Genomic DNA, 57,671 nt, shown 5'->3' on the forward strand with positions numbered 1-57,671 from the left:
CTAACATTCTATGGTCAAACAGCCTAATGGCCTAGTGGCCTATCAGCCTATCGGCCTTTATTGTCAGCCCCGGAGGGGCGGCAGAATGGTAGACCGGAAGGCCAGATTAAGAAATATGTTGAAATAAATGGAAATAAAGTAGATATTAATAGATATAGGTAGATTTAACCTTTAATCAAATTGCATTAACAGTAAATCCAATTCTTCAATTTTTGCAAATTCTTTGTCGAACGTAAACAAAGGGATATTGTAGACTATCGATGTCGCTGCAATAATGGCATCAGGAAGTTTTAATGAATATGTTCGTCTAATCAATATTGCCTTCTCTTTAATTTTTTCACTTAAATCAATAATATGAATATCATTGAACAATTCTTTTAAAATGCAGATTTCATATTCACTTATTTTAGGCCATGAAAGTAGTTCCATTTCCGATATAACGGAAATATAAATTACTCTGTCATTAAGAATAGGGATAACATCTTTATTACCATTTGTAAGGGCTATAATTACATTAGAGTCCACCAGTATGCTATTCCCATTCATCCCTCATCTTTTTTTGGATTTCTGTTGGTTTCTCCTTCCAATTGATAGTATTAAAATATTTTTTCGGATCGAATGTTTTCTGATTAGACCTTCGGGATGATAATTTACGCCCTATTTCTCTAACTTTTGAAGCACTTATTGGTTTTTTAATCTCTATAATCATAAGACACACACATTTAGTTTCCTCAAAGTTACGAAATTTTCCATAATGACTCTTTTACTATTTAACAAACAGACCCCGGATGACAGAGGATAGAAATCAGAGGCCGGAAGCCAATTAGGCCATTGGGTCATTAGGCCATTAGGCCATTAGGCTGATAGGCCATTAGGCTGATAGGCGATTAGGCCGTTAGGAAGTTGTGTGCGATGGAGGTTCCACCTTTAGGGGGTTAGGGGGTGAGCGAAGAATAGGCTGTCAGCCATAATAATAGAAACCGGTAATTACCCTACCCCATCTGCAAAGATACAGAGAAAAAACAATTGGGACTTTCGATGCGATACGGAGTCCTTCGGACTCCCATGTTTATAGCTTATATGCAACAAACCGGAAGCCGGAAACCAGAAGCCAGATGCCAGAAAAAAAGATATATGTGGATATAAATAGATATAGGTAGATAAAAGATAGATATAAATTGTATGCTGCAAAATCAGCCTAATTGCCTAATGGCCTAATAGCCTAATGACCTATCAGCCTATTGACCTAATAGCCTAATGGCCTGCTAATATTCATCAAAAGTATACCACTTTTCATGAATATTCCCGGCATTCTTCTTCCTTATTTTAACACTATTCGACTTGTGACTCCAATTCTATGGCTAATCAATTAGGAAAGAGTTAAGGCATGCTTCGATGCGACCCAATCGCATGCTTCGATGTGACGCAATCGCATGCCTCGATGCGACGCAATCGCATGCTTCGATGCGACTCAATCGCATGCCTCGATGCGACTCAATCGCATGCCTCGATGCGACGCAATCGCATGCTTCGATGCGACTCAATCGCATGCCCCGATGTGACGCAATCGCATGCCTCGATGCGACGCAATCGCATGCTTCGATGCGACTCAATCGCATGCTTCGATGCGACGCAATCGCATGTATAAAGTAAATACAGAGGTATCACAGCATCTGCGGGAATAAGAATTATCAATGCTTGTTGATTAGGGGGAAGAAAATTTTTCCCTTTATGAATTAAGGGATGAGCGTAGACCTTTAGGTTTTAAACCAACTACTTTGGTAAAAATTAAAAAGCAGCCAAAAAAGCATGTCTTTTAGCTTTACTGATTGACTAAAAACAATCACTGCTTTCCCGGCTGCTATCTTTCACCAAATTATGAGGATACCCTTAATTTTCCGCTCTGTGAGCATTCAGCAAATAAATAAGGATAAGAATCCTTCATTCAACCACTACCGGAAGTGGCAAAATACTGGTACGGGGTGTCTTTCTTAAATTACGGCCATATCCGTACTGAGTAGTGATAGAAACTTCATATTCACCGGGCTCCAGAGTATCAGGAACCAGTATAATAACTCTGGAGGGTTCATTTACAACAATAAACTCTTCCGGAATTTTTACGGCCTCTTTCGTATCTGTTTTTGTAAAAAAGAGACCAACGCTTTCATCCTCGCCATCAATCTTTATTGCATTACCCTTTATTTCAGCATTACGGCCTCCGGTTAAATATCCATCTGTATTGCCATTAACCAAATTGGTAATGGTAAATAACTGCATGGCTTCTCCTTTCTCTCCTAAAATTCGAACCTCTACATCAGCCAATGCTTCACGAATGTCGGCACCCTGAGTGGCAACAACATATACGCTATGCTTGGCAGGATCCCATACAGTATCATAAAATCTTCCCTTTATCATGGGTTGCAAATAAACCAACCCCGTATTAACATTGTGACCCGAAACCGCTAACTGGGCAGCCTTACGGTTAACACGCGTTACAGAAGCCTTAATCGTAGCTTCTGAGGTCTCTACACCTTCTTCTTTAACCATTCGGATGACATCGTCTAAATTGTAACTACCATTGGTTACTACATACCCCCGATAATCATCCGGATCCTCAGTCATGAAATTAGGACCTAATTGTACATTTAATACATATTTCATAACCTGGGACTTTTGGTTAATGGGCTCTTCAACCTCCGACACCACTCGTGACGGTACAGCTGAAGTTTACCCGGTATTATCTTCTGTTTCGGTTTTCTGATGAAACTCAAATGACGCCTTCTTTATAATTGTTTTAGTTTGCTTAGTAGTAACTAACTTAAGTCGATCATCCTCGCTTCATTCTTTTATATGGTTGGTTTACTTCTTACTGTTACCGACACCCTTATTTATATTAAAGAACGTTTTGTAATGGCTATTTCTTTGTTATTTATGCAACCCCTGACCCCTACAAATTATTTCGCGTAAGTACCTCTTATTTCTTAATTATTTATCATTTCTGATTTATCATTTATATTTTTGAGTCTATTAATGGATTACACTTTTTAATTTTCTTATGTTATTTAATCAACCATTATTACCATAAAAAACATCTAATCTAAATCCTTAAAACCTTTAGTTCAACACACTCCATCATCCCAAACAGCATTGTAAATTTATTTCATTTTTTTGTTTTTGTCAATAGTTTTTTATGATTTTTTTATGCTATTAAGGATAAGTATATGTTTTTTGAATTAGAAAGAGGTATGAATTAGTTTGAAAAATGGCAGTGTTTAATTTTTTTCTGTATAAAGATTTATCCCAAACTAGTTAATATGCTAAAGAAATTATTCTCTATTTCGGATTAATACTTTTTCTAATGAGGGTTGGAATTATTCCTGACAGATGGGAGTAACTTACATATCTCTAAAAGAGAGGTTTAGGCTAACCGTCTGTAAGGGGTACATTTATGTGAATGGCATCAGAAGTTATTTATTAGGTCGGAAATAAAAAAACGATTCCAAGATGCACGTAACACTAATACAGGACCATTTCCGTAACTTCTCTGCAAGAACCATTTCATTTTCCCCTAGTGAGGCATCCGGAAATTCTCGTAACTCAAAACCCATCACACGTTCCAATATAATGCCCTAAAAGTTATGCGACCCTTTTTTTTGGTTTAATTGTATTTTTATTAAATCTTTTGATTGTCCCTTAAAAAAAATCTATAAGGGCTTCTCTTTTTTAGTATACTTTTATTGTTTCCCTTTTGTAAAATTAACCAGAGTAGAACTTATTTCGTGACTGGAAAATATACTTTTTAAAACTATATTGAGAATTGAAATAACCTTTTGAATTTACCAGGGAATTCAATTGTTAAGAACAAGGTATTTTTAACTTACTCCTCTATAAAGAAAAAAATTGTTTATAATTGGGAACATACAAAAAAGCCTCGGTAATACCGAGGCTTCAACTATAAAAATTATTCTTTTTAATCTTCGTAAACAGGCAATTCTAATACGCTAGAAAGATCATAACCAGGAAATCCTAAAAATACTGGGTTCAATCCAAAACCTCCTAGACCATCAATATAGAAAGAAGGATAAAGTTCAAAATAAAGAATATTCTCATCATCGTCTTTAACAACAACACTTTGCTCATCTCCTTCTTTACCAATTGCAGAAGGCAAATATGCTTTAATGGATTGTCCTGAGACCCCTTGGTATAATAAATTTGTATACCAAAAACCCTCCCAAGTTACATTGTCGCCATCAACAGTAAATACAATTTTGTCTTGAGTTGGGCCTCCAATCCACCCCTCCCATTCGGCTTCCAATAGAATGCCTTCTGTATAAGGGGAATTAATTCTATAAACTTCAGGCATGTCATCACGCTGTTCCAAATCAACTTCAGCAATTGAGTAGAACGAGAACGAATCATAAAAATGAACAGTTCCTAATTGATTCCATTTAATAATAGCCACTTCACCTTCAAAAATAGAATAAGTCGTTTCTAAATAAGGATTAATAAATGACTCATCTATTTCAATTTGGAAGGGAAGTACCTCCCCTATTGGAGCCGAATCGGATATCCCAATTGTGATACTCGTAGTATCCTCACCATCTTCAAACACAATCGACTCTGGAAAAACAAAACTATTTTCAGTATTTTGAAGGACATATAATGGCACCTCCAGTTTCCCACTCTCATTATTTCGTATAACACTAAGGGAAAATTCTATATTACTAGCAGGATCAAATTCAAAAGTTGTAGGATTATCAAAATCAAATCTAACTTCGGGATTATCCTTAGAAACACTAGGACTTACCTCTTCTGTATCTTCATAATCACTACAAGCTCCAAAAGTAAAAGTTATAAGAGCTAAAAGTGTTATTAATATTTTATTTTTCTTCATAACCAAAAAAATAATAATTAGGTTAAAATAATTATTCTTCAACTGGCGTAGGTAATGGAGTAGCCGGGTTATTATCTCCATCCGTTAACCCTGGATTAGCCTGAATTTCAGCTTCTGGAATACGCCATAACAAAATAGGATCATCGGGAGCAATATTAAATACCATTGTGGCATTAGGATAACCTGCACCACGACGATCTACCCCTGTTTTTAAACGCATCACATCGAACCAGTTTAATCCTTCACCCCACAATTCAATTCTTCTATGCCTAAACACCTCTTTTTGAATTTCTTCAGGTGAGGATGCTTCACATACATAATCAGGATCACGATATTCTTTAATGAAGTTTTCAAGAGTTGTGGCTCCATCACCTCCACTCATTGCTTGAGCTTCAGCTAAAATGAGATACATCTCTTCAATTCTCATCAGTGGGATATCATTGGCATTGGTAGAAGTCGCCACTTCTTCTTTGTAGGGTGCGAATTTAACTTGCGTATAGGGAGCAAAGCTATATTTATCTATAACGGCTTGTGCTTCATCAGTCAAATTGGCAGAGGTACTATTCTCATCCAACCACCAACCTTTTCTTATATCACTGGAATTAATAGACTCATACAGAATTTTATTAATTTGTTTTCCTTTAGAATACCAGGCATATCCATAATTCAATGAGCCCATGTGAGAAATCCAGTTAACAATACCGGAGGTAACTACACGATCCGTTTCAGCAATAATAATACCCCACATCCAGTTAGATTCATCAGCCGACCAAAATGCCGGTTTGCTAACATCATCTATACTGGCCGGTGTAGCCTCTGAATGATCGATAGCACTCTGTGCGTCCTGAGCAGCTTCTGACCATTTTTGCATGGTTAAATTAACTCGTGCACGCAAACCATATGCTACAGCCAAACTAATATAGCGCTTATCAGCCCTTGTAACCCCTTCGCTTTCTGCATCTTCCAACAATCCAATAGCAGTATTCAAATCACTATTGATTAAATCATAAACCTCCTTTACGGTAGACCTTCTTACACCATCAATTGCTGCAATATCGATATTTTCAGGAGTAATAATTGGGACACAAGGCTCAGTTTCATTGCCCACATAGTTAAATTGATAAAGTTGTGCCAAAACCCAATAACTAAAAGCTCTGGTAGCTAAACCCTGGGCCAGGTAAAATTTGGAAGTAGCATCTTCAGTATCGGATGATATAGCACCTATAACGTTGTTAGTAGCCCTAATTATAGCATACATATCATTCCATACCATCTGACTTTCATACGAAGTATAAACACGATCAGAAAATTCAAGACTATTACCAGTCCAGTTATAACCATTGTCATCACTTATTACATCATAACCATTAGCGTCAGTAAAAAGCATAATGGAAGGATAACCAAAATCATTATGACGCTCAACATCCCCAAAAGCATCGTAATTAGGCATATACTGACTAAACTGTGCAAAAACGGCATTTACACTGGCTTCAGCTTTTTTAGGGTCATTAGCAACTACCTCTTCTTTTTGTTCCGAGGTAACAATGTCGCCATCCGGCTTGGTATCTAAATTATCCTCACATCCTATAAAACTCAAGAGAGCCGGAAAGAATAAAGCTATTATATATTTTCTATTCATAATTCTTCTTGATTAATAATTAAAACACCAGATTAATTCCTCCAGAAATGGTTCTTATAGGAGTATAACGGGCTGTTGTAGCAGATGTAAAGCTTTGACGAGGGTCTAACCCTTTTCTGCTACTCAACAAAGCAACATTATCAGCGCTAAAATAAATCCGAAGCTTTTCAATATTTAAACTTCTGATCAAATTTTCAGGAATGGTATAACCAACCGTAATATTATTAATACTCAAATAATCAGAACTAGTAATAAAACGAGTAGAAGTAGCATTGGCATATTTGTCATTTGCATTCAAACGAGGCACATCAGTATTGGGATTTTCCGGTGTCCAGGCTTTGTAGATATCTTTATGCCAATTATTACCTGCATAGCTAGACATGCCGCTATGCATTAACCGCCGATAACCGGAATCATAAATTTTACCACCCAACTGATAAGCACATTGAATAGACGCATCAATACCATATGCCTCAACAGAAGTTCCAAAACCTCCATAAACGGCGGGAAGCAAATCATCAGTCATAACTTTGTACTGTTCAGCTACAGAATAATCTGAGGTCTTGATAGGATTCCCTTCTTCATCTTCGGCCCAGTACAATGCCAAGCCTGTCTCCGGATCAACCCCTGCATAATCTACCATGTAAAAATGGTACATGGATTCCCCTTCCTTATAAATTCGGGTACCATCAATCAGCTCACCATTCAAATCTGGATGTAACTCATTAATTTTATTCTTAATGAAAGTGGCATTAGCATTAATGGACCAGGTCAAATCCCTAAGATTTAAAATATTATAACCAAGGTCAATTTCTAATCCGGAATTGGTCATTGAACCAATATTCATAGGAATAGAAGTATAGCCGTTACTACCTGCCACCGGTTTATAATAAAGCATATCCTTGGACTGACGTCCAAAATATTCAATATTTCCACTCATCCGGTTGCGAAACATACTAAAATCAAAACCAACGTTATACGAAGTAGATGTCTCCCAAGTTATATCAGGATTTCCTTTATAATCAAGCGTTCCATCTGAAAAAACACCATCGGCACCGGTCATTTTATATTGATCCAAATAGGCATAGTAATTACCGATATTATCGTTTCCTTGTTCTCCGTAAGATGCTTTCAATTTCAGCATATCGATCCAATCAACAGATGCCATAAAAGATTCTTTACTTATCATCCATGCGACACTGGCAGACCAGAAATCACCCCAACGATTGTCAGGACTAAATCTGGAAGAAGCGTCTCTACGATAAGCGATATTTCCAAAATATGTATCTCTATAGGAATAATTTACACGAGTAAAAATACCTTCAGTTGCATAGGTATCTTTTGTCCCTCCTCCTGATAAGTTATCAATAGCATTACTTATATAGTAACTTTCGGGATTATACAAATTTTGTCCCATTGCATACAAATCCTCTGTACTATACTGATAACCGTCATAACCAGCCGTAATGTCGAACTGATGCAAATCATTTACATTAAATTGATAAAAAGCGACATACTGTTGGTCGAAACCATAAACGCGAGTTTGCTCCTGATAGGCGGTACCTCCATAAGATGAACTTTGCCCCATATAAGCATTACCCAAATCACTGTATTTGGTATTATCAATGTGTATACCATATTTGGCCGTCAACTTCAGTCCCCGCATTGGCGAAACCTCAGCATACCAACTGCTATTGATAATATCCATCAAATAATCGGTTTTATTATAAGTCAAATCACCGGACGGATTGGCGATAGACATAAATGTCCTTGAAAAATTGGTGCTCACACCATCTCCATAGTCATAAACTTTACGTCCGTTATTATACATTATTGATTTAGATGCAGCATCACGTACGTACAGAGGGTAAATGGGCGCAATGTAGTTGGCAATAAAGAAAGCATTTCCACTAGAATTGGTTTCTGTTTGCTCATCAGGATAGTTGCTTTCAATATTATTGTAATTTACACTTGCTCCAACTTTAAGCCAATCATTTACTTGATGGTCGCCACTAAAACGTCCGGAGAAACGTTGAAATCCTGAACCTGAAACAACACCTTGGTCATCCAGAAAGCTAAAAGAAAGATAATAAGTTTGTTTATCCGACCCACCTGAAATAGAAAGATTATACTCTTGTCTGGGATTGTTTTGGAAAGTTTCATCAGCCCAATCGTCGGGAATATAGTAATATGTTCCATCACTATAACCTAACTTAGCATTTGGATTTAAAAATCCATTAGTTCCAATTAAATATTCACCATCAGGCACAGTATAAATCTGATAACCAATACCACCTTCTGCTTCGCCGGTAATTTTGTTATTGGCATAAATATGAGCATCAATAGGCGAATAGCCCAAATTATAGATACCGGCATTATATATTGCCTTATAAACTGTTTCCATATAATTCTTCGGGCTGGTCATAACTTCATAATTTTCAACAGCCCGCGAATTCACACCATATTTCGCATCGAAACTAATCCTCGGTTTACCAGAACCTTTTTTAGTAGTAATCATTATAATTCCATTGGCTCCACGAGCTCCATACAATGCGGTAGATGCGGCATCTTTCAATACAGTAATGGATTCAATATCGGCAGGATTTAAAGAAGATAAATCTCCATCAAAAGGAATTCCATCAACAACATATAATGGAGAGGTTCCTGCATTAATGGACCCAACACCTCTAATACGTACAGTGGCCTCAGTACCGGGTTGACCGTTATTACTTAAAACCTGTACCCCTGCAACAGTTCCTGAAAGAGCATTGGATACATTAGCAACCTGTCTTTTTTCAATAACTTCAGCATCAATTTCAGCCGCAGATCCGGTAAACGAACCTTTTGTTGAAGTACCATACGCTACCACAACAATTTCATCCACCAACTGGGCATCACTCTCCAGCTGAACGTCGATGGTAGATTGGCCGGTATAGGGTATTTCCTGAGTTTGCATACCGACGAAAGAGAAGACGATGGTTTGAGCGTCTTCAGGTACGCGTAAAGAGTAAGTACCATCCGGTTGGGTAACAGTACCTACAGTAGTTCCTTTAACGAAAACGGATACACCCGGGATGGGCATACCATCTTCACTTCCCGTAACAGTTCCCGTGACGGTTCGGCTTTGGACGAACAAATGACCCAACCCGATAACCGTAAGGAACGAAAGCGCTAAAAGTACTTTCTTCATAGATTAAAGGTTTAAAATTAAAAAATAGAACAACAATTATTAATAAAAATCAAAAACACATCCAAATTAATAAATATTTTGGATTATTCAATAATATTAACATCAATTTTCTACCACAAAAAATCCCGGCATCAGACAAATAATGACATTTATCATGGTGATTTCGATCTTTTCTTAAGAGAGGATGGGATTAAATCGAAATTCTGTTACAAAGATAGAACTTTTTGCTTTCAAAAAATAACCTAAGGTATTTTTTTTTGATTTTTATCAGCCTTTGCCCCTCTCACCTCTCCTATTGTCAATTGCAAAAGTAATATTTTTTCTTTTTATCCCCCAAAAAAGAGGGGGTCAATATTATTTTTTATCTTTTTTCAAAAAACAATCCCCACAATAAACCAACATTGAGTAACAGCAAAGTTCATTTTTAAATTATAACCCTCAAAAAGGAAATTAACTGGAAATATCCATGCTTTGAAAAAAATATGGTTATTAATGAATATTTAATAGGCAATAGTGAATAGTATTCAGTGTTTAGCGGAGAATCCTTGGTCATCAAAAAATAGTTTATGAGTCATTATTGAGGCAGAGAGAACTTTTGACATTTTTTAACAATAGAGATATTAGGCCAATAGGCGGTTAGGTCAATAGGCGGTTAGGTCAATAGGCTAATAGGCCAATGGGCCGTTAGGCCGTTAGGCTAATAGGCCATTAGGTCGTTAGGTCGTTAGGCTGTTAGGCTATTAGGCTATAGGTTGTTAGGCATTTTTTACATCATACAATTTATATCTATTATATTTCTATCTTATTTCTACTTATATCTTTTTATGTGGTTTCTGACCGTTAGCCTCTGGCATCTGGCCTCTGGCCTCTGGTTTCCGGCTTCTGGCTTCTGGCTTCTGGCTTCTGGCTTCTAGCTTCTGGCTTCTGGCCTCTGGCTTCTGACCTCTGGTTTGTTGCATCTAAGCTATAAACATGGGAGTCCTTCGGACTCCGTATCTAATAGCCTAATGGCCTATTGGCCCAATGGCCTAATTGGCTTCTGGCCTCTGGCTTCTGCGGGCCGGTTCTCCCGCTTCAGGGGATTGGGGGGTGAGCGGGGGGGGTTGCCTATGGTCTACCTTTCTGCCGCCTCTCCGGGGCTGACAATAAAGGCCGATAGGCTGATAGGTCAATGGGCCGTTAGGTTGTTAGGCCAATAGGCTATTAGGTTAATAGGCCATTGGGCCGATAGACAATAGAATGTTAGGCCATTTGCACCAAACAATTTATATCTATCATATTTCTACCTATATCTATTTATATCCACATATATCTTTTTTCTAGCTTCTGGTTTCTAGCTTCTAGCTTCTGGCTTCTGGTTTCTAGCTTCTAGCTTCTGGCTTCTGGTTTCTGGCATCTGCTTTGTTGCATCTAATCTATAAACATGGAAGTCCTTCGGACTCCGTATCTAATAACCTAATAGCCTATTGGCCCAATGGCCTAATTGGCTTCCGGCTTCCGGCCTCTGCGGCCGGTTCTCCCGCTTCAGGGGGTTGGGGGGTGAGCGGGGGTATTTGCCTCTGATCTATCTTTCTGCCGCCCCTCCGGGGCTGGCGCCACTAGGCCATTAGGCCAATAGGTTGTTAGGCAGATAGGCTATTTTTATCTATTTATATCAACATAAATTTAATATATATCTAACTTCTAATTTCTGGCTTCTGATCTCTATTTATATCATAAAACTCTCAGTTATTTCCACTGTGTTACACTGTGAAGTCCTCTGTGATACTCTGTGTAATTTATTATTTCACAGAGTCACACAGAGGTAACACAGTGTTTCACAGAGTGATATTAGGCCAATAGGCCGATAGGTCAATAGACCCTTAGATATTTATATCTACTATATTTCCATTTATATCAACTTATATCCTCTTGTTATTTCTGACTTCTGGCCTCTAGCTTCTGACCTCTGTCTTTTGGCTTCCGGCTTCTGAAATCATTTTGCCAAATTTATTTTTCAATCGTAAATTTGTCCGAAATCTTTTATAAGCGTAAAATAATTTGTAAAAATTCAATCGAACAGATAAGCGGAATTGCACCTGTCATAGAATAAGTGATTTTAATGGAATTAAATGTGAATTAGAAGACTAAAACCTTAAAAATGTATATACCAAGGACTATCGAAAAAAAAATCAAGGAACTGTCATTAAAGTATCCGGTGATCACCCTCACGGGACCGCGACAATCGGGGAAATCAACTTTATTACAAAAGAGTTTTCCTGATTATGCTTATGTATCACTTGAAGATCCGGATATTCGCCTTTTCGCAGAAGAAGATCCAAGAAGCTTTCTAGAAACGTATCCCGAAAAAACCATATTGGATGAAGTTCAACGAGTGCCGTCATTGTTTTCTTATCTCCAAACCCATGTTGACCGCCAAAACCGGGAAGGGTTATACCTACTGGCAGGTTCTCATAATTTTTTATTAATGCAAAAAATCAGTCAGTCGCTAGCCGGACGAACCGCTATCTTAAAGTTGCTTCCCTTTTCTCATGAAGAAATGCGTACCGTTTCTCTCGTCGACCCAAATACAGACATAGAAATCTTTAACGGTAGTTATCCACGTTTGTACGACAAAAAAATATTTCCTACCGACTTCTATCCCTATTATCTACAAACATATATAGAACGAGACGTTCAACAAATAAAGAATATAGGCAATTTGAACAAATTTGTGCGTTTTATAAAATTGTGTGCCGGCCGTATAGGTCAGCTTCTAAACCTCTCGTCATTAGCAAATGATTGTGATATAGCAGTATCCACCGCCCAGCAGTGGATATCGGTACTGGAAGCCAGTTATGTAATTTATCTTTTGCCGCCCAATCATAAAAATTATTCCAAAAGAGTAGTTAAAACTCCCAAACTATATTTTCATGATACAGGTCTGGCTTGTTCACTATTATCACTAACTTCGTCAGAACAACTCATTAACCATTACCATCGGGGTGCGCTGTTTGAAAACCTGGTAATAAATGAGTTTTTCAAATTCTTTACTCACCGGGGTATGGTCCCTCCCTTCTCGTTCTGGCGCGATAAAACCGGTAATGAAATAGATTTAATCATAGAATTCAACAACAGGTCAATAGCTATTGAAATCAAATCAGGAAAAACCCTAACACCACAGTATTTCAGTAACCTTAAAAAATGGAGTAAACTTTCAGAAACACCCATAAACGACCTTTTCGTGATTTACAACGGCAACCAAAATATTAAAACTGCAAATGGGAACTTGCTCGCATGGCAAAAGCTTAATATAAATACAATTGTAAAACAAGCAGAAGTGAACAGGCCATAATAGTTATGCCTGACAGGCCATTAGGCGGGTAGGCTATTGGGCCGATAGGCTAATAGGCCATTAGGCAATAGAATGTAAGACTAAATTTGCACCAAACAATTTATATCTATCATATTTCTACCTATATCTATTTATATCCACATATATCTTATTTTCTAGCTTCTGGTTTCTAGCTTCTAGCTTCTGGCTTCTGGTTTCTAGCTTCTGGTTTGTTGCATCTAAGCTATAAACATGGGAGTCCTTCGGACTCCGTATCTTATAGCCTAATAGCCTATTGGCCCAATGGCCTAATTGGCTTCCGGCTTCCGCGGGCCGGTTCTCCCCCTTCAGAGGGTTGGGGGGTGAACGAGGGTGATTGCCTCTGATCTATCTTTCTGCCGCCCCTCCGGGACTGGAATAGGCCGTTAGGCTGATAGGCCAATGGGCCGTTAGGTTGTTAGGCCAATAGGCTATTAGGTTAATAGGCCATTGGGCCGATAGACAATAGAATGTTAGGCCATTTGCACCAAACAATTTATATCTATCATATTTCTACCTATATCTATTTATATCCACATATATCTTTTTTCTGGCTTCTGGTTTCTGGCATCTGGTTTCCGGCTTCTGGTTTGTTGCATCTAAGCTATAAACATGGGAGTCCTTCGGACTCCGTATCTTATAGCCTAATAGCCTATTGGCCCAATGGCCTAATTGGCTTCCGGCTTCCGCGGGCCGGTTCTCCCCCTTCAGTGGGTTGGGGGGTGAGCGGGGGTGTTTGCCTCTGATCTATCTTTCTGCCGCCCCTCCGGGGCTGGAATAGGCCGTTAGGCTGATAGGCCAATGGGCCGTTAGGTTGTTAGGCCAATAGGCTATTAGGTTAATAGGCCATTGGGCCGATAGACAATAGAATGTTAGGCCATTTGCACTAAACAATTTATTTCTATCATATTTCTAACTATATCTATTTATATCCACATTTATCTTTTTTCTGGCTTCTAGCTTCTAGCTTCTGGCTTCTGGCTTCCGGCTTCTGAAATCCCTTTTGCATCGTTCTATATTATCACTATCTTTGCGAGTCATACTATAATAATATATAAGCAATAAAAACTATCCGATGATAAAAATAACATTACCAGATGAATCGGTTCGAGAGTATCCGGCCGGCATAACGGGCCTGGAAATAGCCCGCGACATTAGCCCCCGTCTGGCTAAAGAAGTGCTGGCCATAACGGTGAATGATCAGTTGTACGATCTTCATCGGCCGATAAATGAAGATGCCAAAATTAAACTTCATAAGTGGGAAGATGCCGAAGGAAAACATGCTTTCTGGCACTCATCGGCCCATTTGATGGCCGAAGCATTGGAAGCCCTTTATCCGGGCATAAAGTTCGGCATTGGCCCTGCCATCGAAAACGGTTTCTACTATGATGTGGATACAGGAGAACAAACCATTACCGATGCCGACCTTCCCAAAATAGAAAAAAAGATGATAGAGCTTGCCCGACAAAAAGAAGAATATAAGCGTCGGGAAGTGCCGAAACAGGAAGCTTTACAATATTTCGAAGCCAAAGGCGACCCCTATAAAGTGGAACTGCTAAGTGAGTTGGAAGATGGAACAATCACGTTCTATCAACAGGGTAATTTCACGGACCTATGTCGAGGCCCTCACCTGCCCAGTACGGCTCCTATCAAAGCCATCAAACTGCTTAGTATTGCGGGAGCATATTGGCGTGGAGATGAAAAACGCAAACAGCTGACCCGTATTTACGGTATATCTTTCCCAAAACAAAAAATGCTGGATGAATATCTACAAAAGCTGGAAGAAGCACAAAAGAGGGATCACCGAAAGCTGGGGAAAGAGCTGGAACTGTTTGCTTTCTCGCAACGCGTAGGTCAGGGACTACCCTTGTGGCTACCTAAAGGTGCCAAATTGCGTGAGCGGCTGGAAAACTTTTTAAAGAAAGTGCAGGTAAAATACGGTTACGAGCAGGTTATTACACCGCATATCGGACAAAAAGAGTTGTACGAAACTTCGGGCCATTATGCCAAATATGGTGCCGACTCGTTTCAACCCATTAAAACCCCAAACGAAAATGAAGAATTCCTGCTCAAACCCATGAATTGCCCGCACCATTGCGAAATTTACAAGGTAAAACCACGGTCGTACCGTGACCTGCCCCTTCGATTAGCAGAATTTGGCACGGTTTATCGTTACGAACAAAGCGGAGAACTACACGGTTTGACCAGGGTACGTGGTTTTACGCAAGACGATGCCCACATTTTTTGTCGTCCCGACCAGTTAAAAGATGAGTTTAAAAAAGTTATCGATATCATCTTTTACATCTTTAAAGCATTAGACTTTAAAGAGTATACAGCACAGATATCGCTGCGCGACCCCGATAATAAGGAAAAATACATCGGGAGCGATGAAAATTGGGAAAAAGCCGAACAAGCCATCATAGAAGCTTGCCGGGAAAAAGGCCTTCAAACCGTAGAAGAACTTGGAGAAGCAGCCTTTTACGGTCCGAAGCTTGATTTTATGATTCGCGATGCCATCGGTCGTAAATGGCAGCTGGGAACCATACAGGTTGACTACAACCTTCCGGAACGCTTTGAGCTGGAATACATTGGCGAAGATAACCAACCTCACAGACCTATAATGATTCACCGTGCCCCGTTTGGCAGCATGGAACGCTTTGTTGCGGTATTAATAGAACATACGGCCGGAAAATTCCCGCTATGGCTCACACCCGAACAGGCAGTTATCCTGCCTATAAGTGAAAAATATAACGATTACGCAAAAAATGTTTTAAATTTGCTGAATAATTCCGATATTCGCGCAGTGATTGACGACCGTAACGAAAAGATAGGTAAAAAGATACGCGACAATGAACTCAAGCGCATCCCTTACCTGTTAATTGTAGGCGAAAAAGAAGCCGGCGAAAACCTCGTTTCGGTGCGTCGTCAGGGCCAAGGTGATAAAGGGGTGATGACCATTGATGACTTTATTAAGTTCATTCATGAAGAAGAACAAAAAGAGCTCGCCCAATAAGGTTTGTCACTTAAAAAGTGCAAAGCCGGCCTGACGAAGTCCAGTGGTTAAGCGTTGCAATAACAGATTTTTAAGTTAATACAGATAAAAAATTGCCATAAATCACGTGTGGTAATTCAATTAAGTTTATTTTTGCAGCAAATAATTATTTTTTTGCAAAGCAAATAAAACTTACTTTTGAATTTTATAGATAAATAAATGTCTAACTAAAATAAAGGAGGATTTAGATATAGGAAGACCAAGAACACATACCGGACGTAATGCCAAAGATGAAATACGGTACAGGATAAACCATCAAATTTCTGTACCACAGGTGCGTTTGGTGGGAGATAACATTGACGAACCAGGAATTTATCCGACAAGGGAAGCCTTAAAACTGGCTGATGAAATGGAACTGGATTTGGTAGAAATATCCCCAAATGCCGATCCGCCCGTTTGTCGGATTATTGATTATCAAAAGTTTCTCTATCAACAGAAAAAAAGACAAAAGGAACAGAAGCAAAAGCTTGCGCAGGTCACGGTTAAAGAGGTGCGATTCGGACCTAATACCGACGACCATGATTACAACTTTAAATTGAAGCATGCCGAAAAATTCCTTAGAGACGGCGATAAAGTAAAAGCCTATGTCTTTTTTAAGGGTCGAAGTATTCTGTTTAAAGATAAAGGCGAAATATTATTGCTGCGTTTAGCCCAAGACCTGGAAGAGGTGGGAAAAGTAGAGCAATTGCCTCGTCTGGAAGGAAAACGCATGACCATGTTCCTGGCACCCAAAAAGAAGAAATAATTTGTAATTTCAAATATATTGAACGATGCCAAAAATGAAAACAAATTCCAGTGCCAAGAAACGGTTTGTGCTGACCGGCACCGGAAAAATTAAGCGGAAACACGCTTTTAAAAGTCACATCCTGACGAAAAAAGCGAAAAAAAGGAAACGGAATTTGACTTATTTTGGGGAGGTACATCAAGCCGACCGCAATAACGTCAAGATATTACTTGGAATGAAGTAATCTTCCGTTTCGTAATTTAATTCTATTATCGTTTAACCTGAATGACTTAGCTCAAAAGTTCCTCGCCATAGAGGACGCTAACCATTCTAAAAAACAGTAAAAAAATGCCTAGATCAGTAAATGCTGTTGCTTCAAGAGCACGAAGAAAAAAGGTGATGAAACTCACCAAAGGCTATTTCGGTCGTCGTAAAAATGTGTGGACCGTAGCCAAAAACGCATGGGAAAAAGCAATGCTTTATGCGTATCGCGACCGCAAAGCCAAAAAACGTAATTTCCGGTCCCTCTGGATTCAGCGTATCAACGCTGCCGCAAGACTCGAAGGTATTTCTTACAGCCGCCTGATGGGACTCATGAAACAACAAAACATAGAAATTAACCGAAAAGTACTGGCCGACCTGGCGGTTAATCACCCCGAAGCCTTTAAAGCGGTGGTGAAAAAAGCTTTGAACAAGAACTAAAGACTTCAGATAATGTTTCTTAAAACCTCGTGCTCCTTAAAAGTACGAGGTTTTTTATATAAAATATTTAAGGTCAATAGGTTATCAGACCATTAGGCTGTTAGGCCGTTAGGTTGTTAGGCCAATAGGCCATTAGGTCGCTGGGCTATTAGGCTATTAGGCTATTAGGCTATTAGGCTGTTAGACCGTTGGGCCAATAGGCCATTAGGCTATTAGGCCGTTAGGCTATTAGGCTGATTTTGCAGCATGCAATTTATATCCACATATATCTTTTTTCTGGCATCTGGCATCTGGCTTCTGACATCTGGCTTCTAGCTTCTGACCTCTGGCCTCTGGCTTCTGACCTCTGGTTTGTTGCATCTAAGCTATAAACATGGGAGTCCTTCGGACTCCGTGTCTAATAGCCTAATGACCCAATGGCCTAATTGGCTTCCGGCTTCCGCGGGCCGGCGCACCCCCTTCAGAGGGTTGGGGGGTGAGCGAGGATATTTGTTTCCGGCTTCCTTCCTGAAGATAAAAAAATTGAAATCTCCCGTAAATACTTAAAAATAAATCCAGGAGTATTTTGCTATCTTTGTCTCCGGTAGATTATATTTTTATAAATATCACCGAAAGGAACCAGCATGATAATAATTGAACAAAAACAGATATATTAAGCACAACCTTAAGGGTTTTATCTCAGCATTAAAACAGACATTTAAAATATATTTTAATAATTATAAGACCACAAAAGCACTCCGACATGAAAATAGCATTAATTGGATATGGAAAAATGGGAAAAGAAATAGAAAAAGTGGCACAATCACGCGGACATGAAATCGTTGCACGCATCGACCCGGCTGCTACGGGTGAAAGCTTTGACGACGGCGGATTTCAATCAGCTGATGTTGCCATTGAATTTACCGCTCCCAGGGTAGCTTTTTCCAATTATTTGAAATGTTTTGAATATAACAAGCCGGTTGTTTCAGGTACTACCGGATGGCTCGATAAACTACCCGAGATAAAAAAAGCGTGTAGCAACAATCAACAAACTTTTTTCTATGCATCTAATTTTAGTATCGGGGTTAATATCTTGTTCGAACTGAATCGTCGCCTTGCACAAATTATGAATGACCGCGATGAATATGATGTGGAAATTACCGAAGTACATCATACTCAAAAGTTGGATGCTCCCAGTGGCACTGCCATATCGCTGGCTCAGGACATCATTGATAATATAGACCGAAAAAAAGACTGGAAACTCGATAAAACCGACACAGATACCGACCTGTTGATAAAAGCCAAACGCGAAGGTGACATACCCGGAATTCATACCGTAAAATATGAATCGGAAATCGACGAAATCACCATTCATCATAGTGCCAAATCTCGAAAAGGCTTCGCTCTTGGCGCGGTTCTTGCCGCCGAATTTACCATCAATAACAAAGGCTTTCTTACCATGAAAGATATGTTAAAATTTTAGTCTGTATTGATGGCTTTTATCAATAATTTGTTTCCTAATTTTAGCAATGGTTTATTGGGCTTTTAGCCTATGCGGTCAATAAACTTTTTATGGGACTTAAATACTTAACCAAAATCACTAAAAACTGAAACAAAAATCAATTAACAACCGGACAAAACCTTGTTTTTTAATTCCTCAAAATATAAATCAATAAAATATCACGTTTACAAAATAATCAACAAACAACAATGATAAACCTTCAGAATGTATCAAAAGTTAGCTGGATAAAATTCAGCATCGTCGCCTTGATATTTGTATTATGGGTGATATGGATAGGGAATTTTTGGATTTTACTGGGATTACCCTTCATCTTCGATATCTATATTACCAAAATTATTCCCTGGGGGGCATGGAAAAAAACCAAAGACGGGAGCAAACCACCGGCATGGAAGGAATGGTTAGATGCCCTTATCTTTGCCCTCATAGCCGTTTACCTGATTAATATATTCTTTTTTCAGAACTATAAAATTCCCACCTCATCACTGGAAAAGAGTCTATTAGTAGGCGACCACCTGTTTGTTAGCAAGATGAGTTATGGTCCGCGAATGCCCAATACTCCCTTGTCTTTCCCCCTGGTGCAAAATACCTTTCCCATCATCAATACCAAATCCTATTTTGAAAAGCCGCATTGGGAGTATAAGCGACTAAAAGGTTTCGGTAAGGTAAAAAGAGGCGACATCGTTGTTTTTAACTTTCCTGCCGGCGACACCGTGGCTTTCCTGCGTCCCAATCCTGCCTATTTCAATATTGTTCGCGAAATTGGACAAAGTTTGGCACAAAGAAACGGGATTACGTCCATTAATAGTCCTTTTGAGGAATATCTACTGCGTTTAAAGGAGCGTTCATTGGGTGCAGAGTATGTGAAACAAAACCCTGCCGAATTTGGTGAAGTAGTAGGTCGACCGGTAGACAGGCGCGACAATTACGTAAAACGATGTGTTGCCTTACCGGGCGATACTTTTGAAATACGTTACAACCAATTATTTATTAATGGTCAGCTTTTCCGGGAACCGGATGGAGTTCAGCATAACTACAATATTCTGACCGATGGAACTACCTTAAATAAAAACTTTTTTGAACGGCTCGACATCAGCGATCCCGAACGTTATTCCGGCCTGACAGGCCCTTATTACTCTCTGCCGCTCACCCAGGCTATGGTGGAAAAAGTTAAACAAATGCCATTTATTGAAAAGCTTGAAATAAGCGAGGAGCCCGTCGATACCACCCGGCATCAGGTATTCCCTTACAGCAAATATTTTCAATGGAGTCGCGACAATTACGGGCCCGTTGTTATTCCCCAAAAAGGAGAAACGGTAAAATTATCCCCCCAAAATATCCTTCTTTACGAACGTATCATAAGAAATTATGAAGGCAATAAACTTGAAATTCGCAACAATCAAATTTATATTAACGATAAGCCAACGGATAATTATACGTTTAAAATGGATTACTACTTTATGATGGGTGATAATCGCCATAACTCAGCCGACTCGCGTTACTGGGGTTTTGTTCCGGAGGATCACATCGTCGGAAAACCAATATTGGTATGGTTATCATTAGATCAAAATAAATCATTTCCTAAAAACATTCGCTGGAACAGATTCTTTAAATACGCCGGTAATTAATGTTGCCCTTCATAAAATATATTTTTTTATCCATATTAATCATTGCAGCAGGGTGGTGGTTCCAAATAATCCTTTTGCCACTCTTGCTGCTACTTTTTATTTGGATATTGTGGTATTACCGCAGTCAGGCTTCAAGGCTGCTGCAAAAACTCAAATTGGTTAGCCATACCCTTTTCCGATCATTATCCTTAATTTTTTATCTTGCTCTGGGTCTTTTGGCCGGAATATTAATATATCGGTTTGGTTTTGAAGTGATAACCGTTCCTTCACGTTCCATGGAAAAAGCCATCCATTCCGGCGACCTTATACTGGTAAATAAATTGGTCCCGGGGCCCAGGCGGTTTCCGGAAAATCCGGATAAATATTTTCGGATGGCCGGCATAGGCGAATTAAAACGGGGAGACATTATACTCTTTAATTTCCCTGAAGGAGACACTATCCTGGAAAACCGGCCCAACGAAAGCTATTATTATCTAAAAAGACACTTTAATAACTTTGACCGATTACGGAAAATACGAAACTGGGGAAAACTGATGCCACTGAGTGTAAAAAAAAGACCTCGTTTTGTGAAGCGTCTGGTAGCCCTCCCCGGTGATACCCTGGAAATCAATAATGGTATATTGTTGATTAATAATAAAACCTTCGATATTTCTCCATCAATTATTAAGAAATTCCGGTGGACCGGTTCAAAGGAAGACTTTCAGAAAAAAGTTAAGGATGACTATATTATTACCCATTACCAGTTCAGAAATAATATCGTTGTTGAAATGACTACCGGTACCTTCAACAACCTACCGCATGAAGTAAAAACTTGGTTCAGTCCTGCCCTGCTCGAAAAAAATGTGCCCGACCGCTATACCTTCCCGTTTAATACTGCAACAGGTTGGAATACCGATTTTATGGGCCCCATTATCATTCCGGCAAATGGTGATTCAATCTATCTCGACCTTAAAAATTTGGACCTTTATAAAAGAGCTATTACCGTTTATGAAGGAAATAACCTTGAAATAATTGATGGAAAAATATTTATTAACGGAAGTCATCGGTACTATTATCGTTTTAAATTCAATTATTATTGGGTTATGGGCGATAACCGACCTCATTCATTTGACAGTCGGTTTTGGGGACTGCTTCCCGAAAATCACATCATTGGAAAAATTCCGGATATATTTGTAAATTGAAACGAGCATGGCGGCTTTTGCCACAAAAGAGCATGTATAAAAGGCAAAGGCAGAAGGCAGAAGTAGTGATTAGTCATTAGTCAACAAGTGGTTAGTGTTAAATTACTAATGACTAAAGACTAACCACTAATGACTAATTTTAAACACCAATAGTTCAATAAAATAAGTAAATTTAATACTAATGAAACGAGCATGACAATGAGAGATTTTCACAAAAGAGAATGTATAAAATTCTTTGTCATGCGAGTTCCATTCGGCCAATGAGTTAAATAAATTATATACGAATGAAACGAAACACAACCTTCTCGTTATGGGGAATTATTTTTTCCTCCTTAATTTTGGTTATATTTTCTGTGCAAAATGCTCAGGAAGTAAACTTTCAATTCCTGGTGTGGCGTACCCATCTCTCTCTTTCCATATTGCTAATTGTAGCTTTTCTCTTAGGGGTAATTGTTGGTGCCATCTTCTCATTCCGACGGCGACATCGGATTAGTAAAACTGAAAAAAACAAATTAAAAGCTTCTTCACAAGAGAAACAAACATCCCAAAAAGATAGTCCTGAAACCGACAAATTGGAATGAATCCAATAGGCCGTTAGGCCATTAGGCTATTAGATACGGAGTCCGAAGGACTCCCATATTTATAGCTTATATGCAACAAATCAGAAGCCAGAGGTCAAAAAAAAACGATATAGGTGGATAAAAATAGATATAATGTAGAAATAAATAGATATATAGAAATTGATGGGAAAATTAGCCTAATAGCCTAATGGCCTAACAACCTATTGGCCTATTAGCCTTTATAGCCAGCCGCGGAGCGGCGAAAGAGCGGGAAACCGGAAGCGAACACCCTCCCTCACCCCCCAACCCCCTGCAGGAGGTGCACCGACCCGCGGAAGCCGGAAGCCAGCAACCAGAGGCCAGAGGTCAGAGGTCAGAAGCCAGAATAAAAGATATAAGTAGAAATAAATAGAAATATGTAGATATAAATTGTTTAGTGCAAAATTAGCCCAACATCTTATCGCCTAATGGCCTATTAACCTATCGGCCCATTGGTCTAATGGCCTAACAACCTAATGGCCTGTATTTCCAGCCGCAGAGCGGCGACACCTTTGTAGCAACAGTGCACCCATATACAACCTGAGCCCCAGCGGGGCGGCAGAGACCAGAAGCCAGAGGTCAGAAACCAGAAGCCAGAAAAAAGATAGATATAAATATATATAGGTAGATGTATGATTGATATAAATTGCATACTGCAAAAATAGCCTAACATCCTATTACCTAATAGCCTAACGGCCCATTAGCCTAACGGCCCATTGGCCCAACGGCCTAACAGCCTAATGGCCTAAGAACCTAATAGCCTAATGGCCCAGCGGCCTAATGGCCTAACAACCTATCGGCCATTGGCCTAATAGTCTAATAATCTAATAATCTATTATTTTATATGATCCGACAAATATTAATGTCTCAGACCTGTTTTGGTCCTGTTCAGTATTTCGTACACCTAATGCATGCAGATAAAGTAATAATAGAACAACATACCAACTATCAGCGTCAAACCTATAGAAACAGATATCGAATACTAGGCGCCAATGGCCCGTTAACATTATCGGTACCTATTGAAAAAGGAAAGACTCCTAAAACCAAAGACAAGGATGTTAAGATAGCTTATCATACCCAATGGCAAGCCCATCAATGGCGCTCAATAGTTTCGGCATACAATTCCTCCCCCTATTTTCAATTTTACAAAGATGACATTGAACCTTTCTTTGTCAAAAAGTACTCCCGATTATTTGATCTCAACTTGGAAATCACCCATTTAATTTGCGATTTACTCGACATAAGCACACCGATAGAACCTTCATCGTCTTTTGTGAAAGAACCGGGCGAAGAAGTATTAGATTTGAGAGAAACCATTCACCCCAAAAAACCGTTGGAACAAGTCGACCCATTTATTAAAATAATACCTTATAAGCAAGTTTTTGACGACCGCTTTGGATTTGTTCCCAATCTAAGTATTCTGGACTTACTTTTCAACAAAGGACCGGAAGCGACACTCATTCTGAACGAAATGGCACAAGGCGGTTAATGCTCATGCCGGTGGCTGCCATATTTGTAGGGCCTTTTTAATAATATCTCCGTGATCGAAGGCGAGCAATGGCAAATGGTTGATCGAAAACCAGCCGGCTTCCGCAGCATCATCTCTCCCTTCCACCAAAGCCGGCTGCTTCAAACATGCCAGATAAGCTATGGTTATGGTTCGGTGACGCGGGTCTCGGTGTGGTTTTCCAAAAGCACCAATCTGTTTTAAAGCAACCCCGTTAAGGCCCGTTTCTTCTTCCAGTTCGCGGTGGGCAGCAGCATCTATATCCTCATCAATATCCACAAATCCGCCAGGCAAAGCCCACATGTCTTGAAACGGGGGATGCTTACGTTTGATTAAAAGTATTTGCAAATTATTTTTTTTCTGGCCGGCCAAAGCCACGACATCTGCCGTTACGGCAGGACGGGGATATGAATAACAATATTTTTCTGAAGTCATTTTTCGGATATTTTACTTAACAAACAAAACTACAAAACCCTCTTAATCACGCGAAGCCGGTGGGTATATTTCCGAAGATCGGCATTAAATATGCCCTGATGATCGAGCGTGTCTATCCTTACCGAGCCGCTGGCATGAATTATTCGTCCGCTTCCAAGACATATCCCAACGTGCACAATATTACCTTCTTCATCATCGAAAAAAGCCAGATCACCTGATTGTGCTTCCTCCACATAACTGACAACTTGTCCTTTCTCTATCTGTTGAGAGGCATTGCGAGGCATAAAAATTCCGGCGGTTTTATAAACAACCTGTACCAACCCACTGCAATCAATACCAAAAAAAGATCTACCTCCCCACAAATAAGGAGTATTTAAAAATCCTCGTGCCACTTCTTCAATATCAACTTTTTCCTTATCAGCAACCCCTTGCCAGTAAAATTCCTTTTTGCCAATTCTTATGGCATTTCTCTCATTACCGTTAAAAACCACCCTACTCCCGGCAGTTAAATATTGTACCGTAGAATCCGATTCTTTAACAACCTTAACAAATGAGCCCTTTATTATTAGGCCCTCGGAACGTTCCCATAACTCTACATCCCGATCATCCAGATTATCTATGAGTTTTTCATCAATCCACCCCGTATAACCGTCATACCTCAATTTTACCAACGCCCAGTTATTATGGCGTTCCATAATTTCATAAGTTTCACCAAAAAGAATTTGTGTCTCCATCTGGGAAGCTTCCGACGGCTCGGTCCGAACGGGAATAAACCCATAAGTGCAAATCGACTGTGGCATATGTTAATATTTTCAAAATTGATCGAATGTTTTTTTAATAAGCAAAAAGTAAACCAAAAATATTGTCACTGCCATCATTTACTCTGAACTTTCAAGGAAAATATAACGTTCTATGTCGTATATTAGTGCTTTGAAATATTTTTTAAATGTCATCTATGATGAACCGTTTATTTTCAACACTTAAGAAACATTCTGTTGCCATATATAGAGTATTAATCTTTTTGGCAGCTATCGCCATTGTGGTTTATATCTTACCGCGTGAAGGGAAATTCCCGTATGAGTATGCGAAAGGGAAACCATGGAAACATGAAATGATGATTGCCCCCTTCGATTTTCCTATATATAAAAGTCAGCAGGAATTGTTGAAGGAACGCGACAGCTTAATGGCTAACTTCCGACCTTATTTTGTTTTTGATTCGTTGAAACAATCGGATCAAATCCGACAAACCCTACTTGACCTGGAACACCGCAAAGAACAGCTCACCAAAAATTTTCCCTTTTTAACCCAACCGGCGGTCAATAGTGATTCAACCGTTTGGTTCGAATTAAAAAACACTTTGAGAAACGAATTGGAGTCGGTATATTCCAAAGGCCTTATACATGTGCCCGACGACTATGAGAAAAGCGATGGTACCTTTGAATTCATGCTAATAAAAAACAACTATGCCGAACCTTCGGGCGCAAGTGAATTCCACAATTATCTGAGTGCTTATAAGCATCTTTCTGAAAGTTTATCCCAACTCCTGGGTAATATTTCGGAAGAAGATCCAACCCGAATCGAGAATTTCATATCCGACTTACAACTCAATAAATACATAACACCCAACATAATTTTAGATAAAGAACGTACCAATCGAGAAAAAGAAACCATTCTGAAAAACATCAGTCTCACCAGTGGGGTCGTTTTATCCGGACAAAAAATTGTTGATACAGGAGAAATTATCGATGAAAAGACAGTTAAAATATTGGATTCCCTAAAAAAAGAGTATGAAAGTGCATTGGGAGGAGGAAGTGGTTATTATTTCATACTTCTGGGACAAACTCTGCTTACATTTTTGTTTTTCACCATCATTTATTTGTTTCTTTACTTTTTCAGAAGAGATGTTTTTAACAATCTGATGTCAGTAGTATTCATTCTGCTGATGGTTATAGGCATACTGCTGTTGACTAGTATATCCAACCACTTTGAATTTTTCCCGCTTTACATTATTCCTTTTGCCATTCTGCCCATCATAATACGTACCTTTTTCGACTCACGACTAGCCTTCTTCATGCATGTTATCACCATAATGATGGCATCCTTTTTTACGCGCAACAGTTTTGAATTTGTTTATATGCAGGTACCTATTGGATTGATAGCAATATTTAGTCTTTTTAAGATGGTGCGCCGCGAACAATTGGTGCGTTCATCAATATATATTGTTTTAACCTATTCGGCTTTTTACAGTGCATTAGCCATTTTACAAGAGGGTGATTTGAGAAGCATCGACATTTCCTTATATGGCCAGTTTTTAGTCAATGGCGGCCTGATACTTTTGGTATACCCATTAATTTACATCTTTGAAAAGGCGTTTGGTTTTATTTCTGATGTCACTCTTGTTGAATTATCAGATACCAATCATCCGTTATTGCGTAAGTTGGCCGAAAAGGCCCCGGGCTCATTTCAACATTCCTTACAGGTTGGTAATTTAGCCCAGGAAGCGGTTTATCGCATTGGTGGTAATCCATTATTGGTTAGAGCCGGAGCTATGTACCACGACATCGGGAAAATCGTTTCGCCCATTTTCTTTACCGAAAATCAAAGTACGGGGTTCAATCCTCACACCAACCTTGATTTTGAGAAAAGTGCGCAGGCTATCATACACCACATCGAAGACGGTGTTAAAATTGCACGGAAACACAAACTACCCGAACAAATTATTGATTTTATCAGAACTCACCAAGGAACTACTAAGGCTCGGTTTTTCTATAATTCCTTCAAAAACCAACATCCGGAAAAAGAACCCGATGAGTCCAAATTCACCTATCCGGGACCTACCCCCTTTACTAAAGAAACAGCTATCTTAATGATGGCCGATGCCGTTGAGGCTGCTTCCCGAAGTCTTAAAACTTATTCCGACGAAGAAATCGACAAAGTAGTAGAAAACATTATTAACAACCAAATAGAAGAGAATCAATTTGTTAATGCACCCATTACCTTCAGGGAAATAACACAGGTAAAAGAAGTTTTTAAACAAAAACTGAAAAATATTTATCATGCCAGAATTGAGTACCCAAAACTAAATTCTCAAAACACTGATTCATCAAATGATAATAAACAAACTTCAGAAAAGAGTTAATAACTAAACATGTAATATCAACACAAAAAAGGGTGTCTAAAAAAAAAATTTCATCCTTTGGGAACAGGGTCACTGCAAACAATTCAGTGAACAATGTATTTAGTACACCAATAATTACACCTTAAGGATAGCAAACTTTTTAAACACCCTTTTTTGTAAAATAAGGTTACAGTTTAAAATTGCTCATAATCGTCATCCGAAAAATCACTTTTTCTAACTTTTCCTGACTTTTTTTCATCCTCTTTGAGTTTGGAAGTTTTACTCTTTTTAGGCTTTCCAACCTCATCCGTCATCATGGCACTATCTTTTCTGCTTTGTTGGGAATTGGAAAAATCAGTACTATTATTGCTTAAGTCGGAATGGCTACCATCATCATTTAACTTAAAAACAGAAACTGCTTTTTCAAGGCGTTCGGACAGTTTATCAATTCTTTGAGCGGCCAAACTTATCTCTTCCGAGTTAGCTGCATTTCGCTGTGTCACCTGATTCAACTGTTGCAAGGCATTGTTAATTTGTTCCACACCGCTTAATTGTTCCATTGAAGCCACAGAAATCTCCTGAATTAAGCCGGCCGTTTTTTCTATTTCAGGGGTGAGTTCCAAAAGCATTTCACGGGTTTGGCGTGATGATGATATGGTTTGTGAAGAGACCTTGTTAATCTCATTGGCTGCTTGTTGACTTCGTTCTGCCAATTTTCTCACTTCGGCAGCGACAACCGCAAATCCGCGTCCTTCCACGCCGGCACGAGCCGCTTCAACCGCAGCATTAAGTGCTAAAATATTGGTTTGAAAAGCTATTTCGCCAATTACCGAAATCTTGGAAGTAATTTCTTCCAAATAATCAGCTGCTTTTTCGGAAAGTTGATTACTGTGATTCATATCCTTCGCTGCTTTCTGGGCTATGCTCTCGGTTTGCCTGGCATTTTCACTATTCTGCTGAATATTGGCATACATCTCTTCCATTGATGACGAAACCTCTTCGGCGGCAGAAGCCTGCTCACTGGCCCCTTCGGCCAAATCGGACGACTCTTTCATCAAACTGGAACTGGCTTCTACCATCTCCTTGGCTCCGGCACGTATATTTAATATCACCGAACGCAAGTTTTTCACCATATTATCCAACGCAATATTTAACCTTCCGACTTCATCCTTGCGGTCAGTCTCAAATCGTACCGACAGATTGCCCTGCGAAATTTTCTCGGCCAAACCAATACCCCTTAATATCGGATTTGCTATAGAGCCCGGCAAATAATAGGATAAAATAAAGCCTAATAACAACAATACTATCAGTGCTAAAATCACTGTCCTCTGAACACTATCAACTATACGGGCACTCTGATTCCCCATCGCAATGATATCGCCCTGACCCATATCTGAAATGGATCGAACATCCCACATAATATCTTTGGCTTTTTCAAAACGCTTAACCTCTGCTATTCGGGCTTCCTGATAATTATTAACAAACAATTCAGCAATAGAGCAGAAAGAGTTTAACGCATCTTTTACCGTTGAAGCAAGATACAGAGATGATATTTTGTTTTTAAAATTTTGCAGCTCTTGCAATTCAGCATCCATAGCCACGGCTTCCCTGGCATAATCTTTAGCCTGTATTTTGGCCCATATAGCCAGGGCCTGTCGTATATAACGCTGATAGGTTAAATTACCCTGATAATCCTCGCCAAGCAAAGTAAGAGCTTCACCGGCTTTACGCAGTTCCTTACGGTAATCATCTGTTTGTGCCTGAAGGGCCTGATAACTTTTATAAAGGCCATTATATTCTTCCATTTCCGTTTTGAGTTGGTCAAATATCTCAACTCTATTCGAATCTCCGCCCAGCTCAATTAAATCATTTAAGGCAACCAACATCTGATTGTAATACCGGTCAAATACAATATGAAAATAAGGGTTCGAAGAAAAATCGTATGAACGGGTTACTTCAGTCAGCCTACGCCAATTTTGATCAATCAAGCTTGTTTCATTTACAGTAGGAATATACTTTTGAGATAAATCCTTTACCCCTTTTCCTATTGTCAATAAATTATAAAAAGTAATGCTCCCCATTATTAAGGTTAGCACTACCACAACAGCTATACTGCCTCGAATTTTTGTGCTGATTTTTAAATCCTTCCAATTCATAATTTGCTATATATTTTTTCCAAAAAAAATTACTAAATTACAATTCCCAATAAAACGTTCAAATTTGTTAACAAAAAATTTTACTATTAAAGTTTTAAAATAAAAATTCACAAACTTTAATCCTATCCAAGGTGACAAATGACTACCTGCACCAAACATAAATTTCAGAACTTAAAAAAAAGTAAATATTTTCAAAACAAGTAAAGGCAAAAAAACGTAAAATAAACACTCGTTTTTTGCAAAATTTTCTCCCGTTACAAATTAACCAAACCAAAACATACTAAAAATGAAAAAATTAAATATCAATCTGCCTACTACTTTAGCATTTATACTAATTGTAGGCCTTTCAGGTTGCAGAAAACAAGAACAAATAAAAATTGGTTTTCTCTACAGTTCGGATGTGACCGTTCGTTTCTACAAAGAAAGTCATTTTTTTAAAGAACATGCCGAAGCGCTTGGTGCACAGGTCATCCTCGACCACGCAAATGATAATGATGCTTTGCAGTACGACAAAGCCATCGAAATGATGGATCAGGACATTGACCTTTTGGCACTTATTGCCGTAAATGTCAATACTGCCGAAAATATTGTAAAAGAGGCTAAGGCTCGTGGAATTCCAGTTCTTGCGTATAACAGGCTTATCTCAAATTGTGATCTGGATGTTTACATTTCAGGTAATAATGAACAGCTGGGTAAAGATATGGCCGGATATGTGGTAGAACAGCGACCTCAAGGTAATTATATTATTCTTGGTGGTGACCGATTCGACAGAAATGCGGTTGAATTAATGGCCTCAATAGAAAAAACACTAAAACCGCACATAGAGTCGGGTAATATCAATATTCTGTATAAAACTTACATTGAAAACTGGAATCCTGATCATGCCGCTTATGAACTGGATCAGGTTCTAGCCGCTTATCCACAGTCGATAGAGGCCGTCATTGCATGTTTTGACGGCATGGCTGTCAGTTGCATTGAAGTTCTGAAAAAATACAACCTGGATGGCAAAGTCATTGTTACTGGTCAGGATGCACAGCTGGAATCCTGTCGTAGAATTGTGGAAGGAACACAGCATATCACCCTCTACCACCCCTTAAAAGATATCGCCTACAAAGCGGCCGAGGTTGCCATCGACATAATTAACCGTGTCAAACTTGAAAAAAAATACAACATTACCTATGTAAATAATGGCTTTGAAGATGTTCCTACCGTTCAAATTAATTCCATTCCTGTCACCAAAGAGAATATAGACGATGTTTTAATTAAGAGTGGATTTTACAAACAGGAAGAAATCTATCAATAATTTTCCGAAAAGATTTTAATGCATTGCAGTTGTCCATTTGAAAAAATAGTCGAAAATCAAAGCCAAAGACCATAAATCATCAACTCTTAACTAAAACATCAACCCTCTTACTACCTGTTTTATAATTCCTTACTGCATTCAACCTAATCTAGGTTGAAATGCACAGTAAGGAAGTAGATGGGGTATGCCATAAGTCAAATCTAACTTAAAAATTATCTCTCGAACTACTTATTTTTTCTTAATCTCAATCCTATTTCCATAGATCTTACTATTACCCCCGGCATCTTTTGGCCTCTGAAGTTTAAAATCTATCCCAAAGTAAAAGAGACCAATAGCAGGTGTAACCACCAGGATATTTCTGAACCACCAGAAAATTTTTAAAGAAAACACCAATAAAAACTAAATCCATTTCTAAACCAAGTGTAAAAAAATACGTAGTAAAGTTTGTTTTAAAATTCAAAAGAATTGATTAAAATGAAAAAGAATCTTTTCCTTCCTTTTGGTGTAATAATTTCTTTATTAATGATCACCCTCTCTGGTTGTGGAAAAAAAGACAAAATCAAAATCGGGTTTCTTTACAACTCTGAGGTAACGTTTCGTTTTTTCTTAGAGGGCAACTTTTTCAAAGAACATGCAGAGGCACTTGGAGCGCAAGTTATTTTAGATCATGCAAATAACAATGATGCTTTGCAGTACGACAAAGCAATAGAGATGATGGATCAAGACATCGACCTTTTGGTGCTCGTTGCTGTCAATATCAACACTGCAGAAAATATTGTTAAAGAAGCAAAAGCCCAAAATATTCCTGTAATGGCCTATAACAGGCTGATATCAAATTGTGACCTGGATATTTATATTTCAGGCAATAATGATCAATTGGGGAAAGACTTGATAGGATATGTAATTAAACAAAAACCTAAAGGAAATTATATCATTTTGAATGGTGACCGATTCGACAGAAATGCTGTCGAATTAATGACTTCCATTGATAAAACCTTAAAACCACATATCGAATCAGGAAATATCAACGTTTTGTATAAAACCTATATCGAAAATTGGAATCCCGAACATGCCGCTTTTGAATTAGATCAGATATTATCAGTTTATCCACAATCTGTTGATGCTGTCATCTCCTGTTTTGATGGAATGAGTGTCAGTTGTGTCGATGTGTTAAAAAAATATGGACTTGACGGGAAGGTTATCGTCACCGGACAAGATGCTCAAATAGAGTCGTGCCGCAGAATTGTGGAAGGAACACAACATCTTACCCTTTACCACCCGTTAAAAGATATCGCTTATAAAGCTGCAGAAGTTGCCATCGATATTGTTAATGGTGTCAAACTCGAAAAAAAATACAACATTACCTATGTGAATAATGGCTTTGAAGATGTCCCCACCGTTCAAATTAATTCCATCCCCGTTACCAAAGAGAATATCGACGAGGTATTAATTGAGAGCGGATTTTACAAACGAGAAGAAATTTATCAATAAACATTAGATATTAGGCAAATAGGTCGTTAGGTTATTAGGCTATTAGGCTATTAGGCTATTAGGCCATTAGGCTGATAGGCCATTAGGCGATAAGATGTTAGGCTAATTTTACACTAAACAATTTATATCTACATATTTCTATTTTTTCTACTTATATCTTTTATTCTGGCATCTGGCCTCTAGCCTCTGGCCTCTGGTTTGTGGTTTGTGGTCTACCGTTCTGCTGCCCCTCCGGGGCTCATGTTGTATATGGTTGGACTATTGCTACAAAGGTGTCGCCGCTCTGCGGCTGGCACCATTAGGCCGCTAGGCTGATAGGCCATTAGGCGGTTAGGTCATTAGGCCGGTAGGCCGGTAGGTTGTTAGGCTATTAGGAAAATAGGCCCTTAGGCCATTAGACCATTTTTCCATCATACAATTTATATCTGTTTTATTTCTATTTATATCTATTTGTATCTACCTTATATCTATTTATTTCAATTTATATTTTATGTCTGGCTTCTGACTTCCGGCCTCTGGCTTCTGGTTTGTTGCTTTTTACCTATAAACATGGGAGTCCTTCGGACTCCGTATCTAATAGCCTAATGGCCTAATGACCCAATGGCCTAACTGGCTTCTGGTTTGTTGCATCTAAGCTATAAACATGGGAGTCCTTCCGACTCCGTATCGCATCGAAAGTCCCAATTGTTTTTACTCTGTATCATTGCGCATGGGGAAGGGTAATTACCGGTTTCTATTATTATGCCTGACAGCCTATCCCTCGCTCACCCCCTAACCCCCTAAAGGTGGAACCGCCATCGCACACAACTTTCAAACGGCCTAATCGCCTATCAGCCTAATGGCCTAATTGACCTCTGGACTCTGGCTTCTGACCTCCTCTCACGGCCTTTTCCCTTTTTTCAAAGCCTCGACTAATCCACATTTATTTTCGCTTTCTCGTTCAACTAATCAGCGAACACGCTTCAGTATGCTTTTATTATGTTTCAGTAATTGATTTCCTGAACTTCATTTGTTCCCATCATATTTTTGTCCAACTAAATACAAGGACAACTATTGCAGGTTTTATTGAATTTTATTACAATGTTTTATATTTCCATACAAAATATTTGAACAGTTTTTTTAACTTAAACCTTGAAAACCATGTACCCAAACAAACAATACAAACATTTATTAATCACGGCAATAGCTGGTTTATTCATCACAACGGGGTGTTCCTCAAGAAACAACGAACAAAACCAAACTGTCCCTATCGTTAAAACGGTTCGGGTTCAATATCAAAACGACCGGTTTACCAAAAGTTATCCGGCACGTGTAAAAGCTGCCTCAAATATCAGATTGGCCTTCAGGGTAGCCGGACCTATCAAAAATATTTATGTAGACGAGGGAGACCAGGTTCAAAAAGGTGCTGTAATAGCCCAATTAGACCCTCGCGATTATGAGCTTCAGTTAAATGGTACTGAAGCTAAATACCGGGAAGTTAAAGCAGAGGTAGACAGAATCACCGCCCTTTACAATAAAGGAAAAGTATCCGACAACGACTACGACAAAGCCGTTTCAGGACTCAAACAAATTAAGGCTTTGTACGAATCTCACAAAAATGCCATTAAAGACACCAAATTAATTGCCCCATTTGCCGGAACTGTTACCAAAGTTTTTTTCGATGAACAGGAAATCGTAGATGCCGGTATGCCCATAATTGCATTGGCCGATACCCGAAATCTGGAAGTTGTCGCTCATTTACCTGAACAAGAATTAGACAACAAAGAACGTATCATGAACGTTGTTTGCCATAGCATTTATCACTCCGAGCAGCAATGGCCATTAACTTTGAAAAACATCGTTACGCAAAGCAATGTCAATGGTTTATACCCTGCTTATTTTAAATTTCCCGATAATAATATTGAAGGTTTATTACCGGGAATGAGCGTCAGAATTTCTTTTCATTATAAATCGTCAGACAAACCTTACTTCTCGGTCCCTTCAACCGCTTTATTCGAAAAGGATAATGCCTCGCACGTCTGGAAGGTGGATACCACCTCTTCCATGGTAAATCGGGTCAGGGTGAACATTATCCGTATCGATGCCAATGGTAATGCCCTTATTGAAGGCGATTTAAATCCTGACGATATTATTGTATGTTGTGGTGTCCATGCCATTCATGATGGTGAAAAAATAAAGGAACAAAGTCCTTCATCCAATACCAATATTGGAAATCTACTGTAAATAGGAAATGAGTATCCCCCTCTGACAATGGAAAACTTATTTCCAAAAAATTAAACCGGCAATTAGCAATGACAGAGTTTGCATTCAAAAACAAGACATTAATTTACTTTTTTTTGATGGTGCTTGCCATTGGCGGAATCTTTTCATTTCAGTCGATGAGCAAGCTGGAAGACCCGGAAATAAAAGTCAAGCAGGCCCTGGTGGTAACCATCTATCCCGGAGCTTCGGCTCATGAAGTGGAATTGGAGGTCACCGATGTACTGGAGAAAGCCATTAAAACCATGGGCGACATAAAACAAATAGAGTCCCGCTCAGAAGCCGATTATTCGGAAATAAAAGTAGAACTGGACCCAACCGTTAGTCCGGAGCAAATTGAACAAAAGTGGGACTTGCTACGACGTAAAGTTAGCCGTGCTGCTGCCAGTTTACCTGAAGGGGCCCAACCACCCATGGTTGTGGATGACTTTGGCGATGTTTATGGCCTGTTTTATGCCATGACATCCGATGGCTTTTCCTACGAAGAAATGCACCGATACGGTTTACTGGTCAAGCAAAAACTGGAAGAACTGCCCGAAGTGAAGCGAGTCGAAATTTACGGCGACCGCAAACCCTGTATCTACATAAACATGAAACAAGACCGGATGGCCAACCTGGGCGTTCATCCTGCCGAAGTATTGAAAACACTCAACGACCAACACAAAATGGTGTATGCCGGCTATTTTAATGCCGGCAACGAACGTATTAGAGTGGATGTGGGGGAAGATTTTAATAACCTGAATGACATCCGCAACCTCATCATCCAGGGTCATCAAGACGACCAGGTGAAATTGAGTGACATTGCAGAGGTCGAAAAAGCCCTCGAATCACCCTATCGTGAGGCTTTACGCTATAATACAAAACCGGCACTCGGTATTTCCGTCGCCATGCAATCGGGGAAAAATATTATCAAACTCGGGGATAAAGTAGATAAAATTCTTAGCGACCTAAAGGACGAGCGCATTCCTGCCGGCATCGATTTCAAAAAAGTATTTTTCCAGCCCGAAAAGGTAGAAGAAGCCATCTCAACCTTTATGTTTAACCTGTTGCAGTCTATAGCCATCGTAGTTTTAATTCTTATGTTGACCATGGGATGGCGGAGCGGCTATATCATAGGTTTTGTATTGCTACTAACCATCCTTGGCTCGTTTGTAATACTGAAACTTTTTAATGGTACACTTCAAAGGGTTTCGTTAGCATCCCTTATCGTGGCCATGGGTATGTTGGTCGACAATGCCATTGTAATTGTCGACGGTATTTTGGTGGACCTAAAAAATGGTATGGACAAGTCGAAGGCCCTGCTAAATACAGCCCGAAAAACGGCATGGCCACTTCTGGGTGCTACCCTTATTGCCATTTTTGCTTTTCTTCCCATATTTCTGTCGCCCGACACTTCGGGTGAATATGTTCGCGACCTTTTTATAGTATTGGCCGTATCGCTTCTTCTGAGCTGGATTCTCGCCCTTACCCAGGCACCATTAATGGCCGACAAACAATTTAAAAACCTAAAAATATATAATAACGATTCCAAACCTTATAGTGGTCCAATCTATACCTTCCACAGAAAATTTTTAAGCTATCTGCTCTACCACAAAACAATAGCTATTGCTATCGTAACGCTACTAATGGGAATTAGTGCCCTCCTGTTTCCGCTAATTCCTCAAACCTTTTTCCCCGACCTGAATTACAATCAGCTTTACATTGAATATAAAATGCCAATCGGAACAAGAATTGAAACCGTTGACAAAGATTTATCGGAAATTGAGAATTATCTGCTGAAACAGCCGCAAATCACAAATGTCACCACCAGCCTCGGGGGAACACCTTCGCGGTACAACCTGGTGCGTTCCATCGCAGAGCCTTCCATGAGATATGGTGAGCTCATCGTTGACTTTGTGGATGAACAAGCCCTTAAAGAAAAACTACCTGCAATACAGGATTATCTTAACACTAATTACCCACAAGCCTATGCTCGGGTAAAACGTTACAACCTGATGTACAAAGACTTTCCTATCGAGGTGGTTTTCTCGGGACCCGACCCGGCCATATTGAAGAACCTTGCCGCTCAGGCAAAGGCTATTATGGATAAGGAACCCGGAGCCATATTAGTGACCGATAATTGGGAGCCCGCCTCTAAAGTTATGGTGGCCCATTATCAGCAGGCTCTGGCTCGCAGAGCGGGTCTCTCCCGCCCCGACATTGCGCTGTCGCTGCTCACTACCACCGAAGGGTTACCTGTTGGTACTTTTCATGAAGGTACCCGCTCTTTGCCAATCTATTTAAAAAGCACCGGTATTGATGGTAAACAGGTTGACAATTTAGAAACTGCTCCTGCTTTTAGTACAGTTCCCTCCCTATCTGGTAGCGACCCCAAAACACTAAGTGATATTTTTTCCGGTATTACCTCTTATGAAGATATTCTGGAGTCAACCTTTGGGGCAATACCTCTTAACCAGGCTGTTAAGAATATTGAAGTAACATGGGAAGAACCTGTTGTAAGACGTTTAAACGGGCAAAGGGCCATCAAAGCTCAATGTAATACGGCACCCGGTCTCACCGCCGACGATGTCAGAAACCGCATCCGCGATAAAATAGAAGCGATACCTCTGCCCGTTGGTTACAAAATGGAATGGCAAGGGGAATTTCAGGCCAGTTCCGAATCACAACAATACCTTTTTATGTATCTGCCATTGGCCGTGGTCTTGATGATAGCATTACTTATTGCTTTGTTCAAAGATTACAAAAAGCCGCTTATCATCCTCCTCAGCCTGCCCCTCGCTTTTATTGGCATTGTAATGGGTATGCTGCTTACGGGCAAGGAATTTGGTTTTGTGGCCATTGTCGGTGCGCTCGGGCTCATGGGGATGATGATTAAAAACGGTGTGGTTTTACTGGATGAAGTGGAACTACAGCTTCGGCAGGGGAAAAAGCCTTTTGTTGCACTAATGGACGCCTCTACATCGCGACTGCGTCCCGTTATGATGGCTTCACTGACTACTATTATGGGAATGATACCCCTTATCAACGATGATATGTTCGGTTCTATGGCGGTAACCATGATGTCCGGTTTATTGATTGGAAGCATCATTACGCTTATGATGGTGCCCGTATTATATGCCATATTTTTCCATGTTATTCATCCCTTAAGTAAACAAGCTCAAAAACAACAACTATGAAGTCACCCATTATATCGACCATAATAGTACTAATATGTTATAACATACCTGCGACGGCTCAAATAGTACTGAACCGCCAACAGTGTCGCGAAATGGCGCTGGAATATTCCGAAACCTTGCAACTATCACAAAACCAACACGAACAAGCTGTTTTAAGTAAAAAAATAGCAAAGTCCGCTTTTTTCCCTAAAATAGAAGCATCGGGTACTTACCTTTACAAACCCGATGCTTTGGAATATTCGCTCGAGGGTGGTTACCTGCCCACCTATTTGCCCGATGCCGATGGCGACGGAATACCGGACCCTAATATAGTCCTGTCACCCGACGGAACACCTGTTTTAGATGCCGGCAAGAATCCGGTCTTTAACATGTATGCCTTCTTGCCGGACATCAACCTAAACATTGGCCTGGAAGGCGTTACTATGGCCGGCTTAACTATCCAACAACCCCTCTATGCCGGGGGTAAAATTCGTACTGCCAATAAAATGGCCAAAACAGGCATCGACATCGCCGGATTACAGGTAGAGAAATCCCGCGCCGAGGTACTGGCTCAAACCGATGAAGCTTTCTTCCGGTTAGTTTCTTTGTCTGCCAAAAAAAAGGCGGCCATCCATTACCAAACGCTTTTGGATTCTCTTACTTCCAATATACAAGCAGCGGTGAACGAAGGTATGGCTACCAAAAACGACCTGCTAAAAGTACAGGTTAAAAGAAATGAAGCATTACTCATGGTGCAAAAGGCAACAAACGGCGAAACCTTGGCTCGCATGAACCTTTGCCGAATAATTGGACTTCCTCTGCAAGCCGATATTTCAATCTCGCCGGAACAGAATGATACAATTTTTAAACCTCAACTTATAGAAACAGAAGCATCACCTGATGGTCGGCCCGAATATCAACTATTAAACAAAGCCATCGAAATAAAAAAATACGAATCACGCATAACCAAAGCAGGCATGTTACCTGAAATAGGGGTCTCGGCAGGATATCATTATTTTGTCGGAATGGAATTAAATGGAATGGATTCCGATGAATTCTCTTTTATGGCACTTGCTTCCGTCAAAATACCCATCTTTCATTGGTTCGAAGAACAAAATAAACTTTCGAAAGCCAAATTACAGGAACAAGCAGCTCAACTACAGTTAGAAGAAACCGAAAAACTCATAGCCCTTGAAATAGCACAAGCTAAATATAACTTACAAGATGCATTAAAACGATTCGAACTAACACAAACTGCACTGGAGCAAGCAACCGAAAATCTTGAAACCAGTCAGCAACAATTTGAAGAAGGCCTGGAAACACTGGTGAACCTTCTCGAAGCCCAGGCTCAATGGCAAGAGGCCTTAAGCAATCATATCGATGCACAAACCTCTGTTAAACTTATGGAAACCAAATTCCTTAAAGCTATGGGAAAATTAAATTAATTTAGAGGCCAGAAGTCAGAAGCTAGATGCCAGAAATAATTAATGGATATAAGTGGATATAAATGGAAATAAGTAGATACAAATATAGATATAAGTAGCTATCGGCCTAATGACCTAATGGCCTAATGGCACTCTGCGAAACTCTGTGTTTCCTCTGTGAAATTTTAAATTAGAAGCCAGAAGCCAGAGGTCAGAAGCTAGATGTTATTAAACGATATAAGTTGATATAAATGGAAATATAGTAGATATAAATAGCCTATCGGCCTAACAACCTATTGGCCTAATGGCCTATTGGCGCCAGCCGCGGAGCGGCGGCAGAACGGTAAACCAGAGGCAAATACCCTCGCTCACCCCCCAACCCCCTGAAGGGGGTGCACCGGCCCGCGAAAGCCAGAAGCCAGTTAGGCCATTGGGGCATTAGGCTATTAGATACGGAGTCCGAAGGACTCCCATGTTTATAGATTAGATGCAACAAACCAGAAGCCAGAGGCCAGAGGCTAGAAGCCAGATGTAAGAAACCAGATGCCAGAAAAAAAGATATATGTGGATATAAATAGATATAATTAGAAATATAATGGATATAAATTGCATGCTGCAAAATCAGCCTAACATTCTATGGTCAAACAGCCTAATGGCCTAGTGGCCTATCAGCCTATCGGCCTTTATTGTCAGCCCCAGCGGGGCGGCAGAACAGTAGACCAGAGGCAAATACCCTCGCTCACCCCCCAACCCCCTGAAAGGGGTGCACCGGCCCACGGAAGCCAGTTAGGCCATTGGGGCATTAGGCCATTAGATACGGAGTCCGAAGGATTCCCATGTTTATAGATTAGATGCAACAAACCAGAAGCCAGATGTCAGAAACCAGATGCCAGAAACCAGATGCCAGAAAAAAGATATATGTGGATATAAATAGATATAGGTAGAAATATGATAGATATAAATTGTTTAGTGCAAATGGCCTAACATTCTATTGTCTAACGACCCAATGGCCTATTAGCCCAGCAACCTAATAGCCTAATGGCCTATTGGCCTATTGGCCTAACAACCTAACGGCCCAATGGCCTATTAGCCCAGCAACCTAATAGCCTAATGGCCTATTAACCTATCGGGGAACTTTGAAATTATTATCTTTCGAGGCCCTGCACCAATAGAGAACAAATACTAATATCAGGTAACAATTTAAAATTTGAACAGCATTGACATTTGAAAAAACATCCATACAAAAAAATGAGATTGAGCCTATTCCGGAAGAATTTAAAAAACCGGAAAAATCGATTATTGACAAAGGCTGGCGTCCCGCCCTGTGGCGTTTTCTTATCATCTCTTTTATAGGCTTTTCTGTTATAAAATTTGTATTTCTTATGTTTGGGGATGACCAGGACCCGCGCAAAACACCACTCCCCTTCTTTTTGTCTATTTTAGCTTTTAACCTGGCCAGCGAAGGCAACATTATCATTAATCGTTATCTGGACAAAAAGGCACCGTGGTTTTTCAGCATTTCACGCCGGGTAAAAAAACAGTTAATTTTAAGTTTCGTGTGGACCTCATGTCTGGTTATTCTTTCATTGATGGTGCTGCCCGACCATATCTATGCCGAGCCTTTTTTCCGTCAAGCCGCCCTTCTGACCATCATTTTGGGATTTTTGTTTGTGCTGATATTTAACAGTTCACTATTTATCAAAAGCTTTCTTTTAAATTGGCGGAAGTCACTTCTGGAAGTGGAAGCCCTCAAGCAAGCCAAACTGAAAGCCGATTATCGGATTCTGCAAAATCAACTTAACCCCCACTTTCTCTTCAATAGTTTTAGTACGTTAATTTCCGAAATTCATTATAACCCCGGACAGGCCATTGAATTCACCCAAAAACTGGCTGAAGTTTATCGATATGTCCTCCAAAAAAGAAATGAGATAACCGTACCGCTCCATGAAGAATTACGTTTCCTGAATGATTTTATTTACTTGCATAAAAAACGTATGGGCAACTCTTTGGAAGTACATATCAACATTCCGGAAGAACAGATGGATTACCATGTGCCACCGCTTTCTCTTCAATTACTGTTGGAAAATGCCATAAAGCACAATCGGGCATCGGAAAAGTGTCCCTTAATCATTGAAATTGAAATAGCCGGGGGCCGTTGGTTACAGACCTGCAACAACCTCCAGCCTAAAAGGTCGGTATCTTCTACTGGTACCGGATTGGAAAACATTGCCCAACGCTATAAATTGCTCACCGGCGAAGACATTATTTTCGGAAAAACCGAAAAAAAGTATTGCATTAAGTTACCCCTACTCCTGAATGCCGAATAAATCTGATAACCATGAATATATTAATTATTGAAGATGAAATACCCACCCGTCGGTTAATTGCCGATATGATAAAAAAATTACGACCTCAATGGAATATCTCTGCCGCCATGGGTTCCATTGAAGAAACCATCGAATTTTTCGGGCAAAACCCTCAACCCGAGCTAATATTTATGGATATTCAGCTTTCGGATGGCAATTGTTTTGAAATATTTAAACAGATTGACGTAAAAAGTTTTGTCATCTTTACCACGGCTTACGATGAATATGCCATCCAGGCCTTTAAGGTTAACAGCATCGATTATTTACTGAAGCCGGTCAATATGGACAAACTGGAAGAGGCTATTCAAAAGTTTGAACGCCTTTTCACACAAGCAACGCCACCACCTGCGTTAGTCGATTACCAAACCATTGCCAAAATCATTTCTACCGGAAAGCATAACTACCGTTCCCGCCTCTTAGTAAACTTACATAATGGTTTTCAGAAAATTGATGTAGTGGATGTGGCCTGGTTTAACAGCTCTAACAAGGTGACCACGGCTTTCACCTTTGATGGCAATCATCATATTATTGATTTTACCCTCGACCGCCTCGACAAGGAACTAAACCCCGAAATGTTTTTCCGTGTTAACCGTCAGTACATCCTGAATATTGAGGCCATACATCGGGTCGAAAACTGGTTTAACGGCAAATTAGTCATCAAAACAAAGCCCGCTAATTCTGAAAAGATTATTGTAAGTCGTGAAAAAGCAAAACGTTTCAAAGAGTGGGTTAATCATTAGATGTACGTGCCGTTGTTATCCGGCACGTTAACCTAAGCAGTATTGAGCCATCTACAAAAAAGCAGGACATTGATACCAATGCCCCGCTTTTTTTGAATGACTCCAATTACCGTTTAAGCTTCCTGAATTTGTTTGAAATACCCCAAATCATTCAGGGATGAGTTGGCTATAAATTCTGCTCGGGCCTTATTTTCGGCCCTGCCTAAACGAATAAAAATCTCTGTAGAATTACGATACCTGTCATCCCGCTCGGTATCCAGCAAAAGCAGATATCCCATAATGATGTGACCGGCCATCTCCACCAGTCGGCGAGCATGAAAGTCCAGGAATTCATTATCTTTCACATCCGTAACACTTTTCACGGCACGCTCATACTCTTCGGTCATCCCTATTAAAGTACGTCTAAATCCGTGCAGTTCGGGTCGCAGTGGCATAGCCTCATACTCACGGATACGTTTCAGATAACCATCGGTGGTAACTCCGCGAATAGCTGCTACAACCTGCAGCTGCGTAGTACCTTCGTATATGGTGGTTATCCGGGCATCACGATAAATCCGTTCGATGGGATAATCCTTCATAAATCCACTACCACCATGAATTTGCAAGGCATCGTAGGCAATCTGATTGCAATACTCACTGCTCATGCCTTTTAACAGTGGCGTGAAAAAGTCAGCCAGCCGCTGATAATATTTCATTTCCTGGCGTTCTTCCCTGGTAAGAGTACGCTTTTTTGAAAGATGCATGTAAGCTTTGTAGACATCCACAAATCGGCTGGTTTCGTACAGCAGCGAACGTGAGGCATCCAGTTTAGCCTTCATGGTTGCCAGCATCTCATATACTGCAGGAAATTTAATGATTGGCTTTCCAAATTGTTCTCTTTCTTCGGCATAGGCCAATGCCTCACGATAGGCTGCCTCGCTAATGCCCACCGATTGGGCTCCAATACCCAGCCGGGCACCGTTCATCAGGGCCATCACATACTTGATAAGTCCCATTTTACGGTCGCCCACCAGTTCGGCCGGCGCATTTTGGAACACCAACTCACAGGTAGGTGAGCCTTTTATTCCCATTTTATTTTCGATGCGACGTATTTTAACAGCCTTATGGTTACGGTCGTAGATAAACATTGACAAGCCACGACCATCGGTAGTGCCGGGTTCTGAGCGGGCCAGCACCAGCGAAATGTTACCATCGCCATTGGTAATAAAACGCTTAACCCCATTAAGATACCATTTGCCATCCTTTTCATTGTAAGTAGCTTTCAGCTGCACCGACTGCAAATCAGAGCCGGCATCGGGCTCGGTAAGGTCCATGGCGGCAGTTTCTCCTCGCGATATCCGTGGAAGATAGCGCATTTTCTGGTCATCATCGGCAAACTCATGAATGGTTTCGGCACAGTCCTGCAAACCCCAGATATTTACAAACCCGGCATCGGCACGCGAAACCATGTCGGCAGCCATGATGTAGGGAACAATCGGGAAATTAAGCCCTTCGTACTTACGTGGCAGGGTAATACCCATAAGGCCGGCTTTAACCAGGGCATCGAGGTTTTGCTGTGTTCCGGCGGCATAGACCACTTCATTATTTTCAATTCTGGGACCTTCGGCATCCACCCCTTCGGCATTGGGTGCCACAATATCACCGCATATTTCACCCACAATTTCCAGCACTTTTTCGTAGCTGTCCATGGCATCCTCAAAATCCAGCGGGGCATAGTCGTATTGGTCTTTGTCCTCAAAGTTGTCCTCTTTGAGGGCCACGATCTTTTTCATCAACGGATGCGTCAGATGAAATTTAAGATCCGGATTATCTGTAAAAAAATTTGCCATTGTTTCTCTTTTATTTAACAGACACCCCAAAGTGTCCATAATCCTACAATCAGGTAATATCCTGTAATTATTTGGTATTTTTCTTATAAGCCTTAATCAGCCTGGGAATCACTTCCATTACATCACCGGTAATCACATAGTCGGCAATTTTGTTAATGGGTGCCGTCGGGTCGTTGTTGATGGCAATAACCATTGCCGATTCCTCCATTCCGGCCGTATGCTGTATCTGCCCCGAGATACCGCAGGCAATATACAGTTTGGGACGCACCGTCACACCCGTTTGACCTATCTGACGGTCGTGTTCGGCAAAACCGGCATCTACGGCAGCACGCGAGGCACCCACTTCTCCGCCCAGCACTTCGGCCAATTCATAAAGAAGCGAGAAATTCTCTTTGGAACCCATACCGTAGCCACCCGATACAATGATGGATGAATTCTTAATATTGATCCGGTTTTTCTCCATGTGGCGCTCAACAACCTTGACAACAGCATCTTCCGGCTTTAAATACTTGTCGACCTCAATCTTTTTAATTTCCCCTTTATGCGAGGGCGAATAAATTTCCTTTTTCATCACCCCTTCGCGAACAGTGGCCATCTGTGGACGACAATCGGGATTGATAATGGTGGCTACTATATTTCCTCCAAAAGCGGGACGTATCTGATACAAAAGATTCTTATATTCTTTCCCGGCTTTCTTATCTTCGTGGTCCCCTATTTCCAGGGCCGTACAATCGGCTGTCAGACCACTATGCAGGGCCGATGAAACACGCGGGCCCAAATCGCGCCCCATTGTGGTTGCTCCCAGAAGCGCTATTTGCGGTTTCTCTTTTTTAAACAATTCAACTATAACGGATGTATAAGGAAGTGTGGTATACGGTTCGAGCCGCGGATCATCGCCGATATGTACCACATCGGCCCCATAGGGAAAGAGTTGCTCCTCCACGCCTTCTAACTGATGTCCCAAAACGACGGCTTCCAGACGACAATTCAACTGATTGGCCAACGAACGGCCCTTGGTGAGTAACTCCAGACTCACATCAGCAATTTTGCCTTCTTCCGTTTCGCATATAACAAATATATTGTTCATTTTTTTCTGTTTTAATTAAATGATATTGCCCACATTTTTACCCAATGGTGTGGTTGGCAATCAATTCTTTAACCAGTTCTTCTATTTCCTGCTCATTGGCCTGAATATGTCGTGCCTCCTTTGCCTGAAATACTACGTTCTCAATCTTTTTAACTTTGGTTGGCGAGCCCGATAATCCCAGGCTGTTAGCATCGCACTCAATATCGTTGACACTCCATTCAGGAATATTCAGATACGGACGGTCATTGGCCAAATCAATATAATCTTCCGACAGATTCTGACGTTCGGTAACCGTACGGGCATGTTTATACTTCATAACCAACCTGGCATTTCTTGGGCGACATGGTGCTGCCGAGCCATTGATGGTAAGCAACACGGGCATGGGGGTCTCTACTGTTTCAACACCACGTTCCAGACGTCGTTTCAGGCGTAGTTTCCCTTTTTCGGCACTTAATATTTCCTCAACGTAAGTCACCTGCGGCAAGCCCAGCTTTTCGGCCACCTGCGGTCCTACCTGTGCCGTATCGCCGTCAATAGCCTGACGTCCGGCCAATATCAAATCATAAGTTTTTATTTTTCTGATGGCGCACGACAAGGCATATGAAGTGGCCAGCGTATCGGAACCCGCAAAGGCCCTGTCGGTGAGCAATATTCCCCCATCGGCACCACGAAACAAGCCTTCACGTATAATTTCGGCAGCACGTCCCGGACCCATCGTTAATAACGTGACTTTGGTTCCGGGATATTTTTCTTTCAGACGTAACGCTTGTTCCAGGGCATTCAAGTCTTCCGGATTGAAAATGGCCGGCAAGGCAGCTCGGTTTACTGTCCCGTCGGCTTTCATGGCATCCTTACCAACGTTACGGGTGTCGGGCACCTGCTTGGCAAGAACAATAATGTTTAGTCCCATTTTTTATAATGTGTTTAAATTTGATAATATTCTTTTCGCAGAAGCACAAATATAACAAAACAGTTGAATCGCCAAACACACCCCTATTGCACTCCACTTATTCAGCTATTTACATTATTAACAGCACCTAAGATACCCACCAAAACACACTGTCATTAAACACCAAAACATCAGTTGTTTACAACATTTTTTTACATTTTCGGTTAAACCCCAAAACAATTTTCTTTTCTTTCTGATTTTAAGTAATTTTTATCTAATCTTAATAGCCGAAACTTTATGAGGCTATTAGGCAATTAGGCCAATAGGCTATTAGGCTATTAGGTTATTGGGCGGTTAGGTTGTTAGGCCAATAGGTCATTAGGCAATTAGGCTATTAGGCTATTAGGCTATTAGGCTATTAGACACGGAGTCCGAAGGACTCCAATGTTTATAGCTAAAAAGCAACAAAAAGAAGCCAGAGGCCAGAAACCAGAAATCAGATAAAAGGATATAAGTAGAAATAAGGTGGAAATAAAATAGATATAAATTGTATGATGTAAAAATGGTCTAACGGCCCATTAGCCTAGGGGCCTATTTTCTAATGGCCTATAGCCTAAAAACCTAACAGCCCATTGGCCTAATTGCCTATTAGCCTAACGGCCTAATAACCTAACAGCCTATTGGCCTAATTGCCTATCAGCCTAATCGCCTAACAGCCTGCTCCAGCCCCGTCTGGAATTTTCGGGAAAAATTTATTTCTTTTACCGTAGATCCGACTCGAAATTTAGCATTAAATTAAGCAACAAAAATTTAAATTTTTAATCGTCTTCGTTAAATGTCAGCCGCTATGACCACCCTATGCCTCTACACATCCGGTTTTCCCTATGGTTCGGGCGAACAATTCATTGAAACAGAAATAAAATACCTTGTTAAAGAATTTGACCGGGTAGTCATCATCCCCGCGAACATATCAGGGCCACGAAGAGAGCTCCCGGACGGTGTTGAAATCCTCCAACCGGAATACAGCGGATTCACAAAACTCAAAGGACTCCTTAGCATCGGATGGTGGGTTCTCTATTGTCTGAAAGATGTATGGCGGCATCCCAATAAAATACTAATTATTAGTGCTATTCTCCACCGGGGATACGAGGCTAAAATCATGGATGCATTTCTGAAAAAGCATCATTTAAAACACAACACCCTCCACTACACCTACTGGTTCACAGACCAAAGCACGATACTGGCAATATTAAAATCAAGAGGTAAAATAGAACACTTTGTTTCCCGCGCACACGGTTACGATTTATATTTTGAAAGACGAAAAGAAGGCTTTATCCCCTTCCGCAAATTTCAACTGAAACAAGTTTCTCGCCTGTTTCTTATATCTAAAAACGGGGTTGATTACATGAAAAAGAAATATCCCCGGTTTGCCAGTAAATACCGATTGTCGTACATGGGAACCGAAAACAGTGAGTCGCCCCTCCTGTCCCCACCACCTGAAAACAATACTTATATTGTTGTCAGCTGCTCAATGGTCATAAAACTAAAAAGGATAGATCTTATTGTTCGGGCATTGGCTGAAATCAAAGATATTAAAATAAGATGGGTCCATTTTGGTGACGGAATTCTGTCAGAGGACGTCAAAGACCTGGCTCAAAGACTTCTTCCCAAAAACATTAAAGCGGAATTTAAAGGGTTGGTACCCAATGACACCGTTCTTAAATTCTTCCGCGACAATTATATTGATTGTTTTATCAACGTCTCATCTTCCGAAGGTCTGCCTGTAAGCATCATGGAAGCCACCAGCTTTGGAATACCTGTTTTAGCCACCGATGTAGGTGGTACCAAAGAAATTGTTAATTCAGAAACCGGAATCCTAATGCCGGCCTCCCCTGATCCGCATTCTGTTGCCAATAACCTTCGTTTAATACTCGAAACAAAAGCCCGAAATCCCGAAGCAAGACTAAAAACCTATAATTTTTGGAATTCCCATTTCAACGCAAAAAACAATTACATCGCGTTTTGCAAAAGCTTAAAAGAGACTAATAGGCCGTTAGGACGTTAGGCCGTTAGGTCAATAGGCCATTAGGCCATTGGGTTGTTAGGCTATTAGGCGGTTAGGCCGATAGGTCAATAGGTTGTTAGGCCACTAGGTTATTAGGCGATTAGGCTGTTAGGCCGTTAGGTTATTGGGCCGTTAGCCCAACATCTTACTTACTTTCTCTAACCTTTGCCTATTCCTTTATATTGCTATTATGTTTCTGAAACATTATTTTTGTGAAGCATAATCCATTAATATGAAATTTTTCAATCGACACCGGGAACAAGAAAGAATAAGAAAAGCCCTTCTTAGAGAGGATGGACAATTAATCGTGATTTACGGTCGTCGAAGATGTGGGAAATCAACATTAATAAAAAATATTATTAAAGCGGGCGACATCTATTTCATGGCTCAACAAACCGATGATAACATACAACGACAGCAATTGGCTGCTGTTATTGCAGAAAAATTTCAAGGTTTTGATGCCATGATTTACCCTACGTGGGAAGCGCTCTTTAGCAATCTAAACCGGCAAACAAAAGAAAAATTTATCTTGGCTCTGGACGAATTTCCTTACATGGTCAAAAGCAGTCCTATACTGCCAAGCCTTATTCAAAAAATTATCGACCAAAAACTAAACAGCAACTATCATATTATTATTTGTGGATCGTCTCAGCAAATGATGAACAGCATGACGTTAGAGGCCTCATCACCACTATATGGAAGAGCCTCTGAAATCATAAAAATTAAACCTTTAGAAGCAGGATGGATCACAGATTACCTGGAGTGTGATGCCACACAGGGCGTAAAAGAATATGCTGTTTGGGGAGGTATCCCCAGATACTGGGAACTGCGCCGAAATTATCCTTCCTTTTCCCAAGCTGTAAAAAACCTGATTCTGGATAATCAAGGAATACTGCACGAAGAACCTTCCCGGCTCTTTCTCGACGATATGAGAGAATCTGTTCAGGCCTATTCCTTACTTTCGTTAGTAGGGAAAGGAGCTCATCGTATTTCAGAAATAGCATCCAGACTTAACAAACCGGCTAGCCAAATTTCCCGACCCATCGATAAACTTATCAATCTCGGATACTTGAAACGAGACATTCCTTTCGGGGAAAATCCCAAAAACAGCAAAAAAGGTCTTTACACTATCGCCGAACCGTTCTTTGGTTTCTATTTTTCATTCGTAGTTCCTTTTCTTTCATCGTTAGAGTTAAACCTAATCGACCAAGTTTTTGATATTTTTTCTTCCCGCGAAAATCTTTTCATATCATCATGGTGGGAAAATCTATGCAGACGCTCCGTTCCGGCAAAACCTTTTAACGATATATATTTTGGCCCCGCTCAAAGATGGTGGGGGAACAACATCAATAATCAACCCATGGAAATCGACGTGGTTGCTCAATCACTCGATGGCAAATATCTGCTTGTAGGCGAATGTAAATGGTCAGAAGTTCCAAACCCTAAAAGCTTACTGGAAAATACTCAAAAAAAAGGAGCTTTACTTCCTTTTGCTAAAAACAAAATAATTATTCCGGTACTTTTTGCTAAATCATCTCCCGACAGCAACAACAATCCTAATATCCTTACCCCCATTCAGGTCATGAATAGATTAAAAACCGGGTAGATGAGGCAATCAGGCAATTAGGCCATTGGGCCGTTTAGGCTGGTAGGCTATTAGGCTATTAGGCGGTTAGGCCGTTTGGTCAATAGGTTGTTAGGCCACTAGGTTATTAGGCGATTAGGCTGTTAGGCCGGTAGGCTATTAGGATTATAGGGTGTATTTTCCTTTAATAATTGATAGAATTATTATGGAAAATTTTAGCTTTAAGAATCTTCGGGTCTGGCAAAAAGCGATGCATTTTGCAGAAAGATGTTTGGATATTGCCGAAGGTGTTCATGGGCATTATCGCTTGGTTGAGCAATTGGAGGCGGCGGCATCTTCTATCCCGCAAAATATTGCTGAAGGAGAAGGAAGAATAAGTAATAAAGAAAAAATAAATTATCTATATTTTGCCCGTGGTTCATTGTTTGAAGCCATCACTGTTTTAAATCTGTTTTATTATAAAAAGCTAATATCCTCTAGTACCCTTGACGAAATGGAAGAATTAGGCATTGAAATATCAAAGATGATTAACTCTTTAATCGCACAAAAAAGGAAATTTAACTCACAATAATCCCCTAGCCGCCTAATGGCCTATTGGCCCATCGGCCTATCAGCCTAACGACCTAGTGGCCTAAAAACCTAACGGCCCATTGGCCTATTAGCCTATTGGCCTAATAGAGCCGCAGAGCGGCGACACCTTTGTAGCAACAGTGCAACCATATACAACCTGAGCCCCAGCGGGGCGACAGAGCGGTAAAACGGAAAGAAGCTACCCCACCCTCACCCCCCCAACCCCCTGAAGGGGGTGCGCCGGCCCGCAGAAGTCAGTTAGGCCATTGGGTTATTAGGCCATTTGGCTATTAGATACGGAGTCCGAAGGACTCCAATGTTTATAGCAAAAATGCAAAAATAAAAAACCATCGACGCCGTAGGTGTCGAATAATCATTGGTCATAAATGGGAGGAACAAATGATAAAATGGTGGAAAGGCGGAATGGTGGAACGGTAGCCGCGGAGCGGCGGCAGAACGGTAAAACGGAAATAGCTCCCCCTCCCTCACCCCCCAACCCCCTGAAGGGGGTGCGCCGGCCCGCAGATGACGGAAACCAGAGGCCAGAAACTAGAAACCAGAAGCCAGAGGCCAATTAGGCCATTGGGTTATTAGGCTATTAGATACGGAGTCCGAAGGACTCCAATGTTTATAGCTAAAAAGCAGCAACAATAAAAACCATCGACGCCGTAGGTGTCGAATAATCATTGGCCATAAATGGTAGGGTAAAATGGTAAAATGGCAAAATGGTTGAAAGGCCGAATGGTAGAATGGCAGCCCCAACGAGACAGCAGAACGTTAAGGCATAAATAATTAAAGGATATAGGTAGAAATATAATAGATATAAATTGTTTAGCGCAAAATCAGCCTAATGGCCTATTGGCCTAATAGCCTATTGGCCTAATAGAGCCGCAGAGCGGCGACATCTTTGTAGCAACAGTGAACCCATATACAACCTAAGCCCCAGCGGGGCGACAGAGTGGTAACCCGGAAATAGCCCTCCTCTCTCACCCCCCAACCCCCTGAAGGGGGTGCGCCGGCCCGCAGAAGTCAGTTAGGCCATTGGGTTATTAGGCCATTTGGCTATTAGATACGGAGTCCGAAGGACTCCAATGTTTATAGCTAAAAAGCAACAAACCAGAAGCCAGAGACCGGAAGTTAGAAGCCAGACATAAGATATAAATTGAAATAAATAGATATAAGGTAGATACAAATAGAAATAATTAGAAATAAAATTGATATAAATGGTATGCTGCAAAATAAACCTAACAACCTATCAGCCTAATGGCCTAACGGCCTAATAGCCTATCAGCCTTTATTTCCAGCCGCAGAGCGGCGACATCTTTGTAGCAACAGTGAACCCATATACAACCTAAGCCCCAGCGGGGCGACAGAGTGGTAACCCGGAAATAGCCCTCCTCTCTCACCCCCCAACCCCCTGAAGGGGGTGCGCCGGCCCGCAGAAGTCAGTTAGGCCATTGGGTTATTAGGCCATTTGGCTATTAGATACGGAGTCCGAAGGACTCCAATGTTTATAGCTAAAAAGCAACAAAAAGAAGTCAGAGGCCAGAAGCTAGAATAAAAGATATAAATAGAAATAAGGTAGAAATATGTAGATATAAATTGTATGATGTAAAAATGGTCTAATGGTCTAACGGCCCATTAGCCTAGGGGCCTATTTTCTAATGGCCTATCAGCCTAATAACCCATTGGCCTAACAGCCTATTGGCCTAATGGCCTATTAGCCTAATGGCCAAAAAACCTATTGGCCTATTTGCCTAACAACCTAACAGCCTAATAGCCTAAGGGCCTAACAACCTATCGGCCTAATGGCCCAATTGCCCATCGGCCTATTTCCCTATCCGCCTCTCCCTTCTCCATTGCAAACCAACTAAAGACTATCGACTAAAAACTAACGACTTTTTCCCCATTCCCCAAAACTTATTTATTTTTGCACCGTTATAATACGACCATTTAATCTCATTTAAGTGATTCCTATGGGAGTCACCGTGCCGAAGGCGTGGAAAAAATCAGGTCATTAGGCCATTGGGTTGTTAGGCCAATAGGCTATTAGATATGGATCCGAAGGACTCCAATGTTTATAACTTAATGCGACAATAAATCCAACTCTTTATAAGAATTAGAATTGAAACAAATTTCGAAATGATGTAACTTTATCCGAACCTTATACTTAAACATTATGCCAAAGACGCCCATAAATAATACTAAGGATTTTAGTGAGAGATCAGACAAATTACCATATCTCGATTTATTGTCTGATCATTTATTCTGGGATGTCAACAAAAAAACTTTGGATATTCAAAAAAGCAAAAAGACCATTGTCCACAGGGTTCTGGATTACGGACTGCTAAAGGATTGGAAAATTTTGGTTCATTTATATGGTATTGAAGAAATCGCAAAAGTGGCCATGAAAATTCCCGATCTGGAAAAAAAATCGGCCAACCTCATTGCTTTTCTTAGTAATACAAGCATTAAAAACTTTGCATGTTATTCATCGAAGCAATCGACCCCGCCACATTGGAACTTTTAATTCAATTGCAGGCACTGCCGGCATTTAGTTCCTTAAGGTTGGTAAGAGGAACCGGCCTGGCTCTGCAAATTGGACACAGAATATCCATCGACATAGACCTTTTCGGAAACATTAAAGCCGACGAATTTGAAGTTGTAAACCAATTGAAGTCAATAGCGACACCTACTGTACTGAAAAAATCTAAAAACATCAATATCTTCATTATTAATGGTATTAAAGTTGATATCGTAAATTATCCCTATCCTTGGTTAGCACCACCATTAAGAGAAAATAATCTAACCATCGCAAATATAATTGATATCGCTGCAATGAAACTTAGTGCTATTACCGGACGGGGCACCAAGAAAGATTTCATTGATTTGTTCTTTTTGTTAAAACTGTATAGCCTAAATCAATTGCTTAACTTCTATAAACAAAAATATCCGGATGGTTCCGAATTTCTCGTCATTAAAAGTCTGACTTATTTTGATGATGCAGAAGATGATGACTTCCCGGTTATGCTGGTTGATACTAACTGGCAAGCCGTAAAACAACGCATCCGGAATGCAGTAAAACAATTCCTCGAATTAGGCCATTAAGGCAATTAGATACGGAGTCCGAAGGACTCCTATGTTTATAGGTAAAAAGCACAACAAACCAGAAGCAGAAGCCAGAAATTACAAGAGGATATAAGTGGATATAAATTGAAATAAAGTAGATATAAATAGTCTATTGGCCTAATGGCCTAATGGCCTAATGGTCTATCGGCCTAACAGAGCCGCAGAGCGGCGACAGATTTTTTTAAGAATTATTGAATCGAAATAAACCTTTTAATTCCTAGAGAGGTTTAAAATATATGTGCTCAAAACTAATTCATTGCTGTTTATTACTATCTACGCCATCGTCGTCACTTACAACGGTGCCAAATGGGTTGACAAATGCTTTGGCAGCTTGGTTAACTCATCTTATCATATAAACATAAGCTAAGATATGAAGCTTAAAGACCTGTTAAGCCAACCGGAAGGACGCCGAATTGAATTCAAAGAGCAATTGCCATCAAAAGCCGATTTGTGTAAAACCGTGGTAGCATTTGCCAATGATGCCGGAGGCGAATTGTATATTGGTATTAAAGACAATCCGCGAATAATTACAGGTCTGGATGAAAATGATTTGTTAAAGATAGAAGAACAAATTATCAATATCATTCACGACGGTTGCGCACCGGTCATTTTACCTGAAATATCCTTTAGAAGATATCAAAACAAACCCGTTATAGTAGTAAAAATTTTTAAGGGGAATAACCCACCATATTATTTAAAAAGTAAAGGTATAGAAAAAGGCACATATATTCGTATCGGCTCTTCAAGTCGTTTGGCAAACCGGGAAATTATTGAAGAACTTCAACGGCAAAGCAACAACATCTCATTTGATGCTCTGCCGATTTATAACAAAGAAGTTAAAAACCTTAAATGGAACGATTTTAAAAATCAATTAAAAGAAATAATAGGTGAAAAAGTAAACCTTACCCATTTGGCAAAGCTTAATCTGATAGTTAATGAACAAAACCGTAAATTTCCTAACAATGCTTTAATTTTATTATCTTCGGATGACCTCAAAACACAATTATTTCCAAATGCCAAAATAGAGTGTGCCCGTTTCAAAGGAACTGTTCCCGGCGATTTTATCGACCAAAAAACGATTGATGTGCCATTAAGCTTTCAGGCAGAAGAAGCCTACCGTTTCGTTTTAAGGCATATTTCTAAAGGATCGGAATATGAAGGCGTTTTTCGCAAAGACCGTTGGGAATATCCTGTGGTAGCCATACGGGAGTTGATTCGAAATGCCGTTATTCATCGCGATTATGCTCTTAAAGGAATGGATATTAAAATTGCGATTTTTGATGATAAAATTGAAATATCAAGTCCGGGAAAACTCCTGCCATCAATCGATTTTAACGATATGGAGGCCGGACAATCAGATATACGCAACAGAACCCTGGCACCCGTATTTAAATTACTGGGAATTATTGAACAATGGGGTAACGGCCTCAGATTAATTCATGAAGAATTAAAACGTTATCCCGAAATTGACTTTTTGTGGAATGAACATGGTATGATGTTCAGAGTATCCTTAATAAAAAAGAATTTTAATGCTGTGCCAAATTCACAATCGATTTCTGACCATTACCACCAGACGCCGTCGGACACTGTCGAATACCGTCGGAACACCGTCGGAATACCGTCGGAATACCGTCGGATACTGGCCGATTGCTCTGAACAAGAAAAAACAATTATTCTATACATTCTCAAAAACAATAAAATAACCTCAAAATCGGTTGAAAATTTAATAAACATTAAGGAAAGCAGAGCAAGAGAACTTCTTAGGCTTATGGTTAGCAAAAATTTTATCGAACGGCACGGAAAAGGGAAAAATACCTATTACACATTGAAGGCCTGAAAATACAACTATAATTGCCTGCTATAATGATAATGAAATAAGTTCATCCTGTTTTGACTTAGATTTTTGGACAGATTACAAGCACAATTATATCGAACCATTTAATTAACTAATGACTAATTTTAAGAACCAATAGTTCAATGAAATAAGCAAATTTTATACAAATGATTTGCTAATGCAAAATGTTCATCTTAAATCTTACATCTAAAAATCTAATTTCTAGTATTTGATGTGCCAATGTGCTAATATTCTGATGTGCTGATGATATTAGAAGCCAGAGGTCAGAAACTAGAAGCCGGATATAATTATATAAATTGAAATAAGTAGATACAAAAGATATAAGTAGGTATCGGCCTAGTGGTCTAATGGCCTAACGACCTATTAGCCTAATGGCCTAGTAGCCTAGTGGCCTATTTGTCTAATCGCCTAACGACCTAATAGCCTAATGGCCTAATAGCCTATTGGCCTATTGGCCTATCGGCCTAATGGCCTAGCAACCTAACAGCCTATCGGCCTAAAAACCTAAAAGCCTAATGACCTATTGGCCTATCAGCCTATTGGCCTATTAGCCTATCAGCCTATTAGCCTATCGGCCTAATGGCCTATTAGCCTAATCCTCAGCCACGGTTATTGATTCTGAATTCGCTTTAAAGTATATTTGTCAAAAAATATAATACTATGGATAATATCCATATTCAAGACAAGAAAGATAGTATAGTCCTTACCATCAGCAAAAAAGGTTTGGATAAGGATTATCTTGTCCAACTCGTAAAACGTTTAGAAACCGAAAACCTAATTTATCAGTCCGGAATTAATGAAAATAATCTTCGGATTGCTGAAGATATTAAAAGTCATTGGTGGAAAAATAACAAACACAGTTTTCTGGGAACTTCTAAGGAATAATGGATCACAAAATATTAGTTATTGATACTAATATTATTTTTCCCGCTTTAATACCCCAAAAGTCCAAAATTAGAAACTTACTGTTTGACAGTGACATTAAATTTTATGCACCAAATTTTTTAATTTATGAGATCTACGCTCACAAAGAAAAAATTTTGAAAAGCTCAAAACTTAATGAGCACAATTTTTATATCCTTTTCAACAACATTTTAGAATGTATAAGATTTGTCCCAATGGATTTAATTGACATGCAATCAAGACATAAAGCTTACGAACTCTGTAAAGGTATCGATGAAAAAGACACCCCTTTCGTTGCTCTCGCTATTTATCTGGATTGTCCTCTTTGGACCGGTGACAAAACCCTAAAAAAGGGATTACTAAAAAAGGGTTTTAAGTTGTTGTATTAACTAAACAATACTGATAAACCGTTAATCGATTAGGTAATTAGCCTTTTATGCAATGAGGTTGAAGGAATTAATTTGCTGATTTGCTAATATGCTAATGTGCTGATGTGCTAATGTACTAATGCAAAAAAATATTTCTGTAAAATGTTCATCTTAAATCTTACATCTAAAAATCTAATAGAAGCCAGAGGTCAGAAACCAGAAGCCAGATGCTAGTTAGGCCATTAGGTAATTAGGCCATTAGGCGATTAGATACGGAGTCCGAAGGACTCCCATGTTTATAGATGCAGCAAACCAGAGGCCAGAAGCTAATTAGGCCATTAGGCCATTAGGTCATTAGGCCATTAGACACGGAGTCCGAAGTAGCAACTCCCATGTTTATAGCTAAAAAGCAGCAAACCAGAGGCCGGAAGCTAAATAGGCCATTAGGTTATTAGGCCATTAGGCGATTAGATACGGAGTCCGAAGGACTCCCATGTTTATAGATGCAGCAAACCAGAAACCAGATGCTAGTTAGGCCATTAGGTCATTAGGCCATTAGGCTATTAGATACCGAGTCCGAAGTAGCAACTCCCATGTTTATAGCTAAAAAGCAGCAAACCAGAGGCCGGAAAAAAGATATATGTGGATATAAATAGAAATAAGGTAGAAATAAATAGAAATAGGTAGAAATTGGAAAAAATTAGCCTAAAAGCCTAGGGGCCCAATGGCCTATTAGCCTAATAGCCTATCAGCCTATCAGCCTTTATTTCCAGCCGCGTAGCGGCGACATCTTTGTAGCAACAGTGCAACCATATACAACCTGAGCCCCGGCGGGGCGACAGAGTGGTAGACCGGATGCCAGAGGTCAGAAGCCGGAAGCCAGAAGTCAGAAGCCAATTAGGCCATTAGGTCATTAGGCTATTAGGCTATTAGATACCGAGTCCGAAGTAGCAACTCCCATGTTTATAGCTAAAAAGC

General features: G+C 40.1%; 37 protein-coding genes. 26 read left to right on the forward strand and 11 right to left on the reverse strand.

Annotation, left to right across the window (positions count from 1 at the left end; genetic code table 11):
• Positions 1-171: 171 nt before the first annotated feature.
• From BM130_RS13170 to BM130_RS13190, 5 genes are all read right to left on the reverse strand, one after another.
• The gene (locus BM130_RS13170) at positions 172-546 is read right to left on the reverse strand and encodes a type II toxin-antitoxin system VapC family toxin (RefSeq protein WP_010527443.1); all 375 of its coding nucleotides are present in this window, start codon (positions 544-546) and stop codon (positions 172-174) included.
• A 1,395-nt stretch (positions 547-1,941) separates the two neighbouring features.
• On the reverse strand, positions 1,942-2,661 hold the full coding sequence (locus BM130_RS13175; protein WP_010527444.1) for a DUF4469 domain-containing protein: 720 nt from the start codon (positions 2,659-2,661) through the stop codon (positions 1,942-1,944).
• 1,309 nt (positions 2,662-3,970) lie between these two features.
• A complete protein-coding gene (locus BM130_RS13180) occupies positions 3,971-4,894 on the reverse strand; it encodes a hypothetical protein (RefSeq protein WP_138956879.1) in 924 nt (307 codons plus the stop codon).
• A 31-nt stretch (positions 4,895-4,925) separates the two neighbouring features.
• The gene (locus BM130_RS13185) at positions 4,926-6,533 is read right to left on the reverse strand and encodes a RagB/SusD family nutrient uptake outer membrane protein (RefSeq protein ID WP_010527446.1); all 1,608 of its coding nucleotides are present in this window, start codon (positions 6,531-6,533) and stop codon (positions 4,926-4,928) included.
• Positions 6,534-6,552: 19 nt separating this feature from the next.
• A complete protein-coding gene (locus BM130_RS13190) occupies positions 6,553-9,723 on the reverse strand; it encodes a SusC/RagA family TonB-linked outer membrane protein (RefSeq protein WP_010527447.1) in 3,171 nt (1,056 codons plus the stop codon).
• Between the two features lie 2,140 nt (positions 9,724-11,863).
• Here BM130_RS13190 and BM130_RS13200 point away from each other — a divergent pair.
• The 10 genes from BM130_RS13200 (at position 11,864) to BM130_RS13250 (ending at position 23,948) form a co-directional block, all read left to right on the forward strand.
• A complete protein-coding gene (locus BM130_RS13200) occupies positions 11,864-13,057 on the forward strand; it encodes an ATP-binding protein (protein WP_010527449.1) in 1,194 nt (397 codons plus the stop codon).
• A 1,093-nt stretch (positions 13,058-14,150) separates the two neighbouring features.
• Entirely contained in the window at positions 14,151-16,088 is a 1,938-nt protein-coding gene (gene thrS, locus BM130_RS13210; protein ID WP_010527451.1) for a threonine--tRNA ligase, read from the forward strand.
• A 286-nt stretch (positions 16,089-16,374) separates the two neighbouring features.
• Entirely contained in the window at positions 16,375-16,872 is a 498-nt protein-coding gene (gene infC / locus BM130_RS13215; protein ID WP_138956880.1) for a translation initiation factor IF-3, read from the forward strand.
• A gap of 34 nt (positions 16,873-16,906) precedes the next feature.
• Positions 16,907-17,095, forward strand: coding sequence for a 50S ribosomal protein L35 (gene rpmI, locus BM130_RS13220; protein WP_437438455.1), 189 nt, complete (start codon positions 16,907-16,909; stop codon positions 17,093-17,095).
• Positions 17,096-17,199: 104 nt separating this feature from the next.
• Entirely contained in the window at positions 17,200-17,553 is a 354-nt protein-coding gene (gene rplT / locus BM130_RS13225) for a 50S ribosomal protein L20 (RefSeq protein WP_010527454.1), read from the forward strand.
• Between the two features lie 742 nt (positions 17,554-18,295).
• On the forward strand, positions 18,296-19,015 hold the full coding sequence (gene dapB / locus BM130_RS13230; RefSeq protein ID WP_010527455.1) for a 4-hydroxy-tetrahydrodipicolinate reductase: 720 nt from the start codon (positions 18,296-18,298) through the stop codon (positions 19,013-19,015).
• A 227-nt stretch (positions 19,016-19,242) separates the two neighbouring features.
• Entirely contained in the window at positions 19,243-20,679 is a 1,437-nt protein-coding gene (gene lepB / locus BM130_RS13235; RefSeq protein ID WP_010527456.1) for a signal peptidase I, read from the forward strand.
• Entirely contained in the window at positions 20,679-21,860 is a 1,182-nt protein-coding gene (gene lepB, locus BM130_RS13240; protein ID WP_010527457.1) for a signal peptidase I, read from the forward strand. The genes lepB (BM130_RS13235) and lepB (BM130_RS13240) overlap by 1 nt, the downstream gene beginning before the upstream one ends.
• A gap of 284 nt (positions 21,861-22,144) precedes the next feature.
• A complete protein-coding gene (locus tag BM130_RS13245; protein WP_010527458.1) occupies positions 22,145-22,441 on the forward strand; it encodes a LapA family protein in 297 nt (98 codons plus the stop codon).
• Positions 22,442-23,303: 862 nt separating this feature from the next.
• Positions 23,304-23,948, forward strand: a complete 645-nt coding sequence (locus tag BM130_RS13250; RefSeq protein WP_052298955.1) for a WbqC family protein — start codon at positions 23,304-23,306, stop codon at positions 23,946-23,948.
• Positions 23,949-23,951: 3 nt separating this feature from the next.
• Here the strand turns inward: BM130_RS13250 and BM130_RS13255 are convergent, their stop codons facing one another.
• Together BM130_RS13255 and BM130_RS13260 are read right to left on the reverse strand one after the other, a co-directional pair.
• Positions 23,952-24,401, reverse strand: a complete 450-nt coding sequence (locus BM130_RS13255; RefSeq protein ID WP_010527460.1) for an NUDIX domain-containing protein — start codon at positions 24,399-24,401, stop codon at positions 23,952-23,954.
• Positions 24,402-24,430: 29 nt separating this feature from the next.
• Positions 24,431-25,201 (reverse strand): C40 family peptidase, encoded by a 771-nt coding sequence (locus tag BM130_RS13260; protein ID WP_010527461.1) that lies wholly within the window; start codon positions 25,199-25,201, stop codon positions 24,431-24,433.
• Positions 25,202-25,359: 158 nt separating this feature from the next.
• On the opposite strand from BM130_RS13260, the gene BM130_RS13265 reads away from it, so the two are divergent.
• Positions 25,360-27,540 carry an HD family phosphohydrolase gene (locus BM130_RS13265; RefSeq protein WP_010527462.1) on the forward strand — a complete coding sequence of 727 codons (2,181 nt, stop codon included), beginning with the start codon at positions 25,360-25,362 and terminating at the stop codon, positions 27,538-27,540.
• A gap of 173 nt (positions 27,541-27,713) precedes the next feature.
• Here BM130_RS13265 and BM130_RS13270 read toward each other — a convergent pair whose 3' ends face one another.
• Positions 27,714-29,675, reverse strand: a complete 1,962-nt coding sequence (locus BM130_RS13270) for a HAMP domain-containing methyl-accepting chemotaxis protein (RefSeq protein WP_010527463.1) — start codon at positions 29,673-29,675, stop codon at positions 27,714-27,716.
• 286 nt (positions 29,676-29,961) lie between these two features.
• Here BM130_RS13270 and BM130_RS13275 point away from each other — a divergent pair, with 286 nt between their 5' ends.
• The 7 genes from BM130_RS13275 to BM130_RS13310 all read left to right on the forward strand — a co-directional run bounded on the left by BM130_RS13275 (position 29,962) and on the right by BM130_RS13310 (position 42,413).
• Complete coding sequence (locus tag BM130_RS13275; protein ID WP_010527464.1) at positions 29,962-30,978, forward strand: substrate-binding domain-containing protein; 1,017 nt, start codon at positions 29,962-29,964, stop codon at positions 30,976-30,978.
• A gap of 474 nt (positions 30,979-31,452) precedes the next feature.
• The gene (locus BM130_RS13280; protein ID WP_010527465.1) at positions 31,453-32,469 is read left to right on the forward strand and encodes a substrate-binding domain-containing protein; all 1,017 of its coding nucleotides are present in this window, start codon (positions 31,453-31,455) and stop codon (positions 32,467-32,469) included.
• 1,140 nt (positions 32,470-33,609) lie between these two features.
• Positions 33,610-34,692 carry an efflux RND transporter periplasmic adaptor subunit gene (locus tag BM130_RS13285; protein WP_010527466.1) on the forward strand — a complete coding sequence of 361 codons (1,083 nt, stop codon included), beginning with the start codon at positions 33,610-33,612 and terminating at the stop codon, positions 34,690-34,692.
• A 68-nt stretch (positions 34,693-34,760) separates the two neighbouring features.
• Positions 34,761-37,904 carry an efflux RND transporter permease subunit gene (locus BM130_RS13290; RefSeq protein WP_010527467.1) on the forward strand — a complete coding sequence of 1,048 codons (3,144 nt, stop codon included), beginning with the start codon at positions 34,761-34,763 and terminating at the stop codon, positions 37,902-37,904.
• The gene (locus tag BM130_RS13295; RefSeq protein WP_029626579.1) at positions 37,901-39,328 is read left to right on the forward strand and encodes a TolC family protein; all 1,428 of its coding nucleotides are present in this window, start codon (positions 37,901-37,903) and stop codon (positions 39,326-39,328) included. The genes BM130_RS13290 and BM130_RS13295 overlap by 4 nt, the downstream gene beginning before the upstream one ends.
• 1,196 nt (positions 39,329-40,524) lie before the next feature.
• On the forward strand, positions 40,525-41,634 hold the full coding sequence (locus BM130_RS13305) for a sensor histidine kinase (protein WP_010527469.1): 1,110 nt from the start codon (positions 40,525-40,527) through the stop codon (positions 41,632-41,634).
• An 11-nt stretch (positions 41,635-41,645) separates the two neighbouring features.
• The gene (locus tag BM130_RS13310; protein WP_010527470.1) at positions 41,646-42,413 is read left to right on the forward strand and encodes a LytR/AlgR family response regulator transcription factor; all 768 of its coding nucleotides are present in this window, start codon (positions 41,646-41,648) and stop codon (positions 42,411-42,413) included.
• A gap of 113 nt (positions 42,414-42,526) precedes the next feature.
• On the opposite strand, the gene BM130_RS13315 is transcribed toward BM130_RS13310, so the two are convergent.
• The 3 genes from BM130_RS13315 to BM130_RS13325 all read right to left on the reverse strand — a co-directional run bounded on the left by BM130_RS13315 (position 42,527) and on the right by BM130_RS13325 (position 46,239).
• On the reverse strand, positions 42,527-44,242 hold the full coding sequence (locus BM130_RS13315; RefSeq protein ID WP_010527471.1) for an acyl-CoA dehydrogenase family protein: 1,716 nt from the start codon (positions 44,240-44,242) through the stop codon (positions 42,527-42,529).
• 67 nt (positions 44,243-44,309) lie between these two features.
• Positions 44,310-45,329, reverse strand: coding sequence for an electron transfer flavoprotein subunit alpha/FixB family protein (locus tag BM130_RS13320; RefSeq protein WP_010527472.1), 1,020 nt, complete (start codon positions 45,327-45,329; stop codon positions 44,310-44,312).
• 37 nt (positions 45,330-45,366) lie between these two features.
• The gene (locus tag BM130_RS13325; protein ID WP_010527473.1) at positions 45,367-46,239 is read right to left on the reverse strand and encodes an electron transfer flavoprotein subunit beta/FixA family protein; all 873 of its coding nucleotides are present in this window, start codon (positions 46,237-46,239) and stop codon (positions 45,367-45,369) included.
• Positions 46,240-47,065: 826 nt separating this feature from the next.
• On the opposite strand from BM130_RS13325, the gene BM130_RS13330 reads away from it, so the two are divergent.
• From BM130_RS13330 to BM130_RS13370, 8 genes are all read left to right on the forward strand, one after another.
• Positions 47,066-48,283, forward strand: a complete 1,218-nt coding sequence (locus tag BM130_RS13330; RefSeq protein WP_029626580.1) for a glycosyltransferase — start codon at positions 47,066-47,068, stop codon at positions 48,281-48,283.
• A 232-nt stretch (positions 48,284-48,515) separates the two neighbouring features.
• The gene (locus BM130_RS13335; RefSeq protein ID WP_010527475.1) at positions 48,516-49,889 is read left to right on the forward strand and encodes an ATP-binding protein; all 1,374 of its coding nucleotides are present in this window, start codon (positions 48,516-48,518) and stop codon (positions 49,887-49,889) included.
• A 184-nt stretch (positions 49,890-50,073) separates the two neighbouring features.
• Positions 50,074-50,439 (forward strand): four helix bundle protein, encoded by a 366-nt coding sequence (locus BM130_RS13340; protein WP_010527476.1) that lies wholly within the window; start codon positions 50,074-50,076, stop codon positions 50,437-50,439.
• Positions 50,440-52,617: 2,178 nt separating this feature from the next.
• The gene (locus BM130_RS13350) at positions 52,618-52,968 is read left to right on the forward strand and encodes a DUF6922 domain-containing protein (protein WP_010527477.1); all 351 of its coding nucleotides are present in this window, start codon (positions 52,618-52,620) and stop codon (positions 52,966-52,968) included.
• Entirely contained in the window at positions 52,923-53,546 is a 624-nt protein-coding gene (locus tag BM130_RS13355) for a nucleotidyl transferase AbiEii/AbiGii toxin family protein (protein ID WP_010527478.1), read from the forward strand. Before BM130_RS13350 ends, BM130_RS13355 begins: the two co-directional genes overlap by 46 nt.
• Positions 53,547-53,937: 391 nt before the next feature.
• On the forward strand, positions 53,938-55,404 hold the full coding sequence (locus BM130_RS13360) for an RNA-binding domain-containing protein (protein ID WP_010527479.1): 1,467 nt from the start codon (positions 53,938-53,940) through the stop codon (positions 55,402-55,404).
• Between the two features lie 678 nt (positions 55,405-56,082).
• A complete protein-coding gene (locus tag BM130_RS13365; protein WP_010527480.1) occupies positions 56,083-56,307 on the forward strand; it encodes a hypothetical protein in 225 nt (74 codons plus the stop codon).
• Complete coding sequence (locus tag BM130_RS13370) at positions 56,307-56,714, forward strand: PIN domain-containing protein (RefSeq protein ID WP_010527481.1); 408 nt, start codon at positions 56,307-56,309, stop codon at positions 56,712-56,714. The genes BM130_RS13365 and BM130_RS13370 overlap by 1 nt, the downstream gene beginning before the upstream one ends.
• Positions 56,715-57,671: the final 957 nt, after the last annotated feature.

Source organism: Thermophagus xiamenensis (assembly GCF_900112795.1).
Taxonomy (GTDB): domain Bacteria; phylum Bacteroidota; class Bacteroidia; order Bacteroidales; family Marinilabiliaceae; genus Thermophagus; species Thermophagus xiamenensis.

Excerpts from the sequence above, each read along its gene's own strand:
- BM130_RS13170 (WP_010527443.1), bottom strand. The coding sequence starts at position 546 with ATGAATGGGAATAGCATACTGGTGGACTCTAATGTAATTATAGCCCTT.
- BM130_RS13175 (WP_010527444.1), bottom strand. The coding sequence starts at position 2,661 with ATGAAATATGTATTAAATGTACAATTAGGTCCTAATTTCATGACTGAG.
- BM130_RS13180 (WP_138956879.1), bottom strand. The coding sequence starts at position 4,894 with ATGAAGAAAAATAAAATATTAATAACACTTTTAGCTCTTATAACTTTT.
- BM130_RS13185 (WP_010527446.1), bottom strand. The coding sequence starts at position 6,533 with ATGAATAGAAAATATATAATAGCTTTATTCTTTCCGGCTCTCTTGAGT.
- BM130_RS13190 (WP_010527447.1), bottom strand. The coding sequence starts at position 9,723 with ATGAAGAAAGTACTTTTAGCGCTTTCGTTCCTTACGGTTATCGGGTTG.
- BM130_RS13200 (WP_010527449.1), top strand. The coding sequence starts at position 11,864 with ATGTATATACCAAGGACTATCGAAAAAAAAATCAAGGAACTGTCATTA.
- thrS (WP_010527451.1), top strand. The coding sequence starts at position 14,151 with ATGATAAAAATAACATTACCAGATGAATCGGTTCGAGAGTATCCGGCC.
- rpmI (WP_437438455.1), top strand. The coding sequence starts at position 16,907 with ATGAAAACAAATTCCAGTGCCAAGAAACGGTTTGTGCTGACCGGCACC.
- rplT (WP_010527454.1), top strand. The coding sequence starts at position 17,200 with ATGCCTAGATCAGTAAATGCTGTTGCTTCAAGAGCACGAAGAAAAAAG.
- dapB (WP_010527455.1), top strand. The coding sequence starts at position 18,296 with ATGAAAATAGCATTAATTGGATATGGAAAAATGGGAAAAGAAATAGAA.
- lepB (WP_010527456.1), top strand. The coding sequence starts at position 19,243 with ATGATAAACCTTCAGAATGTATCAAAAGTTAGCTGGATAAAATTCAGC.
- lepB (WP_010527457.1), top strand. The coding sequence starts at position 20,679 with ATGTTGCCCTTCATAAAATATATTTTTTTATCCATATTAATCATTGCA.
- BM130_RS13245 (WP_010527458.1), top strand. The coding sequence starts at position 22,145 with ATGAAACGAAACACAACCTTCTCGTTATGGGGAATTATTTTTTCCTCC.
- BM130_RS13250 (WP_052298955.1), top strand. The coding sequence starts at position 23,304 with ATGATCCGACAAATATTAATGTCTCAGACCTGTTTTGGTCCTGTTCAG.
- BM130_RS13255 (WP_010527460.1), bottom strand. The coding sequence starts at position 24,401 with ATGACTTCAGAAAAATATTGTTATTCATATCCCCGTCCTGCCGTAACG.
- BM130_RS13260 (WP_010527461.1), bottom strand. The coding sequence starts at position 25,201 with ATGCCACAGTCGATTTGCACTTATGGGTTTATTCCCGTTCGGACCGAG.
- BM130_RS13265 (WP_010527462.1), top strand. The coding sequence starts at position 25,360 with ATGAACCGTTTATTTTCAACACTTAAGAAACATTCTGTTGCCATATAT.
- BM130_RS13270 (WP_010527463.1), bottom strand. The coding sequence starts at position 29,675 with ATGAATTGGAAGGATTTAAAAATCAGCACAAAAATTCGAGGCAGTATA.
- BM130_RS13275 (WP_010527464.1), top strand. The coding sequence starts at position 29,962 with ATGAAAAAATTAAATATCAATCTGCCTACTACTTTAGCATTTATACTA.
- BM130_RS13280 (WP_010527465.1), top strand. The coding sequence starts at position 31,453 with ATGAAAAAGAATCTTTTCCTTCCTTTTGGTGTAATAATTTCTTTATTA.
- BM130_RS13285 (WP_010527466.1), top strand. The coding sequence starts at position 33,610 with ATGTACCCAAACAAACAATACAAACATTTATTAATCACGGCAATAGCT.
- BM130_RS13290 (WP_010527467.1), top strand. The coding sequence starts at position 34,761 with ATGACAGAGTTTGCATTCAAAAACAAGACATTAATTTACTTTTTTTTG.
- BM130_RS13295 (WP_029626579.1), top strand. The coding sequence starts at position 37,901 with ATGAAGTCACCCATTATATCGACCATAATAGTACTAATATGTTATAAC.
- BM130_RS13310 (WP_010527470.1), top strand. The coding sequence starts at position 41,646 with ATGAATATATTAATTATTGAAGATGAAATACCCACCCGTCGGTTAATT.
- BM130_RS13315 (WP_010527471.1), bottom strand. The coding sequence starts at position 44,242 with ATGGCAAATTTTTTTACAGATAATCCGGATCTTAAATTTCATCTGACG.
- BM130_RS13320 (WP_010527472.1), bottom strand. The coding sequence starts at position 45,329 with ATGAACAATATATTTGTTATATGCGAAACGGAAGAAGGCAAAATTGCT.
- BM130_RS13325 (WP_010527473.1), bottom strand. The coding sequence starts at position 46,239 with ATGGGACTAAACATTATTGTTCTTGCCAAGCAGGTGCCCGACACCCGT.
- BM130_RS13330 (WP_029626580.1), top strand. The coding sequence starts at position 47,066 with ATGACCACCCTATGCCTCTACACATCCGGTTTTCCCTATGGTTCGGGC.
- BM130_RS13335 (WP_010527475.1), top strand. The coding sequence starts at position 48,516 with ATGAAATTTTTCAATCGACACCGGGAACAAGAAAGAATAAGAAAAGCC.
- BM130_RS13340 (WP_010527476.1), top strand. The coding sequence starts at position 50,074 with ATGGAAAATTTTAGCTTTAAGAATCTTCGGGTCTGGCAAAAAGCGATG.
- BM130_RS13350 (WP_010527477.1), top strand. The coding sequence starts at position 52,618 with ATGCCAAAGACGCCCATAAATAATACTAAGGATTTTAGTGAGAGATCA.
- BM130_RS13355 (WP_010527478.1), top strand. The coding sequence starts at position 52,923 with ATGTTATTCATCGAAGCAATCGACCCCGCCACATTGGAACTTTTAATT.
- BM130_RS13360 (WP_010527479.1), top strand. The coding sequence starts at position 53,938 with ATGAAGCTTAAAGACCTGTTAAGCCAACCGGAAGGACGCCGAATTGAA.
- BM130_RS13365 (WP_010527480.1), top strand. The coding sequence starts at position 56,083 with ATGGATAATATCCATATTCAAGACAAGAAAGATAGTATAGTCCTTACC.
- BM130_RS13370 (WP_010527481.1), top strand. The coding sequence starts at position 56,307 with ATGGATCACAAAATATTAGTTATTGATACTAATATTATTTTTCCCGCT.